The 57,671-nt window shown below is 51.4% G+C and carries 45 protein-coding genes (1 of these 45 only partly in view); 17 read left to right on the forward strand and 28 right to left on the reverse strand.

The features are described 5' to 3' along the window. The 4 genes from K3G39_RS03140 to K3G39_RS03155 all read right to left on the reverse strand — a co-directional run. A protein-coding gene (locus K3G39_RS03140) for an SCO family protein (RefSeq protein ID WP_220624718.1) crosses the window boundary here: on the reverse strand, positions 1-220 show its start. It extends 467 nt beyond the left edge of the window; only the first 220 of its 687 coding nucleotides appear in the window; it begins with the start codon at positions 218-220; the stop codon falls past the left edge of the window. Beyond that, positions 207-635 carry a hypothetical protein gene (locus tag K3G39_RS03145; RefSeq protein ID WP_220624719.1) on the reverse strand — a complete coding sequence of 143 codons (429 nt, stop codon included), beginning with the start codon at positions 633-635 and terminating at the stop codon, positions 207-209. The genes K3G39_RS03140 and K3G39_RS03145 overlap by 14 nt, the downstream gene beginning before the upstream one ends. A gap of 149 nt (positions 636-784) precedes the next feature. Continuing rightward, positions 785-922 carry a hypothetical protein gene (locus K3G39_RS03150; RefSeq protein WP_220624720.1) on the reverse strand — a complete coding sequence of 46 codons (138 nt, stop codon included), beginning with the start codon at positions 920-922 and terminating at the stop codon, positions 785-787. A gap of 145 nt (positions 923-1,067) precedes the next feature. After that, the gene (locus tag K3G39_RS03155; protein ID WP_220624721.1) at positions 1,068-1,397 is read right to left on the reverse strand and encodes a DMT family protein; all 330 of its coding nucleotides are present in this window, start codon (positions 1,395-1,397) and stop codon (positions 1,068-1,070) included. Positions 1,398-1,843: 446 nt separating this feature from the next. On the opposite strand from K3G39_RS03155, the gene gyrB reads away from it, so the two are divergent. After that, positions 1,844-3,802 (forward strand): DNA topoisomerase (ATP-hydrolyzing) subunit B, encoded by a 1,959-nt coding sequence (gene gyrB / locus K3G39_RS03160; RefSeq protein WP_220624722.1) that lies wholly within the window; start codon positions 1,844-1,846, stop codon positions 3,800-3,802. Between the two features lie 935 nt (positions 3,803-4,737). On the opposite strand, the gene K3G39_RS03165 is transcribed toward gyrB, so the two are convergent. The 4 genes from K3G39_RS03165 to K3G39_RS03180 all read right to left on the reverse strand — a co-directional run bounded on the left by K3G39_RS03165 (position 4,738) and on the right by K3G39_RS03180 (position 8,237). Beyond that, complete coding sequence (locus tag K3G39_RS03165) at positions 4,738-5,400, reverse strand: CPBP family intramembrane glutamic endopeptidase (RefSeq protein ID WP_220624723.1); 663 nt, start codon at positions 5,398-5,400, stop codon at positions 4,738-4,740. 261 nt (positions 5,401-5,661) lie between these two features. Continuing rightward, positions 5,662-6,123, reverse strand: a complete 462-nt coding sequence (locus K3G39_RS03170) for a DUF302 domain-containing protein (RefSeq protein ID WP_220624724.1) — start codon at positions 6,121-6,123, stop codon at positions 5,662-5,664. Positions 6,124-6,127: 4 nt separating this feature from the next. Beyond that, on the reverse strand, positions 6,128-7,249 hold the full coding sequence (locus tag K3G39_RS03175; protein WP_255593860.1) for an acyloxyacyl hydrolase: 1,122 nt from the start codon (positions 7,247-7,249) through the stop codon (positions 6,128-6,130). 25 nt (positions 7,250-7,274) lie between these two features. Next, the gene (locus tag K3G39_RS03180; protein ID WP_370627187.1) at positions 7,275-8,237 is read right to left on the reverse strand and encodes a DUF5996 family protein; all 963 of its coding nucleotides are present in this window, start codon (positions 8,235-8,237) and stop codon (positions 7,275-7,277) included. Positions 8,238-8,470: 233 nt separating this feature from the next. Between K3G39_RS03180 and ppk1 the strand changes: the two genes are divergently transcribed. Beyond that, positions 8,471-10,576, forward strand: a complete 2,106-nt coding sequence (ppk1, locus tag K3G39_RS03185) for a polyphosphate kinase 1 (RefSeq protein ID WP_220624725.1) — start codon at positions 8,471-8,473, stop codon at positions 10,574-10,576. Between the two features lie 645 nt (positions 10,577-11,221). Here ppk1 and K3G39_RS03190 read toward each other — a convergent pair. Both K3G39_RS03190 and K3G39_RS03195 read right to left on the reverse strand, forming a co-directional pair. Further along, on the reverse strand, positions 11,222-12,124 hold the full coding sequence (locus K3G39_RS03190; RefSeq protein ID WP_220624726.1) for a Ppx/GppA phosphatase family protein: 903 nt from the start codon (positions 12,122-12,124) through the stop codon (positions 11,222-11,224). Between the two features lie 110 nt (positions 12,125-12,234). Continuing rightward, positions 12,235-13,587, reverse strand: a complete 1,353-nt coding sequence (locus tag K3G39_RS03195) for a peptidoglycan DD-metalloendopeptidase family protein (protein ID WP_220624727.1) — start codon at positions 13,585-13,587, stop codon at positions 12,235-12,237. A gap of 347 nt (positions 13,588-13,934) precedes the next feature. Between K3G39_RS03195 and K3G39_RS03200 the strand changes: the two genes are divergently transcribed. Then, a complete protein-coding gene (locus tag K3G39_RS03200; RefSeq protein ID WP_370627188.1) occupies positions 13,935-14,624 on the forward strand; it encodes a murein L,D-transpeptidase catalytic domain family protein in 690 nt (229 codons plus the stop codon). On the opposite strand, the gene K3G39_RS03205 is transcribed toward K3G39_RS03200, so the two are convergent. From K3G39_RS03205 to treZ, 6 genes are all read right to left on the reverse strand, one after another. Further along, positions 14,590-15,162: a thioredoxin family protein gene (locus tag K3G39_RS03205; protein WP_220624728.1), complete on the reverse strand. Its 573-nt coding sequence runs from the start codon at positions 15,160-15,162 to the stop codon at positions 14,590-14,592. The genes K3G39_RS03200 and K3G39_RS03205 overlap by 35 nt on opposite strands. Before the next feature lie 151 nt (positions 15,163-15,313). After that, positions 15,314-15,559 carry a hypothetical protein gene (locus tag K3G39_RS03210; protein WP_220624729.1) on the reverse strand — a complete coding sequence of 82 codons (246 nt, stop codon included), beginning with the start codon at positions 15,557-15,559 and terminating at the stop codon, positions 15,314-15,316. Positions 15,560-15,626: 67 nt separating this feature from the next. After that, positions 15,627-17,135 (reverse strand): 4-alpha-glucanotransferase, encoded by a 1,509-nt coding sequence (gene malQ, locus K3G39_RS03215; protein ID WP_255593864.1) that lies wholly within the window; start codon positions 17,133-17,135, stop codon positions 15,627-15,629. Continuing rightward, positions 17,132-19,855 (reverse strand): malto-oligosyltrehalose synthase, encoded by a 2,724-nt coding sequence (gene treY, locus K3G39_RS20735; protein WP_255593865.1) that lies wholly within the window; start codon positions 19,853-19,855, stop codon positions 17,132-17,134. The genes malQ and treY overlap by 4 nt, the downstream gene beginning before the upstream one ends. A 227-nt stretch (positions 19,856-20,082) precedes the next feature. Then, entirely contained in the window at positions 20,083-22,506 is a 2,424-nt protein-coding gene (locus K3G39_RS03220) for a DUF3536 domain-containing protein (RefSeq protein WP_220624731.1), read from the reverse strand. A gap of 108 nt (positions 22,507-22,614) precedes the next feature. Further along, on the reverse strand, positions 22,615-24,459 hold the full coding sequence (treZ, locus tag K3G39_RS03225; RefSeq protein WP_220624732.1) for a malto-oligosyltrehalose trehalohydrolase: 1,845 nt from the start codon (positions 24,457-24,459) through the stop codon (positions 22,615-22,617). Between the two features lie 209 nt (positions 24,460-24,668). On the opposite strand from treZ, the gene K3G39_RS03230 reads away from it, so the two are divergent. Genes K3G39_RS03230 through glgB form a run of 3 tightly spaced genes read left to right on the forward strand, consistent with a single transcriptional unit; the run spans position 24,669 to position 32,375 of the window. Continuing rightward, positions 24,669-26,690 (forward strand): alpha-1,4-glucan--maltose-1-phosphate maltosyltransferase, encoded by a 2,022-nt coding sequence (locus K3G39_RS03230; RefSeq protein ID WP_220624733.1) that lies wholly within the window; start codon positions 24,669-24,671, stop codon positions 26,688-26,690. A gap of 14 nt (positions 26,691-26,704) precedes the next feature. Continuing rightward, a complete protein-coding gene (gene treS / locus K3G39_RS03235; protein WP_220624734.1) occupies positions 26,705-30,037 on the forward strand; it encodes a maltose alpha-D-glucosyltransferase in 3,333 nt (1,110 codons plus the stop codon). Beyond that, positions 30,030-32,375, forward strand: a complete 2,346-nt coding sequence (glgB, locus tag K3G39_RS03240) for a 1,4-alpha-glucan branching protein GlgB (protein ID WP_220624735.1) — start codon at positions 30,030-30,032, stop codon at positions 32,373-32,375. Before treS ends, glgB begins: the two co-directional genes overlap by 8 nt. Before the next feature lie 651 nt (positions 32,376-33,026). Here glgB and K3G39_RS03245 read toward each other — a convergent pair. After that, the gene (locus K3G39_RS03245) at positions 33,027-33,626 is read right to left on the reverse strand and encodes a DUF2179 domain-containing protein (RefSeq protein ID WP_220624736.1); all 600 of its coding nucleotides are present in this window, start codon (positions 33,624-33,626) and stop codon (positions 33,027-33,029) included. Between the two features lie 407 nt (positions 33,627-34,033). Here K3G39_RS03245 and K3G39_RS03250 point away from each other — a divergent pair, with 407 nt between their 5' ends. Further along, complete coding sequence (locus tag K3G39_RS03250; RefSeq protein WP_220624737.1) at positions 34,034-36,241, forward strand: bifunctional alpha,alpha-trehalose-phosphate synthase (UDP-forming)/trehalose-phosphatase; 2,208 nt, start codon at positions 34,034-34,036, stop codon at positions 36,239-36,241. Positions 36,242-36,324: 83 nt separating this feature from the next. On the opposite strand, the gene K3G39_RS03255 is transcribed toward K3G39_RS03250, so the two are convergent. The 4 genes from K3G39_RS03255 to K3G39_RS03270 form a co-directional block, all read right to left on the reverse strand. Further along, a complete protein-coding gene (locus K3G39_RS03255) occupies positions 36,325-36,522 on the reverse strand; it encodes a hypothetical protein (RefSeq protein WP_220624738.1) in 198 nt (65 codons plus the stop codon). Positions 36,523-36,540: 18 nt separating this feature from the next. Next, positions 36,541-36,807: an exodeoxyribonuclease VII small subunit gene (xseB, locus tag K3G39_RS03260; protein WP_220624739.1), complete on the reverse strand. Its 267-nt coding sequence runs from the start codon at positions 36,805-36,807 to the stop codon at positions 36,541-36,543. Beyond that, positions 36,800-38,362, reverse strand: coding sequence for an exodeoxyribonuclease VII large subunit (gene xseA / locus K3G39_RS03265; RefSeq protein WP_220624740.1), 1,563 nt, complete (start codon positions 38,360-38,362; stop codon positions 36,800-36,802). Before xseA ends, xseB begins: the two co-directional genes overlap by 8 nt. A gap of 703 nt (positions 38,363-39,065) precedes the next feature. Then, on the reverse strand, positions 39,066-40,547 hold the full coding sequence (locus K3G39_RS03270) for a helix-turn-helix domain-containing protein (RefSeq protein ID WP_220624741.1): 1,482 nt from the start codon (positions 40,545-40,547) through the stop codon (positions 39,066-39,068). Positions 40,548-40,699: 152 nt separating this feature from the next. On the opposite strand from K3G39_RS03270, the gene aceB reads away from it, so the two are divergent. Both aceB and aceA read left to right on the forward strand, forming a co-directional pair. After that, complete coding sequence (gene aceB / locus K3G39_RS03275; protein WP_220624742.1) at positions 40,700-42,292, forward strand: malate synthase A; 1,593 nt, start codon at positions 40,700-40,702, stop codon at positions 42,290-42,292. A 148-nt stretch (positions 42,293-42,440) separates the two neighbouring features. Further along, a complete protein-coding gene (gene aceA / locus K3G39_RS03280; protein WP_220624743.1) occupies positions 42,441-43,721 on the forward strand; it encodes an isocitrate lyase in 1,281 nt (426 codons plus the stop codon). A gap of 87 nt (positions 43,722-43,808) precedes the next feature. On the opposite strand, the gene K3G39_RS03285 is transcribed toward aceA, so the two are convergent. From K3G39_RS03285 to K3G39_RS03300, 4 genes are all read right to left on the reverse strand, one after another. Beyond that, positions 43,809-44,858, reverse strand: coding sequence for a CNNM domain-containing protein (locus tag K3G39_RS03285; protein WP_220624744.1), 1,050 nt, complete (start codon positions 44,856-44,858; stop codon positions 43,809-43,811). Between the two features lie 80 nt (positions 44,859-44,938). Further along, the gene (locus tag K3G39_RS03290; protein WP_220624745.1) at positions 44,939-45,331 is read right to left on the reverse strand and encodes a hypothetical protein; all 393 of its coding nucleotides are present in this window, start codon (positions 45,329-45,331) and stop codon (positions 44,939-44,941) included. 113 nt (positions 45,332-45,444) lie between these two features. Then, positions 45,445-46,875: an aldehyde dehydrogenase gene (locus K3G39_RS03295; RefSeq protein WP_220624746.1), complete on the reverse strand. Its 1,431-nt coding sequence runs from the start codon at positions 46,873-46,875 to the stop codon at positions 45,445-45,447. A gap of 13 nt (positions 46,876-46,888) precedes the next feature. Further along, entirely contained in the window at positions 46,889-47,737 is an 849-nt protein-coding gene (locus K3G39_RS03300) for an SDR family oxidoreductase (RefSeq protein ID WP_220624747.1), read from the reverse strand. Positions 47,738-48,003: 266 nt separating this feature from the next. Here K3G39_RS03300 and K3G39_RS03305 point away from each other — a divergent pair, with 266 nt between their 5' ends. The 8 genes from K3G39_RS03305 (at position 48,004) to K3G39_RS03340 (ending at position 55,227) form a co-directional block, all read left to right on the forward strand. Continuing rightward, the gene (locus tag K3G39_RS03305) at positions 48,004-48,864 is read left to right on the forward strand and encodes a hydroxymethylglutaryl-CoA lyase (RefSeq protein ID WP_220624748.1); all 861 of its coding nucleotides are present in this window, start codon (positions 48,004-48,006) and stop codon (positions 48,862-48,864) included. A gap of 2 nt (positions 48,865-48,866) precedes the next feature. Next, complete coding sequence (locus K3G39_RS03310; RefSeq protein ID WP_220624749.1) at positions 48,867-49,607, forward strand: (Fe-S)-binding protein; 741 nt, start codon at positions 48,867-48,869, stop codon at positions 49,605-49,607. 829 nt (positions 49,608-50,436) lie between these two features. Beyond that, positions 50,437-51,201: a transporter gene (locus tag K3G39_RS03315; RefSeq protein WP_220624750.1), complete on the forward strand. Its 765-nt coding sequence runs from the start codon at positions 50,437-50,439 to the stop codon at positions 51,199-51,201. 12 nt (positions 51,202-51,213) lie between these two features. Then, positions 51,214-52,089 (forward strand): TIGR02587 family membrane protein, encoded by an 876-nt coding sequence (locus K3G39_RS03320; protein ID WP_220624751.1) that lies wholly within the window; start codon positions 51,214-51,216, stop codon positions 52,087-52,089. Between the two features lie 8 nt (positions 52,090-52,097). After that, on the forward strand, positions 52,098-52,532 hold the full coding sequence (locus K3G39_RS03325; protein WP_220624752.1) for a hypothetical protein: 435 nt from the start codon (positions 52,098-52,100) through the stop codon (positions 52,530-52,532). Positions 52,533-52,560: 28 nt separating this feature from the next. Then, the gene (locus tag K3G39_RS03330) at positions 52,561-53,457 is read left to right on the forward strand and encodes a cyanophycinase (protein WP_220624753.1); all 897 of its coding nucleotides are present in this window, start codon (positions 52,561-52,563) and stop codon (positions 53,455-53,457) included. A gap of 35 nt (positions 53,458-53,492) precedes the next feature. After that, positions 53,493-53,888 (forward strand): hypothetical protein, encoded by a 396-nt coding sequence (locus tag K3G39_RS03335; protein ID WP_220624754.1) that lies wholly within the window; start codon positions 53,493-53,495, stop codon positions 53,886-53,888. Between the two features lie 4 nt (positions 53,889-53,892). After that, positions 53,893-55,227 carry a hypothetical protein gene (locus K3G39_RS03340; RefSeq protein WP_220624755.1) on the forward strand — a complete coding sequence of 445 codons (1,335 nt, stop codon included), beginning with the start codon at positions 53,893-53,895 and terminating at the stop codon, positions 55,225-55,227. A gap of 604 nt (positions 55,228-55,831) precedes the next feature. Here the strand turns inward: K3G39_RS03340 and K3G39_RS03345 are convergent. The 3 genes from K3G39_RS03345 to K3G39_RS03355 all read right to left on the reverse strand — a co-directional run bounded on the left by K3G39_RS03345 (position 55,832) and on the right by K3G39_RS03355 (position 57,618). Beyond that, positions 55,832-56,392: a tetratricopeptide repeat protein gene (locus K3G39_RS03345; RefSeq protein WP_220624756.1), complete on the reverse strand. Its 561-nt coding sequence runs from the start codon at positions 56,390-56,392 to the stop codon at positions 55,832-55,834. Between the two features lie 64 nt (positions 56,393-56,456). Further along, positions 56,457-56,840: a DUF3037 domain-containing protein gene (locus K3G39_RS03350; RefSeq protein WP_220624757.1), complete on the reverse strand. Its 384-nt coding sequence runs from the start codon at positions 56,838-56,840 to the stop codon at positions 56,457-56,459. After that, positions 56,818-57,618, reverse strand: a complete 801-nt coding sequence (locus K3G39_RS03355; RefSeq protein WP_220624758.1) for a HipA family kinase — start codon at positions 57,616-57,618, stop codon at positions 56,818-56,820. Before K3G39_RS03355 ends, K3G39_RS03350 begins: the two co-directional genes overlap by 23 nt. Positions 57,619-57,671 lie beyond the last annotated feature (53 nt).

Consider the following 57,671-nt stretch of genomic DNA (forward strand, 5'->3'; position numbering starts at 1 on the left):
CCACCTGGCTGTCCTGATTGATGAAAGCAAAGTCAGGTATGCGGTGGTAAACGGTATCGGTTACCTGCTGGCCATCTACTTCGCGCTGCACTAGTTGGCGTTCGCCTAGGTAGGGCAGGCCGCCGGCTTGTTCGGCAGGAGATGAGCAGGACTGCCAGGCGAATGCCGCAAGGCCAAGCAGGGCAGCGGATAGGTATAGGCGGAGGTTATTTTTGTTCATGCTGGGTATAGGTTTTTTGGGCGTTGGCAATGGTGCTGTCCATGCGTGTTTTCACGCGGGCCATTTTCTCATGCTCTTGCTGCAGGTATAGCATGGCCTGCTGGTGGGCCAGGGTGTCGGGTGCTTTGTACTGGCGCATCCATTCCATCATGGCTTCATCGGCCTGTTCCAGTTCCTGTATACGGCGCGTGAGCAGGCTGATGGTGGCCGTGTCGGATGACTGCACCTGCAGGGTGTCGCGGAGGCTGGTGAGGTTGCGGCGCAGGCGGTAGATTTTGCTCATGTCGGCCATCGCTTCGTCGTGCAGGTCCATTACCTCTGTTTCCAGCGTCTGCTGGCGTTCAGCTTCATTGGCACCTCCCTGACACGCGATCAGGGTGAGGGGCAGACTCAGGTATAGCAACCACTTTTTCATAATAGGTATAGGTTTCTTAAATCAGCGCTGCCTACTTTGGTGCTGTGCAGCTTTTGCAAAGATACAGGTATAGCTGCAAAGGTATAGCTTCTAGTCCAATTGTAAACAGAAGTACAGCTGACACAAGTCATACCTGGCGAGTTTGGATGCTACACCTGCTTTATAACCAGCTTCGTCTTAGTCCAGTCGTAGTTGTCAGGCATGGCGAGGGTAAACCGTTCTGCCAACTGATACACCAGGTTTAGGGTCACTTCCAGCTGCAGATTAAGGCCATCGAGCAACTGCAAATAGGTGGCATTATCACCTTCCAGCAGATTTCGTCCGGCCGCAAGGGATGAAGAAAAGCCCCTGCAACAACTCAGGATTAAGAAAACTATACCTTGCCATAAGCTTTTTAAACAAATAACAATTTGACCATCAATAATTAAAGCCTCACCACTTCTTAAACACAAAGAACACGGCCAGCAGAATAAAGATGAACCCGACGATGTAATTCCACTTCACCTCTTCTTTCAGGTATAGCACCGAGAAGGCCACAAATACCACGAGCGTGATCACTTCCTGTATTGTTTTAAGCTGAAATGCAGTGAACTGTCCGTGGCCGATGCGGTTGGCCGGAACCTGGAACAAATACTCGAAAAAGGCGATGAACCAGCTGACCAGAATGACCTTCCAGAGCACGGTGTCTTTGAACTTGAGGTGACCATACCAGGCGAAGGTCATGAAGATGTTGGAGATGAGGAGGAGGATGATCGTTTTCATGGCCGAAATTTAACATATGGCGCATTCATGACAGCATAAATTTTCAGCAACCTTAACAATTCGAATCCAGTAAACTCGTTTTATACACGATGCAATGCCTGACTAAGCTATGAAAAAAGGGAGCGGCTCCAGCGGCCACTCCATCTGGCAAACGAACAAGCGCCTATACCTGGTTACAGGCCGCTGAACTTTGCCAATATGATTTGCAATCGAAAAAGCAGGAAGACCGCCTTATTGTAAGGCGGTCTTTTTGTATTTTGTAGGTATAGAGGCCTGATTAACAGGCACTAATGCGTGTTTAGTTTTGTTTTAAATAAAGTATGCAGTCGGGCCGGATTTTGACTGGAGCGCTGTGGGCGAATGCCCGCATAATTACTCGGCCCAAAAGCATAGATAAAACGAAATAAATTGGTAATTTTACCTATTCAATCTACCCAATGACACACATGAGTGAAGTAGAAGAAAAACAATTGCATAACAATTATTCAGCAGATAGTATTCAGGTACTGGAAGGACTCGAGGCCGTGCGTAAGCGTCCTGCCATGTACATCGGCGACATTGGTATAAAAGGGCTTCACCACCTGGTGTGGGAGGTTGTGGACAACTCCATTGACGAGGCCCTGGCCGGTCATTGCGACACGATCAATGTGACTATCAATACAGACAACTCCATTACGGTTTCTGACAATGGCCGTGGTATACCTACCGACTTCCACCAGAAAGAAGGCCGCTCGGCCCTTGAGGTGGTAATGACGGTATTGCACGCCGGCGGTAAGTTCGATAAAGACACGTACAAGGTTTCCGGTGGTTTGCACGGCGTGGGTGTTTCCTGCGTGAACGCACTCTCAACCGACATGCACGTAACCGTACACCGCAACGGCAAAGTGTTCGAGCAGCACTACAACATTGGGGTGCCTGCCTTCCCGGTGCGTGAGATTGGTACGACTGACAAAACCGGTACGACGGTAACTTTCCAGCCGGACGCTTCGATCTTTACCACCACAGAGTACAAGTACGACACGATTGCCAGCCGTCTGCGCGAACTCTCTTTCCTGAACAAGGGCATCCGCATTAACCTGACGGATCTGCGTGAAACTAGCGAAGACGGACAGCCGCTTTCCGACTCATTCTACTCAGAAGGTGGTTTGAAAGAGTTTGTGGCTTACCTGGACGAGACGCGTGAGAATCTGATCCCGGAGCCGATCCATATTGAAAGTGAGAAAAACGGGGTGCCTGTAGAAATTGCGCTGCAGTACAACACGTCGTATACCGAGAACATCTTCTCGTATGTGAACAATATCAACACCATTGAGGGTGGTACGCACGTAGGTGGTTTCCGCCGCGCCCTTACCCGTACCCTGAAGGCTTATGCCGACAAGTCAGGTATGCTGGACAAGGTGAAGATCGAGATTGCCGGTGATGACTTCCGCGAAGGTCTGACCGCCGTAATTTCGGTGAAAGTGCAGGAGCCGCAGTTTGAAGGCCAGACTAAAACCAAGCTGGGTAACTCCGACGTGGGTGGCGCTGTGGACGTGGCTGTAGGCGAAATGCTGAACGAGTTCCTGGAAGAGAATCCGAAGGAAGCCCGCATTATTGTGCAGAAGGTGATTCTGGCTGCGCAGGCCCGTAACGCAGCCCGCAAGGCCCGCGAAATGGTGCAGCGTAAGAACGTACTTTCCAGCACCAGCTTGCCAGGTAAACTGGCAGACTGCTCTGACAATAACCCGGAAAACTGCGAGATATACCTGGTGGAAGGTGACTCAGCGGGCGGATCTGCCAAGCAGGGTCGTAACCGTATGTTCCAGGCGATTCTGCCGCTCCGTGGTAAGATCCTGAACGTAGAAAAAGCGCAGGAGCACCGTATCTACGAAAGCGAAGAGATCAAGAACATGATCACGGCGCTGGGCGTGAGCTTCGGAACGTCAGAGGGCGAGAAAGCACTGAATATGGAGAAACTGCGTTACCACCGCATCATCATCATGACGGATGCTGACGTGGACGGATCGCACATCCGTACACTGATCCTGACCTTCTTCTTCCGCTACATGCGAGAGCTGATCGAGAAAGGATACATTTACATTGCCCTGCCGCCGCTATACCTCGTGAAGAAAGGCAAAGAAGAGCGCTACTGCTGGAGTGAGCAGGACCGTATCGATGCCATCGCTGAACTGGGTAAAGGCAGAGAAGAAAGTGTAGGCGTACAGCGTTATAAAGGTCTTGGTGAAATGAACCCGGAGCAGCTCTGGAACACGACCATGGACCCGGAAACACGCAGCCTGAAGCGCGTAACGATTGAGTCAGCCGCAGAGGCCGACCACCTGTTCTCGATGCTGATGGGCGATGAGGTAGGTCCTCGCCGTGACTTCATTGAGCGCAACGCCAAGTACGCCCGTGTAGACGTGTAATCTTATTAGACTATCATATTTTAAAAGCGGCTGTTCTCGAAAGAGGGCAGCCGCTTTTCCGTTCATATTTTATGAAAGGTATAGGCGAATTGTGTACATTAGAAGATAAGTTTATGAGTGTAGGATGGAGCTTCCGTTACAAGCGGCAGTGCTCCACACATAGTGCAGATAGTGAGAGTACGTACTCCTGCTAGCTGGTAGTTGGCATTAACTTGAATTATTGAAGAATGGTCATTGATATAAATCAGAAGAAGATTGCCTTCGGGGACAAGTATCGAATATACATCAACGGAGAACAGAAGTTCTCTGCCTCGACAGCAATAATAAGCCTTCTCCCATCAATATACCTGTTCAACAATAATAAGACTTCCACTAGATTAACCATAGATAAGAAGATGTCATGGTTCAAGACTAAGTATAAAATTGGACTGTGGGATGGAGGAAGTATCAACTTCACATCTGCGTCATTCTGAAGGCTTCACTACCAGTGCCAGGATGGTGGTGACCTGTATGATATTTATGGGCATAAGGGTCGTAAGTATTCAGTTTACAAAAATGATGTGCAGGTAGCTTGGTGGGACAAGGAGATGGTTTCCTGGTTTGAGGGGGACAACTACAGAATTGTTGCAGATGATGATAGCAACGTTGAGCTTATCATCAGGTTTTGCTTGATAATCGATAATCAACACAGCAGTGATGACAACGGTAACACAGTCACGTTTGACTTTGGTAACATTGGCCCACAAGCGAAAGAGTTTGACTCAGAGTGGAAAGCAAAGCAGCTTCAATAAAAGCAAAGCAAATGCCAACAAGAGCTAAAACACACTATGCGTGCTTTAGCCAAGACATTCGACATGCTTATACAGCAGCGGCTGCCTTTTTCCGAAAGCAGCCGTTCCTGTTTCTTTTATTCTCGAATTTTTGGTATAAAAACATCAGACACCAGTGCTATACCTGACTTCACGAGGCTTCCTGTAGGACTCCCATAAAATTAATAGAACCAACAAAAGGGCCCAACAACCTGCCAGTATCCAGGTGCTGGCATCACCAGAGGTGGAAGTAGTGGTAAATAAGGTTCTGGTTGATTCGTAAGCGATATTAGCACCCCAGTGTATGCCGAAGGCAAGCCAGAGTGATTTGGTGATGATGACCGCATAGGCAAGGACCAGACCTAGTAACGTAAGATAAGAGAGGACTGCCACACCATCACCTAACCGCCAGATGTGATTTAGAACATAAATTAAAGCGGAAAGCAGCACCCAGTAGGCTGGCTTCATGTACTTTTGCAGGTGGGCATAAGGGTAGCCTCGCGTTAAAATATCTTCCGCGATAGAAGGAATCGCGGTCATGAGCAGGAGCATGGGCAGCTGTCCGGCAAAAGCTGCGATGGAGGTGCTGGAAACTATACTTTCATACTCAAGGAAAATTGAAGTATAGAAAGACAGCACAAAGAATATCAGACCCAGCAATAGCCCCACCATGAGCTGCCCCAGCCAATTGGATTTCAGCCCCAAACCATAGCCTCCGAGTCCCGGCCATCCCTGCGCTTTCGCCAGGAAAAAAGCAGCCACTAAAAACCCGATTTTGAATACAGCCATTATCCAAAAGAAAGAGAAAAACTCGGGAAAATGGTAGATGGCAAAGAGGAGTAGAAACCCAGGCAGGAATGAGAGTAAACTACGTTTAAGCATTGCTAGTGATAAGAGCCATTAGGAGCCCTCAAGCCGCAATAATAATTTAAATTGTAAGCACTTACAATATGTGAGGAAGGGTAAATTTTAGGTGGCAAGGTATGCGTTTTACAACCCTGACAGACAACCTGTTTTATTGTCAATGAGCGCAAATTCAGAGGAAGTGTATTACTCCTTTACCACCTCACTCAGTTTCTCTAACACCATCCCCATTTTACTGAGCACGGCTTGCTGCTTACTTAACTCAAAATCTCGTTTTAAATCATTGGGGTGGCGGTAGCTCAGGTGTACCAGGCCATTTTCATCTTCCCATACCAGCAGGCGCAAAGGCAGGTGCAGGCCGGTACGCTGGTCGGCTTGCATGAGGTTGGTGCCTACAAGCGGATTGCCAAAGATAAGCACATGCGTGGGTCTGAGTTCCAGGCCCTTGTCTGCGGCGGCTTTGGCGTGGTCTACTTCCGCGATCAGGTTGATGCCCATTCCTTGTATGGCCGCTCGAAGTTTAGTCAGCGTTTCTCCCATACTGTAGGCGCTCGGTTTTGTGACAAGTTGCGCCGACTGGGAAGATTGTGCTATACCTGCACAAGCAGTGCAGAACAAAAGGAGAAGGGCGAATGTAAAGTGCTTCATCTTTTTAAAATCTAAACCCGATACGGGCATCCAGAAAATCAGCTACATGGCGGTGGGCCTTCAGGTTGATCCCGTAGAACATACGCCCGTTGGTGTGGTATTCCAGGCCCCAGCGCTGGTACACCGGGTCGCGGGCTTTGTAGGGGGAGTATACGTAGACACCAAGTTGCTGATTAAAGCGGAAGCGCCCGATGCGCAGCTCATGCCCCACCAGCAATGCACCACGCTGAAAATTACGCCTATCTTCTTCGTTTTGCAATTGTTTTCGCAAGGTATAGTCTGCTATCCATTCTGCCCCGCCGGTCAGGGCGCTGATGCGGCCAATGGGCTGACTCACGTAGACCGTTATACCCAGCAGTGGCAATTTGCTTGAAGGCTCGTCGCGGCGATCTTTGCCTGTGCCAAACATAGCCACCAGAAAATTGCGCTCCTGCAGCTCCTGCATACCCGCTGACAATTGCCTTACAGGGAAAGCGGCGGGACGAAGAGCATAATTGAGCCCCAGTGTAACCGACGGAAAATTGATGCCTTTATTCGGTTGCCTCAGTCCCCCGTTTGAGATATGCTTATACGTGCCGCCTGCCCGTAACATCCAGCGCTCACTTAGCCGGTAATTGCCCAGCAGGTTAAACTCCAGCGGAAAGCTAATCCGCGTGCTGTAGAAAAGATTATCCGGGTTGGTTTCAGGATCATAGATATTGTCCATATAAGCCAGCCCGGCCCCGAAGCGGAAGGATAGGCTGAAGCGACGGTGCGTCGAAAGGAAAGGCTCCACATACAGGAGCAAAATATAGGCACTGCCCAAAATATCCGGATTATCGAAGTTGTAATAAGCAAGTGCGGCACCCAGCCTGGGGTAGCCTTGCAGGTACTGCCAGGCACGTTCGTTGGTAAAGTGCAAACTCATATCCGCTTCTATACCCCAGGGATTGGAACCGGAAATATCCCGGATGTCCCTCGAGTGCGGAATGATAAAGCCTGTGTGGCCAGTGAGACCGATGTTGATCGCGGCCCGGGAGGAATCGCTTTGCAGGGTGGCGCTAGCCGGCACCGGCATGCATAACATCAACAGGACCAGAACTGCGGATGTTAAAGAGTTGATATGAAAGCGTCCTGCCTCTTTCATCTTTATTAAATTTCTTCGAATAGGCTCACCTCACCTTTAAATCTTCTATTGGCCAGTCCGCCAGTTTTGCGCCGGCTTGGTAGGCGCTTTCCAGGAAGTGAAGCAGGGCTTGGCGCGGGTTTTCTTCTTTGCGGAGGTCTTCGTAGGGCAGCAGCGCCATCGGGCTGCCGTTGGAATCAACCCAGGAGGCCGTTTTCGGTTTGAGCGGCTCTTTGTCTATACCCTCCGGCGACGGGTAGGTATAAGAATAAAAGGCCGGAAACTGTACCTTGTCATCTCCGGGCCAGAAACCGAAACTGATCACCTCATGCGAGTAAGCATTACGTTCTACCAAGCTGGCATCTTCCCGAACAGGTAGTTTTTTGCCTGAAAATCGGGTCACGGTCAGGTCGATGTGGTGCCAGTAGAATTGCACCGGGCAGGTTTTACCGTAGAAGTGTCCGCTGAACTCCTTCATGACTTCATCTGTCACGGTCAGCACCCGCCAGTAAGCGTTTACCTGATCTGCATGGTATGTCGCGTGGGTATGATCCTCAGCAAAAGGGATGTCGCTCTTATTGTCGTATGGTTTGGCGAGAATCTCTACCTTAATGCCCAGCACATCCAGCGATTTCATGACAGCGGTATAAAACTCTGAAACACTTAACCCGTCCTGCAGCTTGATCTCTTCCTGGGCACCTGTGCTTGTATTAATGCGGAGCTGGTGGTCAATGAAATCGAAGTCGATCTCGAAGGTATAGAACTTGTAAGGTATAGGGCCCGTTGTGAGCCCGCGCGCGTTCACATACAGGGTAACATGCCACCAATGGTTGAGCGGAGGCATGAGTGTCAGGCGTATCTTGCCCACGATCTGCAGGTATAAGTGCAGTGTGTCCTTGGTGGCCTCCCATTCCGCCAGGGGCAGAGGAGGAAGCTCAAATTCGCTGGTATCAGGTATAGGATTCTGTGGCATGGCTTCGTTCAGTTGCTTCTGTTTTATACCGGGCACAGGCCGATTGGTTTTGAGATTTTGGTGAAGTACAAGGTATAGCGAAGTGTTTTCAGGGCCGGGAGATGCTTTTAATAAACATTTATGCAAGCTTTCCTCAAAAGGCATGACAAATTCACTTACAAAATTTATATTAGCAGTTGAGTATTCTTTGGCAATGTTCGTATACCTGCGTCTGTCCGGAAGCCCTTTTGCTCCGACCCGATTCGGGATTTCTTTTAACCCCTGAAAACATGCTGATCAATAAGGTTTCTGATCAAATAAAACGTAGTAAATACATCAGCCGCGACCTGAGCTGGCTGCGTTTTAACTACCGCGTGCTCGACCAGGCCCGCGACACCAGCCGCTCCATTTTCGACCGGCTCAAGTTTATGGCCATCACGGCTTCCAACCTCGACGAGTTTTTTATGATTCGGGTAGGCAGCTTGTACAACTACATCGACTACGGCAAAGAGCGACTGGATTATTCGGGTCTGCGCGAAATGCCTTTCCGCAAAAAACTGCTCGACTACGCCCACCGTTTCGTCAACGACCAGTACCTGACGTTCAATAACGAACTGGCCGAGCTGTTTGAGAAGAATGGCTTTGATATATTGAAAGTAGGTGACCTGACCGAAATTGAGCAGAAGAAGGTTGACAGCTACTTCAAAAATACGATCTACCCGCTGCTCACGCCCATGGTGTTCGACAACTACCACGGTTTTCCGCTGCTCATGAACCAACTGCTGACTTTTGGCGTGGTCACCCGGACCACCGAGGAGCAGAAGGCGCAGGACCGCGTGACTTTTGTGCAGATTCCGCAGAACCTGGCCCGTTTTTACGAGATCAACCGTAAGGACAAAATCGTTTTCGTACCAATCGAGGAAATCATTCGCTGGAAAATCAAAAAGCTGTTCCGTAACGTGGACATCGTATCAGCAAACCTATTCCGCATTACCCGCAACGGGGACTTTACGCTGGAGGAGTCGGACGACATTGAAGCGGATTTTGTGCAGGAGATCAAATCGAAATTAAAGACACGCAAGAAGGGCCGTGTGGTGCGTTTGGAAATTGAGCGCAACCCATCTCAGTTTATGATGAAGGTGCTGAAGGAGCGCTGGGTCATCGATAATGCCAATGTCTTCACGATCACAACTATGATCGATTTGCGGGGCCTGTGGCAGATTATCAATCACCGGCAGTTCAAGGACAAAGGCTTTAAGCAACCCGCACCGGTTATTCCCCTTAGTTTGCCAGCCGAGTCGGTGGATATGTTTGAGTATCTGAAGGCGCATGACGTGCTGTTGCATCACCCTTACAACAACATGGACCCGGTGGTGCAACTGCTGGAACGGGCCGCAGAAGACCCCTATGTGCTGGGCATCAAGCAGACGATTTACCGCCTGGCTGATCAGTCCCGGGTAACGGCCGCCCTCCTGAAAGCCGCCGAAAATGGCAAGCACGTATCGGTTTTATTTGAGGTGAAGGCCCGTTTTGACGAGGAGAAAAACCTGCGGGAAGGCGAGCGTCTGGAAAAAGCAGGCTGTTTTGTGATCTACGGCATCAGCAAGTATAAAACGCACACCAAAATGCTCATGATCATTCGTAAGGAAGGGGAGAAGGTAACGCGCTACGTGCACATCGGCAGCGGCAACTATAATGAGCAGACGGCCCGCCTCTATACTGACATCAGTCTGCTAACCACTAATGAGGTGTATGCGCACGACGTGTCAGAGTTTTTCAATGTTATCACAGGTCACTCCAGACCGAATGAATACAAGTACCTGCTTACTTCACCCAAAGCGATGCGGTCGCAGCTTATCGAACTGATCCGGAATGAGGCGCGCAATGCCAAGAAAGGCCTGAAAAGCGGCATCGTGATCAAGATCAACTCGCTGGAAGACAAGGAAGTGATCGATGAGTTTTACAAAGCCTCGAAGGCGGGTGTGCCTATCAAACTGATCGTGCGCGGCATCTGCTGTCTGCGACCAGGGCGTGAAGAACTGAGTGAGAATATATCGGTGAAGTCGATTGTAGGAGAGTACCTGGAGCATAGCCGCATTTTTTACTTCCACAACAACGGAGACTCGAAAGTATACGGTGGCAGCGCCGACATCATGGTGCGCAGTTTTGACCGCCGGGTCGAGGCACTTTTTCTGATCGTAAACGAAGAGCTAAAGAAAGAGGCGATCAACATCCTGTACTACAACCTGCTCGACAACCAGAATTCCTACATCATGCGCGAAGAAGGCACCTACTCCCGAAAAAAACCAGCCGCTAGCGAAGACATCGTAGACGTGCATAAACTATTTTACAAGAAGGTTTTTGAGGATGCTGCGCAGGAAGTAGAGTTGGTATAATCTCAGCCCCCTTCTGATAACAGGAGGGGGCTTTTGGTTGAATCAGGATTTGAGGGTTAGAAAGGATTTTTCAGGATTGAGTTACCTTCCTAGCGCCTTCTTTTTGTAAAGGGGAATTTTACCTCATACCAGCCTTCCGCTCAGAACAGAGGAGGGAACCCATGCACGATTAACATTCCCCTGCCACCTTCAAAGGGGAATCTCTGTAGCTGCCAGTTGTTAGGTTTAGGCTTCGTAGCAAATACTACTGGCAGGTATAGCAAGACTAACTTGCCCCTAAAGCTATGAAACAGGTCGCTGTGCTAGAGGTGCACCTAAATGACACTCCACTGTTGGGGGTGAAGGGGTCCCCCTGTCAAGAGCGTTCAGCGAGTGGGGGTAGGGACCCTCGATTTGGAGGGTCTTGACTTTTTTGCCTACTGGGGCTAGGGGCCTCGATTTTTTCTTTATCGAGGGCCCCTACCCCCATCAAGGGAAAAAGTAGGTGCCCGCCGCACAGGCGAAGCAATGAAAGTAAACAAGTTAAGGTATAGATAAGCAGTTACTACGCCAGTTGTAAACTTGCGGTATACTTATACCTAGGCCGGAGGCCCTACTATAACAGACACGAGCCAGGACGCTCGCGCCATAGCGTATGGAACCCCACTACCGGCTAATCTGACTAATCACAAACCGCTCCTGATGATGCTGTTCATACAAGGCATGGATCATCCCATCTTTAAGGCCAACGGCAGGCACAAGCATACTCTCTAATTTCGCCCACTTCATGGCGGAAAGGTATATCTCAGCGGCGGGGAGAATAACATCAGCGCGGTCGGGGTTGAGGAGGAGCTCCGTGATGCGTTGCTCCATGGTCATTGCGGCAATCCGTTGTGTGATCTCTTCAATCTGCTTACGGAAAATTGCCTTGCCCACAGCCTTACCTGACATATCGAAAATCTTGTTGATGTTGCCGCCGGTGCCGATGGCGCGGGTGAGGTGGTATTTCTTTGCGTTTTCTTCAATCCAGATCCGCATGTTGTGCCAAAGCTCCTGGGAGTCTACCCCGTGCATGTGGCGGATGGAACCCTGCTCAAAAGACTGAGAAGCCATTTTTTCGCGGTTGACATAGATGTTGAACTCGGTGCTGCCTCCACCTACATCAATGTGCAGGTAGTTGCGTTCGTCCAGGAAGTTCACGATGACTTTGTTGATCAGGTCAGCCTCCGCTACCCCGTCGATTACCTGAATACCCATGCCGATCGCCTGGTGCACACGGTCCAGCACTTCAGGAGCATTTTCGGATGTTCGCATAGCTGAGGTGGCGCACACCATGTAGTGGTCCACGTCGTGCACGTCGAGCAGCAGTTGAAAAGCGTGAAGTAGCTTGATGAATTTTTGAATTTTGTGCTCGCTGATAAAACCGTTGCTGAACACATCCTCGCCGAACCGGATGGCATACCGGATGTATTCTACCCGTTTAAAAATAACGTTTCCATTCTGATTCAGAACGTTAGAGATCTGGCATCTCACCGCGTTCGAACCGATATCAATAGCAGCTAACTTCAAATATGATCCGGTTAAGAGCGTACAACAAGCGTTTTAAAGCCAAATATAAGTATAAATGCTGTACGCAGAAAGTCTCTAAACCATCAAAATAGAGAGTAGACAGGTCAATTTTATTCCGCAGCCTGCACCCAACCAAGCCTGCCGTCTGGTTGACGAACGAGGTCAAACTGCCCGCTGACGGCCACCACAGGTATAGCGGCTCCTGCCGGCAAGCTGTCTATCTGCCCGGCCTCGGGATGCGCTTCATCCAGTAGCGGACGTTCCTGGTGTAGCTTTTTAACGGCAATTGGTTTGGCTATACCTTCCACAAGAGAGCTGATGATATACGCTTCAGAGTGATCGGGCAGGCGAACGCGGTACCAGTTGTTGGCAGCGCCGACCACTTGCAAGGGCGTGTTTTTGCTGAGGGAGGTATGTAGCACAGCTTTCGCCGAAGGCTGGGTTCGGACATTAGCCATTTTAGACGAAACCCGAACCCAGTTGCCGATGTGCGTGGCATCTCCTTTTACGGCAGGTATAGGGGCCGCAGACTGATGCACGTAAGGATAGGGGTTAGTAGCGCCACGTCCGTAGCGGTATATCCCAAAGTGCAGGTGCGGACCAGTTCCCTTTGCATTCCCGGTGTTGCCAACAAGTCCCAGCGTATCGCCTACGCTGACGCGCTGACCGGCTGCAACCAGCTGCTGGTCGAGGTGCGCATAATACAGGTTCTGCCCGCGGTTCCGATCCGACAGCCAGATCACTTTTCCGCCACGAGGCGTCTCGTTTACCCGCGACACTATACCGTCAACCGAAGCGATGACGGGTGTGCCGCGCGGTGCAAAAATATCAATGCCTTCGTGGCTGCGGGCACCTGCGTCGCGCGGATCGCCCCAGATGCTGGCTATGTGCCGGCTCGATTTGCCAGGTATAGGAAAAGCCAAAGTAGGCTGTGTTTCTATGGTAATGGTATAAGTACCGCCGCGTAGCAGTTCAGGTTGTATCCGCAGCAAATGGGCCATGTCTTCGTCTATCACATAGATCAGGGTAGTGGCGGCAGTATCGGCAGAGGCTACGCGTTCTAGTTCGGCTGCAGGATCAGTGCCGGCCTCAAACAAATCCATGAACACCTGCATGGTCTGGCGGGCTTTCATCTCCAGGCTCACCACCAGTTTCTCACCCCGTTTGGCTGCTACTTTGTAGCCGAGTGCCCGGGGTTTGTCGGCCGGCAAATAACCTGTTTCCTTGAACGGCAGCGTGACAGGTATGGGCGCTTGCAAAGCTGTTTGCCCTTCTGCCAGCCAGTCCTGCCCCACAGCAGTTTCATCGAGTTTAGCGGTTTTCAGAGATGCTACATAGGCCTCGTAGGGCGTCTCTTTTTTGAAAACGCCGCGCAGCGTTTCGCGGCTTCCGCAGCTGGAGAGGAAGAGGGTGAAGAGTATCAGGTATAAGAAAGGAGAAGAGCTGATCGGCTTTCTGTTCATGCTTGGTTTCGTTTCCGGATTTTAAGAAGTGTATCCCTTTCTATACAAATATGATACCCTGTTTGATTCCTTGATATTGATATAGAATGATTTAGGCGCAATGTTGTACCTTTTTGTCAAATTCGAACAGAGCACGGGCAGGCACGTAAAAACAGGTGTACCAATAAGATGGGATTGTGAGAACGAACGTCAGAAAGAAAAGCATAAAAGAACGGTGGCGGAAACGCAAAAAGAAAATGGGCAGACGTTTGCTGCCTCTTTTCGCGCCGCTTATACTATCACCCTCCGCCTCAATAGGTGCTGGCAAATATGTCGCTTTAGACAAATTAGATAAAGCAAAAACAAGTGTGACCGCACTTTCCGTGGTGCGCTTTGAGCAGGTGTCTTTTGACCTTTATACCCAGATGAACCTGAGCGCTGCGGACCTGAGTTACGATGTGTTTAACAATGCCCTGATGGGCTACTACGGCATGTACAACGAGGGGCGTTTGTCAGATAAAGGTGTCCTGACCATCGTGGATTTCACAAAACCCTCCAACGAAAAAAGGCTTTGGGTGCTCGACCTGGAAAACCGGCAGGTGCTGCACAATACCTATGTTGCGCATGGCAGAAATTCTGGTGAAGTAACGGCGCAGGAGTTCTCCAACGAGCACAAATCGTTTATGAGCAGCGTCGGTTTTTATGTGACCGATGAAGTATACTTTGGCAAGCACGGCAAATCACTCCGGCTCGACGGCCTAGACGAAGCATTCAACTCCAATGCCCGCGACCGTGCCGTAGTGATGCACGGAGCCGAGTACGCCACCGAAGACTTTATGAATAAGTATGGCCGGCTAGGACGCAGTTTGGGTTGCCCGGCCGTGCCGTTGGGGGAGCATGAGAGCATCATCGACTCTGTGAAAGGCAAAACGGCGCTTTACATCCACTCCGGTGACCAAAGCTATACCTCGCACTACCTGGACCATGCCAACGCTGTGGCCGGCTATGTCGCCAGCACGCAGCCTAATCTACTGCCTCCGGCTGAATTTTCCATTTAATGCCGCAGCCTATACCTGGTTTCTGGTCAGCACTTACCTGACCGCCGGCCAGCAGCGTATCAAGCGCCTGTCGCAGGTCACGACCTGTTACAGGCGTTTCGTTTTTAGGCCGGGCGTCGTCAAACTGACCGTGATAGGCCAGGCGCATGTTTCGGTCGAATACAAAGAACTCGGGCGTGCAAGCGGCCTGGTAAGTGCGGGCTACCTGCTGGGTCTGGTCATACAGGTATGGGAACGGAAAGCCTCTCTCCTTCGCCATTTCGCGCATTTGTTGTGGTCCGTCCTGCGGATAAAACGTGGCATCGTTGGCACTGATGGCTACAAAACTCACTTCTTTTTGCTGATACGTGTTGGCCACCTGCACCAGTTCACTCAGGATGTGCTGCACATAGGGGCAGTGATTACACAGAAACATAATGACCGTGGCTCTGTTAGAGGCGACGTCTTGCAGCGAGACAAGCTTATCGGAAATCGTGTCGAGCAGGGCAAAATTGGGTGCTACAGTGCCCAGTGGTAATGCTTTGGAAGCTAATGGCATAGTGCTGTAGATTAGGTGAGAGACTTATTTCAGGCTATACCTGAATGTTGAATCAATGTAAGATTTTTGTGGGAATTAAAAAAGAAAAACAACAGAGACCGGGCTGCTGCTGATTTTCTTTTCGAGAGACTCATAAACCCTTGCAGTCCTTTTAATCTATTGAACTCCTTGTAATCGCAAAATAAAGAACATAGAACCAGCTCAGGATGCCATGCAGTATCGCCCAAAGGATAGATTGATTGCGTGACCAGGAGGCCACCACAGCGATAACGGCGCCCAACCCGACACCTTTTTCGATCACAGTTGTCTGCGTTACTTGTGTAGCATCACCTATTTGTGCCAGCAGGGGAGTAGTGTACACCAAAAAGAACACAAAGCAAAGGGTAAGTTTCTTCATTTTTCAGGATTAAGGTGAGTATAAGTAATATTGTGCTAACAATATACACAGGAAAATGAGTATTTAACTATCTGCCATACAATTCTACTTCCTGCCTCAAACGCTGCGCTACCGTTTTGCTAAACAGACCCGGTTGAAGTCGCCACTGCCAGTTGCCCTTGGCCGTGGAGGGCTTGTTCATGATCGCCTCCTTGCCCAGCCCCAGCACATCCTGCACTGGCAGCACCACCAACTGCGCCACCGACATATAAGCCAGCCTCGCCATAATGGCACTCACATTTTCTTTTGACAGCCGCTGAGCGCTGTAGTCGCTCAGGCGCTTCTTATCGTCGCGGCTGGCGTCGTGCTCGTACCAGGCCCGCACGGTGCTGTTGTCGTGTGTGCCTGTGTACACAATGGAGTTCTGGCTGTGGTGGTGCGGGGCATAAATACTTTGCGGCAGGTCTTCGCCGAAGGCAAAAAGGAGCACCCGCATACCCGGCAAGTCAAATTGCGCCATCAGGTCGCGCACGGGTTGATCAATTTCACCTAAATCTTCGGCAATGATGGGCATGGCCGGAAATTTCTTTTTGACCGCTTTGAGCAATTCGGCTCCCGGTGTTTTAACCCACTTGCCGTTGATGGCGGTTTTCTCTCCGGCAGGTACTTCCCAGTAGGCTGAAAAAGCACGGAAATGGTCGAGGCGCAGCAAGCCAAACAGCTCCAGGTTATGGGCAATGCGCCGCAGCCACCAGTCGAAGTTCTGATTTTCGAGCTCCTTCCAATCAAAAACCGGGGTGCCCCAGAGTTGACCTGTTTCGCTGAAATAATCTGGTGGCACACCCGACACAGCAGTGGGCTGGCTCTGGCGGTCCAGTTTGAATAGTTGCGGATGCGACCATACGTCTGCGCTGTCGTGGCTCACATAAAAGGGCATGTCGCCGATAAAGGTGATCTCTTTAGACGTGCAGTACGTTTTGAGTGCCTCCCACTGACGGTAGAAAAGGAACTGTAGAAAAGCCTCGCGCTCTATTTCAACGGACAACTCTGCCGATAGCGCATCGATGGCATGGAGCTGGCGTGTTTTTACTTTTTCGGGCCATTCTACCCACGCCTTGCCGTTGTAGTATTGTTTGAAGGCCACAAAACTGGTAAAGTCGGGTAGCCATACCTTGTGCGCTTCCTGAAAGCGGATGAACTCCCCCTGCAACTTGCTGGCCCGACCGTCTTTATAGTTGTCGTATGCCTGTCGCAACAGCTTTACTTTATAGTCTGCCACTTTCGGGTAGTTTACCTTGGCCTTGTCGAAGCCACCCCCGGCCCGGATGTCTTTTTTGTCCAGTAGCCCATCATCTACCAAACGTTCGGGGCTGATCAGCAAAGGATTACCTGCGAAGGCCGAGTGACTACTGTAGGGCGAGTTGCCGGAGCCAATCTCGGTGGGGTTGAGCGGCAGGATCTGCCAGTAGCGCTGGCCCGCTTCCGCCAGCAGGTCGGCAAATTTGTAGGCCTCGGAGCCCAGGTCACCGATGCCATATGCTGATGGGAGCGAGGTGATGTGGAGTAAAATGCCGCTGCTTCGCTTGGGTATGATCATAGCTTCGAAGGGTTTAATAGTGCGACTGGAAATGACTTGAAAATAGCAGCTAAAGGTATAGTTTGGATCGTTTGTAAGGCTGTTCCACCCAAAAGCTGTTGCCAGTTTTGAGGCGCTTCTGCCGGCAATTCTACCACGGTATCGCCCCATACCTGTTCACCGAGTGGCAGTCCGTTTTCAGACAGGATGCCCGTGAGCAGGCGAGGCACGACCACCAGACACCAGTCATCTTTGTAGCGACGGGCAAAGGCTATGGCATGTTTGCTGTGCTTCCCTTTAAGTTGCAGTGGCATATACTCGCCCCGGTCGAAAAGTGTTTTTCGTGCAGTGCGCAGGTGTAGCACTTTATGGAGCAGGTATAGCTTCACGCGGCCATCTTCAGGCGATGCCAGCATTTCCTGCAATAACGTCTCTTCGTCATCAGCCGCTTTGATTTCCTCCAGAAAATCCTGCCGCAAGGTATAGTCTACCGGTCGGCGGTTGTCAGGATCCACCAGACTGAAGTCCCAGAGTTCGCAGCCCTGGTACACATCCGGTACGCCCGGACAGGTGGTCTTGAGGAGCGTCTGGCACAACGAATAAATCCAGCCAAAGTGCGCTGTCTTCCGGAAAAAAGGGTGGAACGAAGCCATGAAGGCCTCGTCTTCCAGCAGCAGTTTTTTCACCAGGTCTTTCGTCGCCGTTTCATAAGCCTCATGCGGCTCCGACCAGTTGGTGTTTACTTTGGCCTCCCGGAATGCTTTCACCAGGTACTCCTGAACCCGCTCCACCAGCGTGTCGTCCACCTTGCCGTCGATCGGCATAACGCCCAGCAGGGTTTGCAGGATAAAGTAGAGATCGTTTGGCGTAGGTCCGCCATCTTTAATGTGCAGACGTGCCAGTTGCATCCAGTCTGCCGCAATTTTCTCCCATTCTTCGGGCACTTCGCTGAGTACCTGCAGGCGCATGCGCGAACCTTCGCCGCGTTTGGTGTCGTGCGTGGCAGTAGCGTTAATGGAATGCGGATAAGTTTGCATCCGGTATGCCATGCGCTCATGAAAATCACGGCGGTCGAGATTGAACACGGCCGGGCTGTTGCCCACTTCGTTGAGCGCCAGCAGGCGATTATAATTGTAGAAGGTGGTGTCTTCGACACCTTTGGCGGCCAGCGGGCCTGTGAATTGCTGACTGCGCATCACAAAGTATAGCTTGTTGCGTTTTTGCTCTTCACTGTCCTGTTCACCTGACTCGAAGAAAGTACGCAGGTGCTCCAGTTCGACCCTGGCTTCGGGCGCTTTTTCGTGGGCAATGGCAAAAGCTTTTTCTACTACCTCCAGGGCGGCCGGCGGCAGCGGAAGGGTATGGCCGTAAATGCGGTATACCGGAAAGGCAGCCAGCAGCGTGGCCAGGGCATGGTGCCAGTTATTGTTTTCTGAAGAAGCAGGTATAAGTTCGCAATCACGCAGCAAACGCAGCAGGTTTTGCAGCTCGCCCTGCATGTAGTTTTCGAGTATCAGCAGTTTCTTTTCATACACCAGTTTTTCGTAATCGAGGGGGGCATCAGGCACGAGCCGGCGGTATACCTGCGTCAGTTCCCGCTCGCCCTCGGCATAGGTATAGAGGTTGCTCACCCAAGCCAGAAAATCGTAGCCGCTGTTGCCCTGTATCGGCCAGTGGTCGGGCATGTTTTCTTCGCCTTCCAGAATTTTCTCTACCACCAGGTATACCTGTTCGCCGGCCAGTTCGCGCAGCCGCTCCAGGTAGGTGTCGGGGTCAAAAAGGCCGTCGACGTGGTCAACCCGCAAGCCCTGCACGAGTTGCCGCATACAAAGCTCTTTGATGAACTGGTGGTAATGATCAAATACCTCCTGCCGCTCCATGGCGGTGCAGATCAGGTCGTTGACGGTGAAGAAGCGGCGGTAGTTAATACGCTTTTCAGTTTCCTGCCAGTGCCTCAAGGTATAATACTGTTGCTCCAGCAATTCCTGCATCGCTGTCTGGTTGTCGTTTATACCTTTCAGCACGTCGGCTATACCTTGCTGCAATGCAGGGTGCTCCTGCGTTTTATGATAGAGCGCCTGTTTCGCCTGATTCCAGTCAATGGGCTCCAACGTGTCCTGCGCCATTAGCTGCTCCAGCTTTTGCACCTGCTCTGCAAGTATAGCGTTGCTTCCACCTGCGTGCAGTTTATCGCTCACTTGCTGCAACAGATAGGTATAGCTGTCGATGCTGACCGGATAAATGTTGTCGAAATAATGCAGCCGGAAACCGTATTCATCGAAAGAGACTTTAAGTTGCCCTTGCCCGGTCACTTCCTCCAGCGGCTCACCCAGAAAAGGAACCATCAGCTGGCCGTTAAAATCAGGATGATTGAAGTTGACATCGAAGAAGGTATAATAGCGCGACTTTTGTCCTTTCTCCAGCACATCCATCAGCCAGGCGTTGTTGGGGTGGAAGGCCATGTGGTTCGGCACGATGTCCTGCAGCCAGCCCATACCGTGGGCTTTCAGTTCTTCGGCTATTTCCTGCAGTTCATCCAGCGTCCCTACGTCCGGACTGAGTTGATGCGGATCCGTTACATCATAACCGTGCTCACTCCCCGGTCGGGCCGTAAAAAAAGGAGCTGCATAGATCGTGCTGATGCCCAGATCCCGCAGGTAGGGCAGTATGTTTTTCAGGTTCCGCAGTGTGAACTGAGGTGAGAGCTGAACCCGGTAGGTGGAGGAAGGTATGTATATCATGTTGTTTCAGAGATTGTTGGTCATCATTTAGCTGGTGTGGTCACTTTTATACGGCGGACTTTAGCTGCTGAAATTTGTGTTGGATGGCATTTTGAGGGAGCCATTTACTAATTCAAGTGCGCCGGAGTAGAACATGACTGTACGTTATATGGTGGCTAAAACGGAGTAATTCCATTTGTAGGTTATTTTTCATCTATATCCGAATTGATACCTAGAAAGTTGGCTATTTATAGCTTCAGGTTGAGGCTCTCATAGAGGTCTTTGAACTGCCTGCACCAGGTCTCGGCTTTCCCGTTTTTTTCATCCTGATTTTTACTGTAGGTTTCGTAAGTGCTCTGCCGCATCCTGAAAGCGATGTTCTGCGACTGCCAGTACTCTGGTTGCAGCTTGGAGCCGTTGAGTACGGTAAGCAATTCCGTCAGGTATCGCATGTGTGCCGTATCATCGGGGTTTTCCTCCAAGTGGTGCATGGCCTGCTCTACATGCGTAGTAGCCGCATAATTTACGGCATCTTCGTCCAGTTTCACACCCATACGCTCCACCTCTTTCAGCAACTTGAGCATGGTGTCGACATCCGCTTGTACGGACAGCAGGGCTTCGAGCAAACGGCCTGTCACGATGTAGTCCACTGTAATCTGCAGCGGGCGGGGCAGGTTCATGTCCACACTTTTGATAGCAGCCATAAGTGGATAGTTGTTATCGTATACCTGCTGAAAATCGTGCTCGAGTGCCCGCATGGTTTGCTCCAGCACCTGGTCCAGAATTTTCTTCTGATCATCGCGGAAAAGGTGCCAGAATGAGTAGTTGTGCGACTCGAAATGTTTGTCTAATAGCATGATCACCTCCGTGATGTTGCCTTTTTCAAAAGCAGTGCTGAGCTCGTGGTGCAGGGTAGCGAAGGCATCGGGACTCACGTATTTGCGCACGCCGCCAAACAACTGGTGGTCGCCGATATGCAGCACAGCAAAGGATACATCTACTTCCTCCCAGGTCACACTCGAACGGATAAAGGCCTTACCGATGGCCAGTCGCTGCCGTCCCGCTTCCAGCATTTCGTAATATTCGGAGGTGGCCTTGTAGCTGTAGAGCGGCAACTCATCTGGTGAGTCAGCAAATAGCGACGACACAGCATAGTGAGCACCTACCCGCAAGAGGTCCAGCATCGTGGGCTGGACAATTTTGTAATAGGCTTTGGAGGCGTTGCCGTAGTCTTTGTTGTTGCTCCTGGCCCGCTTCAGAAACTCCACAAAAGGTACTTCATAATCCTCCCCGCTCAGGTCCTTGGCCAGCTGCAGTGCACGGGTAGCATACAAAATGTCCTGCATGGTTTCTATACCTGTCACTTCATCAAAGAACCAGCCGCAACTGGTATACATCAGCAGGGCGTGGTATTGCATTTCAAGCAATTTCAGAAACTTGATCTGCTCTACTTTGCTCAGATTCCTGTTGGTTTGCGAATACATAAACTCACGCACACGCTCTTCGTCCCGGTCCATGATCACCTGAATGTAGTTGTTGCGGGTCTGCCACGGGTCAGCACCAAGTTTATGCATCTCCTGTTCGTAGAGCGGCTCCAACTGATCGCGCACCCAGTCAAAGGCCTCCCGCACCGGTGCGCGCCAGGCCTGGTTCCAGTCATCGTGACCGCCGGTGTGGCAACCGCAGTCGCTGCGCCAGCGCTCCACGCCGTGCATGCAACTCCAGGAAGTGTTCTCAATGATTTCGGCCTCGTATTTGGGCGGGTATAGCTCCAGGTATTCTCCGTAAATGGTGATCTTGGCCAGCTGTTCCTGTTCGATGTGATGCAGGGCATAAGAGAGGGCCATTTCGCCGAAGCGGTGGTGGTGACCGTAGGTTTCGCCGTCCGTAGCAATGTGCATGAGCTGCGGGTCGTTGCTGTTCTCGTCGAAGGTGGTGGTGAGCCGGTGAGCAAATTTTTCGCCGCTCTCTAGCAAACCTTCAAAAGCGATGGCCTGCGATACCGGAGCATCATAAAAAAACAGCGCAATGGTGCGACCTGAAGGTAGGGTACAGCGATAGGGCCTGCGCGGATCAATTTTAGCACCTTCCGCATTGTGCCACTCCTTTTGGTCTATCTTGCGGTAGCGCCTGGCCTGGTAAGGGGAGAGAATAGTAAACTTAACGCCATGTTCGGCCAGCACTTCCAGCGTAGCGGTGTTGGCAGCCGTTTCGCCCAGCCACATGCCTTCCGGGTCGCGGCCGAAGCGCTTCCGGAAATCATAAATGCCCCAGATCACCTGTGTGTGCTGGTCGCGCTCGTTGGCCAGCGGCATGATCATGTGGTTGTATACCTGCCCTAGTGCAGCCCCGTGCCCCGAAAAGCGTTTCTGACTCTCTTTGTCTGCATCGAGTATGGACTGATAAATATCCGGCGCTTTTTTCTCCATCCACTCCAGCAAGGTCGGACCGAAGTTGAAGCTCATGCGGGCGTAGTTGTTCATGATGTCCACAATCTGGCCTTTGCCATTCTGGATGCGGGAGGCGGTATTGCGGGCGTAGCATTCGGCGGTGATGCGCTCGTTCCAGTCGTGGTAAGGGTGCGCCGACTCCTGCAACTCTACCTCATTGAGCCAGGGATTCTCGCGGGGAGGCTGGTAAAAGTGTCCGTGAATGCAGATGTACTTGTTCATACGTTAGGGGGCAAATGCGTTATTGACAAAGGACACTAGAAGGACTGGTATAGCTGATAAGCCGGGCAGGCCCGCTGTTGGTAAAGGCTATACCTGCTGCTGTCTTTTTCATAGAATAATATTGCTTTGGAATACGGTAACAGAAGCGGCTGGCAACTCTATTTCCTGACCGGCATGGAGTTCCTGCGGCAAGTCCATACTTGCGCCACCATACTTGCTTTCAGCCGAACTCAGCACCTGCTTCCAGGCCGCACCTACTTCCTTGACCATACTTGTTTTTTGTGGTTGATTATTTATGTTAAATAAGGTATAAAGATAAGGACTCTCGCCTGAGTGAATCAGGTGCAACACCTGAGTATGGCTGTCGGCTGAAACATGCAGGTGGGTTTTGTCCGGGTGGGACAGCGCAGGTGCTGACTTACGCAACTTGATCAGCGCTTTGTAGAAATCGCGCAACTGGCGGTGCTTCTCGCTGTGTTTGTAGGTGCGCTGCAGTTTCGACTGGTTGAACGTCTCTTCCGACTGCGGGTCCGGCGCTTCTCCCTGCCAGGCAAAAGCCGAAAACTCTTCTCTGCGTCCATTGCGCACGGCCTCAACCAGGTCTTTGTCGGAGTGGCTCACAAAGTACAGGAATGGATTTTCCTCGCCATACTCTTCGCCCATGAAGAGCATGGGGGTGAAAGGGGAGAGGAGCACCAGTCCTGCCGCCACTTTGAGCATGTCATAGGAAACCAGTTTGGTCAGTCGCTCGCCGAGCATGCGGTTGCCCACCTGGTCGTGGTTCTGGGAGCAGACTACAAATTGCCGGGCGGGGTTAGTCGTAGCATCGCTGCCAAAGGTGCGTTTGCGGTGCTCAGAATATATACCGTCATACACAAAGCCATGCAGCAATGCTTTCTGCAGTTGCTCCAGCTTGCCAAAATCGCTGTAGTAACCGGAGTCCTCGCCGGTGAGCAGCGCGTGTACGGCATGATGAAAATCATCGCTCCATTGGGCTGCCAGTCCGTAACCGCCTTTTTCTATGGGGTTGATGATGCGGACATCATTCAGGTCACTTTCGGCAATCAGGATGAAAGGACGGCCCAACTGCTGTTCCAGATGCTCCACCTGCTCCTGTAGCTCCTGCAAAAAGTGCTTGGCGCCCGTGTCGAGGATGGCGTGCACGGCATCAAGGCGCAGGGCATCGATGTGGTAATCCCGCAGCCACAGCAGGGCATTCTGGATGAAGAAGTTGCGCACATGGTCGCTGTGGGCATCGTCAAAATTAAGCGCCTTGCCCCAGGGCGTGTTATACTTGTTGGTGAAGTATGGGCCGAACTCGTTGAGGTAGTTGCCTTCCGGACCCAAGTGGTTGTAAACCACATCCAGCACCACGGCTATACCTGCAGCATGGCACGCGTCAACCAGTTTTTTCAAACCATCCGGACCACCGTAGCTTTCCTGCACCGCCGAAGGGTATACGCCATCATAACCCCAGTTACGACTCCCCGGAAATTGCGCCACCGGCATCAGCTCAATGGCTGTTATACCTAAATCAATCAACTCAGGAAGCTTTTCGATAACATCCTGAAAAGTGCCTTCTTCAGAAAAAGTACCTACGTGCAGTTCATAAATAATATACTGCTCCAGCGGCAGCGGTTTCCAGTGTCTGTCAGTCCATTGAAAAGCGGTATGATCGACTACGACCGAAGGCCCATGCACCCCATCGGGCTGAAAATGGGAGGCAGGATCGGGTCGCTCCATTTCCTCGTCAAGTTGCAAGGTATAGCGTGCGCCGGGGCCCGTCTCTTCGCTCAGCCCAGTCCAGTAGCCGAAAGCTTCCCGCTGCAGCGGTATTAACTTATCGTTATCTTTTAACAACACATCCACTTGTCCGGCGGTCGGTGCCCACACCGTGAACAGCGTGCCTCGTCCGGGGGTATAATGTGCTCCTAAGTCTCGTGTTATGCTCATAAAGTAACCTTTTATGCCTGATTTCTAACTGGCATATACGGCATTAGGTTGTTCTTTTTTGGCCAATTCCATCTTTTCTGGTTCCAAAGTTATCCTATAGCTCACTTAACATAAGTTGTAGGTATAACGACAGATTCTGCACCGAAACCTATTGCGCGCGCATACAGTACCTATTAGCTATTCTTCATCAAATCAGTAAAAAAGCATACATGGAAGCACTGGAAGGAACCAAAAGGGTTGTCATCGAGAACGTGAGGCCACAGGTAAACTGTGGGCAGTATCCAATCAAACGGGTGGTGGGAGAGGAGGTTGAAGTGACGGCAGATGTGTTTGGAGATGGCCATGATGAAGTAAAAGCTGTGCTGCTCTACCGTCATGCTAAAAAGAAAAAGTGGAGTGAAGTGCCGATGCGGTTCCTGGGAAATGACCACTGGCAAGTGACTTTCACGCCCGAGAGTATGGGCACCTTTGAGTATACCCTTCAGGGTTGGGTTGATCATTTCTATACCTGGCAGAAAGGACTCAAGAAGAAATTTGAAGCCAATCAGGATATCACGGTCGAGTTGCAGATAGGTGCACAGCTAATGGAAGAATCAGCACTCACTGCGAAGCCCGGACAGCAAAAACGCCTGCGCAAGTGGGCCGAGCAACTGAACAAACCAGTATCTGTAGCCGACGCCGTCGCACTGGCTACCAGCGAAGACGTATCGGACCTGATGCACGCCTGCTGCAATCGCCAGAACGTAACCACTTATCACAAAATACTAACGGTAGAAGTGGAACGTCAGAAAGCGCTTTTCAGCACCTGGTATGAATTCTTTCCACGATCAGCCGCACAGGAAGCAGGTCGCCACGGCACCTTTCAGGATTGCGAGCGGTTGTTGCCCCGCATCGCCGAAATGGGCTTCGACACGATCTACCTGCCGCCTATCCATCCGATTGGCTACGCTTTCCGGAAAGGCAAGAACAACTCAGTGACTTCTCAGCCCGGAGAGCCGGGATCACCCTGGGCCATCGGCGCAGAGAGTGGAGGACATAAAAGTATTTTGCCGGAGTTAGGCAACCTCGATGAGTTCCGCCACTTTGTGCAGACTGCCCGCGAGCACGGCATTGAGGTAGCGCTGGACTTTGCTATTCAGTGTTCGCCGGACCATCCGTACGTAAAGGAGCACCCACAGTGGTTTAAATGGCGACCTGACGGCACGGTGCAGTATGCCGAAAACCCACCCAAAAAATACCAGGATGTGCTGCCCGTTAACTTCGAAACAGAAGACTGGCAGAACCTGTGGCGCGAACTCAAGAGCATTGTTATTCACTGGATTGAACAGGGAGTTTATATCTTCCGGGTCGATAACCCGCACACCAAGCCCTTTGCATTCTGGGAATGGATGATCCGGGAGGTGCGACAGCAATATCCGCAGGTGATCTTTCTGGCAGAAGCCTTTACCCGTCCGCGTGTGATGGAACGGCTCGGCAAGATCGGATTCACGCAGTCCTATACCTATTTCACATGGCGCAACACGGCCGCTGAGATCAAAGAGTACTTGCGCGAGCTCACTCAAACCGAAATGCGCGACTTCTATAGACCGAACTTCTGGCCAAACACACCCGATATTCTGCCACACGAACTACAGTCTGGTGGCGAACCGGCGCACATTACCCGCGTGGTGATGGCGGCTACACTTTCGTCCAACTATGGTATGTATGGACCTGTGTATGAGTTTGGCATCAACACACCCGTGCAGGGCAAGGAAGAATACTGGGATTCGGAGAAATACGAAGTGATGCACTGGGACTGGGGTCGCCTGACCAAGATCCGGGAGGTCATCACCAAAATAAATAAGATACGGCAGGTCAACCCTGCGCTGCAAACCACCTGGAACATCGCCTTTGGCGATACCGACAATCCGCAATTGTTGTGCTATGCCAAGTGGGATAGCGAACGGCGAAACAGGATGCTGATGGTCGTGAACCTGGACCCCCACAACACGCAGGGTGGCTGGGTGCAGGTGCCGCTGCATGCCCTGCTCATGGATGCTAACCAGCAGTACATGGTGCACGACCTGATGACCGAACACAAGTATACCTGGAACAGTGAATGGAATTTCGTGGAGCTTCGGCCACATGAAATGCCGGTGCACGTGTTCCGAATAGAAACCGCAAACCCTGGCATGGGCCACGACAGTCTGGACGACAACTGGCTGCCCGATGAACACGGCAAACACGAATAAAACGAAAAAACTATATGGCAGAAGACAACACCCTGCTCGACGACAACATCCACTGGTACAAAGACGCCATCATCTACGAGTTGCACATCAAAGCTTTTATGGATGGCAACGGCGATGGCATTGGCGACTTTAAAGGCCTGATGCAAAAACTCGATTACCTGGAAGAACTGGGCGTAACGGCCATCTGGCTCTTACCTTTCTATCCATCGCCTCTCAAAGACGACGGCTACGACATTGCCGACTACTACAGCATCAATCCGAGCTATGGCAACATGCAGGATTTTAAGCTTTTTGTGAAAGAGGCGCACCGCCGTGGGCTGAAGGTAATCACCGAGTTGGTCATCAACCACAGTTCCGATCAGCACCCCTGGTTCCAGCGGGCACGCCGCGCCAAGAAGGGCTCCAAGTACCGCAACTACTATGTCTGGACAGACGATCCGAAGCAGTACAAGGATGTGCGCATCATCTTCACGGATTACGAACCAAGCAACTGGACCTGGGACCCCGTGGCGGGGCAGTACTACTGGCACCGCTTCTTCCACCACCAGCCCGACCTTAACTTCGACAATCCGGATGTACAGCATGAGGTGTTTAAGATGCTCGATTACTGGTTCGATATGGGCGTGGACGGTTTCCGTCTGGACGCTGTGCCCTACCTGTTTGAGCGCGACGGCACCAACTGCGAGAACCTGCCCGAGACCCACGACTTCCTGAAAAAGCTACGAGCGCATGTGGACAGCAAGTATGAAGGCAAACTATTGCTGGCAGAGGCAAACATGTGGCCGGAGGATTCGGCTTCTTACTTCGGGGATGGCGACGAGTGCCACATGAACTACCACTTCCCGATCATGCCGCGCCTGTTCATGTCGGTGAAGATGGAAGACCGCTACCCGATCATCGATATTTTTGACCAGACGCCGGCTATACCTGAAACCTGTCAATGGGCCATGTTCCTGCGCAACCACGACGAACTCACGCTCGAAATGGTAACCGACGAGGAGCGCGACTACATGTACAAGGTATACACCCGCGACCCGCTGGCCAAAATCAATTTAGGTATACGCCACCGCCTGGCCCCGCTTTTGGGCAACGACCGCGCCAAGATCGAACTGATGAACGTGCTCTTGTTTTCGATGCGTGGCACACCGGTTGTGTATTATGGTGACGAGATCGGGATGGGCGACAACTATTACCTCGGTGATCGCGACGGGGTGCGTACGCCCATGCAGTGGAATGATAACCGCAATGCCGGCTTCTCAACAGCTAATCCGCAAAAGTTATACCTGCCTGTCATTATCGACCCGGAGTACAAGTATGAGTCAGTGAACGTGGATACACAGCAGCATAACGCCAACTCGCTGCTCTGGTGGATGCGCCGCGTCATCAACATGCGCAAGCGTTACAAGGCTTTTGGTCGTGGCGAGATCCGTTTCCTGAATCCGTCTAATGCTAAAGTGCTGGCCTTCGTGCGCTCATATCAGGACGAAAATATACTGGTAGTTGCTAACCTGTCGCGTTTCCCGGAGGCGGTGGAGCTGGACCTGCCGGAATTCAGAGGTTATGTGCCGGTAGAGGTATTCAGTAAAAACAAGTTCCCGCAGATAAAAGATGAACACTACGTGCTCACGCTGGGGACACACGGCTATTTCTGGTTCGAGCTGCAGCCGCAGGAAGTAAGCGGCCGCGAAGGGCTTGACATGAAAAAGCCTGCCATGCAGTTGCCGCCGCTTAGCCAGGCTATACCTGCCCGGTCGCTCAAAACGCTCGAAAGCAAAGTGCTGCCGCCTTACGTGATTAACCGTCGCTGGTTCGGTGGCAAGGCCCGTACGATACAGCGCATGCAGGTGGTCAGCAACACGCCGATGACGGCTGGCCGGTTTGCTGCTTCGCTGCTGTTTATTGAGGTGAGTTACAACGAAGGATTACCAGAACTCTACCAGTTACCCATTGCATTTGCCAGCGGCGAACTGGAAGAGGAACTGATTGCCACCCAGCCCAACAGCGTAATAGCCCGTGTGACCATGGATGGCAAAGAGGGCATTTTATACGATGCTGTTTACTCTGAGGACTACCGTCAGCTGTTGCTCAACCTGATGGCCAAACGCAAGAGCATTAAGGTAGATAGTACTGAGCTGGTGGGTACCGGCAGCCGCAGCATTGGCAATAAAATAAAAGAAATAGGCCAACCGCTGACGTCTAAGATACTGGGTGCTGAACAAAGCAATACGTCGGTGCTATACGATAACCAGTTTTTCCTGAAGGTATACCGTAAACTCGACCGCACCCAAAATCCGGATGTGGAGATCGTGCAGGCACTCACCGACAGGGACTTCCCGAACGTGCCGATGTATTTAGGTTCGGTGGAGCACCAGGAAAGCGGCAAGCCGCCCATGGTGCTTGTGATGCTGCAGGAGCTGGTACCGAACCAGGGCGATGCCTGGGTATACATGGAGGATTCACTCAAGCGCTTTTTTGAGCGACTGCAAACACACAAAGACAGGGAGCCGCTTGCCGAAACAACAGGCACATTATCACAGCCTGTTCCGTTTTCGGAAGCGCCGGAGCACATGCAGCTGCAGCTGGGAGGCGCCTCTGTGGAGCGCATCGAGCTACTTGGGCAGCGCACTGCCGAATTGCACCTGGCGCTGGCCGATATGACAGAATCCAAAGACTTTACACCCGAAGAGTTCTCGCTCCACTACCAACGTTCGCTCTATTCGTCGCTTACCTCACTGGTACGCAGCAATTTTGACAGTCTGCGCAAGCACCTGCCTAATTTGCCGGATAGCGTGCGGGCAGAGGCGGAGGAGGTACTGCAAATGCGCCAGCAGGTGCTGGAGCGTCTCAAGATGATCTTCCGACGCAAGATAGATACCCTGAAAATACGAACCCACGGCGACTACCACCTGGGGCAGGTACTCTTCACGGGTCGCGACTTCGTTATCATCGATTTTGAAGGGGAACCAGCCCGCTCGTTCAGTGAGCGCCGACTGAAACGTTCTCCGTTGCGCGACGTGGCGGGCATGATCCGATCGTTCCACTATGCCGCCTACAATGCCCTGTTCCAGCAGGATAGCTTCCGCAAAGAAGACAGCGATTATCTAGAGCAATGGGCCGAGCAATGGTACCATTACGCCAGCGGTTTCTTCATGCACACTTATTTAGGTATAGCCAAGAGTACCGGTGTGGTGCCTGAAAACGAAGAAGATGTGCAGGTACTGATGGAAACCTATTTGCTGGAGAAGGCGATCTATGAACTGGGCTATGAACTGAATAACCGTCCGGATTGGGTACTCATCCCGATCAGAGGCATAAAGTACATCATGAGGAAATATCAGAATGGCTAAGAAAAAGGAACAGGAAAACAAACAGCAGAACCCTCTGTCAGGTATGGAAACCGGTACCGGCGCAGCCATGAGCGAGGGCACGGAGCCAACCAAAACCGGAGGAAGAAAGAAAAGCAGTAAGACCGAAGGTATAGCCACTGTAGAAGTGCAGTCGGGGGCTGCCGCAGCGCCCACCAAACGGGGGAGGCCGCGCAAAACGGATGACAACCAACCAGGAACTGCAGCTCAGGAAGTAATGGTGAAGCCAAAGCGGGGACGTGCAACGCAGGCTACTCCAACCAATACAACTCCTGTGCAAAGCGAAGCCAAAGCAAAGCGCGGTAGATCGACGGAGTCAATTTCACAGCAAAAGGAGGCGCAGGAGATGGGGCTGGCGACTACACCTGCTCCGGTAATGGAACAGATGCAGCAGGAGCAAACCGGACCGGTTTATTACGACATCAGCCGCCTGTCTGAGTTCGATGTTTACCTGTTCCGCGAAGGCCGCCATTTCAACCTGTACGAAAAGTTGGGCTCTCACCTGATGGAGCGGCAGGGTACCAAAGGCGCTTACTTTGCGGTATGGGCGCCTAATGCCGAGCAGGTATCCGTGATGGGCGACTTTAACTCCTGGAACCGCGAAAGCCACCAGTTGCAGGTGCGTGCTGACGGCTCAGGTATATGGGAAGGTTTTATTCCTGATGTGAACGCAGGTATGCTCTACAAATACCATATCAGGTCCCGCTACCACATGTACCATGTCGAGAAAAGCGACCCCTTTGCGCTGCGCCGCGAAAAGCCGCCACAAACCGCTTCGGTCGTGCACGACCTGCACCACACCTGGCAGGACCAGAACTGGCTGGCGCAACGCAAGTCCCGCCACGGGCAGCCTCAGCCTTACTCTGTGTACGAACTGCATGTTGGCTCCTGGCGCCGAAAGCCAGAGGACAATAACCGTCCGCTGACCTACCGCGAACTGGCCGAGGAGCTGCCTGCTTATGTCAAAAACCTGGGCTTTACGCATGTGGAGTTCATGCCTGTTATGTATCATCCTTTCAGCGGTTCCTGGGGATATCAGATCACAGGTTATTTCGCAGCGGCCAGTCTCTATGGCTCTCCTGAGGACTTGATGTGTCTGATTGATGCCCTGCATCGTGAAGGTATAGGTGTGATTATGGATTGGGTGCCTTCTCACTTCCCTTCAGACGAGCACGGTCTGGCTTATTTCGATGGTACGCATTTGTTCGAGCACGCCGATCCGCGCAAGGGGTACCACCCGGACTGGAACAGCTACATCTTCAACTACGGTCGCAACGAGGTGCGCTCTTTCCTGATCAGCAATGCCCTGTTCTGGCTCGATAAATACCACGTAGATGGCCTGCGTGTAGATGCCGTGGCCTCTATGCTATACCTGGACTACAGCCGCAAACACGACGAGTGGATCCCGAACGAGTTTGGCGGACGTGAGAACCTGGAGGCGATCTCCTTCCTGAAGGATTTCAACGAGGCCGTACATACGCAGTTCCCGGAAACACTCACGATTGCAGAAGAGTCCACGGCCTGGCCGCAGGTGACGGGCAAAGTTGCAGACGGCGGGCTGGGCTTCGATATGAAGTGGATGATGGGCTGGATGCACGACACGCTCACCTATTTTTCTAAAGACCCGATCTATCGTAGACATCACCAGGGCGACATCACTTTTAGTATCATCTACGCTTTCACTGAGCGTTTCATGCTGCCGCTCTCGCACGATGAAGTTGTGCATGGCAAGGGCTCTCTGATCCGGAAGATGCCGGGAGACGAATGGCAGGCGTTTGCCAATCTGCGGGCGCTCTATACCTATATGTACGCCCACCCGGGTGCCAAACTCCTGTTCATGGGCGGCGAACTGGCACAAAGCAGCGAGTGGAACCACGACAGCAGCCTGGACTGGCACTTGCTGGAGTACGGTTACCATGCAGGTATACAAAAGCTTATCGGCGCACTAAACCATACCTACCGGGAAGAGCCAGCTCTTTACGGCAAAGCATTCAGCCCGGAAGGTTTTGAGTGGATTGACTTTAATGATGCCCATAACAGTGTGATCAGTTTCCTGCGCAAAGGGGAGCGGCCTGACGAGCAGTTGCTGGTGGTTTGCAATTTCACCCCTGGTGTTCACGACAACTACCGCCTTGGTGTGCCGACGGGAGGCAATTGGGTTGAGGTATTCAACAGCGATGACAGTCTCTTTGGTGGAAGCAACTTCCATAACCACGGCACGCTGCAGGCTATACCTGATTCCTTCCACGGACACACTTACTCCATCGTGCTGAAGTTACCACCAATGGCGGTGGTGTATTTTAAGTATCAGCCGGTGTAGTCCGTTTGGAGTATATTCTTTGATGGGGAATCTCCTCGATAAGAGAGCGTCTGTTCAGGTATGGATAGGCGCTCTTTTTTGTTATTGCTTGGATGGCGGATATAGCTACATGGCGGGAGGGTCCACGCTCATGGGGCTTCTCGCCCAGGTATGGGAGGGTATAGTTACTTTGCTTTTTAGCAACTGCAATTACAGGTATAGCGACCTGTGTTGCTCTGTAGCAACAGCTTTATCTTTAGCAACTAGTTTTGTTTTATAGCTTCGCCTGTGCGGCTGGCACTCACTTTTTTTCTGGATGAAAAAATAGAGGGCCCCTAGCCCGAGTAAGCAAAAAAGTCAAGACTCTCCAAATCGAGGGCCCCTACCCCCACTCGCTGAACGCTCTTGACAGGGGGACCCCTTCACCCCCAACAGTGGAGTGTCATTTAGGTGCGCCTGGTTGAGCTATACCTTCGTAGCCAGCGTGCAAGGATGTCTTGCTATACCTGCAATTGACTCGTGACAAAACTGAAACAATAACGCTTATACCTGAGAAATAACCGTTACAGGCTCCCCGCTTTGGACAAGGAGAGGTAGGGGTGGTTGGACCCGGTATACCAAAGAAACTACATCGACTACGAGTCTATACCTGACATCCGCAGGTATAGACTCCTACTTCCCCTTCCGCAGCGGAAAATGTTTCCAGATATTCAGCTTGCGCTTGCCTTCGTCGTTGGGTACTGTGTTTTCGGAAACAGAACGTACGTCTTCAATCGAGTAAAAGGCGTTGGGCTTATATTCGCGGATAATCTGGATGACCTCCTTTAGTTTTTTGCGCTTGACGATCATAAAGAGCAGGTTCACTTTGCCGCGGGTGCCTTTGGCATCGAGGGCGGTGAGGCGGTAGCCACGGCCAGCCAGGCGATCGATCAGTTGCTCGGCCGAGTCGACGGTGATGACACGCACCACCACCTGGCCCAGCGCCAATTTTTGTTCGATGCGCAGCCCCAGGAAGTTACCAGTAGCAAAACCGGCCGCCCAGGCAAAGTAGGATGCGAAATTACTCAGGTTCTGCATCACCTGCGTGATGGCCACCAGCCAGATCAATACTTCCAGAAAGCCGAGAAGCGGGGCAACCAGTTTGTCGCCCTTCGAGATAAAAACGATTCGGAGTGTACCTAAGGTAACATCGATAATGCGGGCCAGAAAAATAAGGGCAGGTATAATGACCCAGTTGACAATTTCAGGGTCAATTCCTTTGAAGTAATCCATGGGGCGGTTTGTTCTTTGGCTAATGTGTAAGCTGTTACTGCGTGCGACCAGAAATGGTTTCCTGATCCGGAGATACCCGAACCTTACGCAAAGCTTCCGGGTGATGCTCCTGTATAAAGATAGTAAGTTTTTCGGGGATATGGTAACGCAATTACAGGTATGCCCAAAGCTTGAGGTATAGAGAAGGAGATTACGCCGTATGGTAAATACTTCAATGTCAGGCAGTGATTTTATTTCATATTAATTTTACTATATAGCTAAAACGTGCGCACAATTATATCCGTATGCTATAAAGATTGCCAGTACCATAATTTGACAAAGCATATTTTTTATAATCCGGACCCTGAATGCAGCCTGCTCACACCCTGGGTTGGCTGCCGCAGATGCCAGACATAAGGTATAATCGCATGGCGAAACTGATTATTGTATCAAACCGTCTCCCTGTGAAGCTACAGGAACATGAGGGGCGGCTTGATTTTAAACCGAGCGAGGGTGGCCTCGCAACAGGATTAGGCTCTATCTACAAGAAAAAGAATAACCTTTGGATTGGTTGGCCGGGCATGGTAGTCGAAGAGGAATCGAAGCAACAGCAGATCGTCGACAACCTGAACGCGCAGAACATGCACCCTGTATTTCTCACCGAGAAAGAAATAAAAGAGTTTTATGAGGGCTTCAGCAACGAAACACTGTGGCCTACTTTCCACTATTTCAGCCAGTATGCCATTTACGAGCAGCAGCTTTGGGAAACCTATGTAGAGGTAAACCAGAAGTACTGCGACGAGTTGATGAAAGTGGCCGAGCCCGACGACACAATCTGGGTACACGATTACCAGTTGCTGCTGCTACCCTCCATGCTGCGCGAGAAACTACCGGAGAGCACCATCGGCTTCTTCCAGCATATTCCGTTTCCTTCTTATGAAGTTTTCCGACTCCTGCCATGGCGCAAGGAACTGCTGGAAGGTATGCTGGGCTCCGACCTGATCGGTTTCCATACCTACGACGACATGCGCCACTTCCTGAGCTCGGTCAACCGCCTGGTGGGCCACGGCAGCACGCATGGCTGGATCAATACAGGTACACGCTCTCTGCTCGTCGACTCATTCCCGATGGGGATTGACTATGAAAAGTACGAGCAGACGGCTGACAGCGAGGAAGTAAAAAAACGGGAGAAGATCTTCCGCAACAACCTGCACTCCAAAAAAATTGTGCTTTCGATCGACCGCCTCGACTACTCCAAAGGTATACCGCAGCGCCTGGAGTCCTTTGAGTTGTTCCTGGAGCGTTATCCGGAATTCCACGAAAAGGTAACTCTGGTGATGCTGGTGGTGCCGTCGCGCGATGCTGTGGGGAAATACAAAGAGCTGAAAGAGGAAGTGGACGAGCTGGTGGGCCGCATCAATGGCAAGTATAGCCACATGAACTGGAACCCGATACAATATTTCTACCGCTCTTATCCGCTCGAAACACTTTCTGCTTTTTACCGCATGGCCGATGTGGCGCTGGTTACGCCCATGCGCGATGGTATGAACCTGGTCTGCAAGGAGTACGTGGCCAGCAAGCTTGAACAAACCGGGGTGTTGATTCTGAGCGAAATGGCGGGCGCTTCCAAAGAGCTTTCCGAGGCGCTTCTGATCAACCCCAACGATATTAACCAGATGGTAGAAACGCTGCACACGGCCCTCACTATGCCGGAAGAAGTGCAGAAGCAGCACATGCAGAACATGCAGGAATCGCTGCGCAGGTATAACATCCACCATTGGGTGAGCATGTTCATGGACCGCCTCTCTTACGTGAAGATCAAGCAACTGTCCATGGCGACGACTTACCTCGACGAGGCCACTTACCAAGAGCTAAGCAACTCTTACGAGGAGGCCAGTTCGCGCCTGTTCTTCCTGGAGTATGACGGTGCTCTGGTCGACTATCACAATCGTCCGCTGATGGCCGCGCCTGACGAAGACTTACTGGAACTACTGCAGGTGTTGAGCAGCAATTCCAAAAATAGGGTAGTGGTGATAAGCAGCCGCGAGAAAGACAACATGCAGCGTTGGCTGGGCCACCTGAACATCGACCTCATAGCTGAGCACGGCGTTTGGATAAAGCAGCGCGGCACCGGTTGGCAAACCATGACCAGCCTGATCGATGACTGGAAAAGCGATATCCGCCTGATCCTGGATCTATACGTGGACCGCACGCCGGGCTCATTTATCGAAGAGAAAGAGTACTCCCTGGTATGGCACTACCGCCGTGTGGAAACCGGTTTGGGTGAACTGCGTGCCCGCGAACTCGTGAGCCACCTTAACTTCCTGGCCACCAACAGCAACCTGCAGGTGCTCGACGGACAAATGGCTGTGGAGGTGAAAGCCCAAGAGGTAAGCAAAGGCAAAGCCACCGGCTATTGGCTCAACATGTTCCCGCATGACTTTGTGCTCGCTATTGGTGACGACTGGGGCGATGAAGATATTTTCAAAGCGATGCCGCGCGAAGCTTATACCGTGAAGATCGGCAATACGCACTCCGTGGCAAAATACCACCTCGATAGCTGCGAAGAAACCCGGAAACTACTCTCGAGGTTGGTAGGGCTAAAACAGAAAAAGCTCCCGAAAGAATTGTTGTAATCTGAGTTATAGTGAAGCAAAAAATCCCCGGCTGTTGCGTTACAGTCCGGGGATTTTCGTTTTGGGTGCGCTAATGTAATTTGTCAGCTGTCCTCGGTTCTTCTGCTATACCTGCGGTAACTGTAAACCAGCGAAAACAGCACCAGCACATTGGCGACCAAACGTATGGACACATGTTGGTTAGGTACAGAAGTTAGCGAGTCCGAAAAGTCAATGTTGGTCACGTTGTAAATGATCAAGCTGATCAGTAGGACGATCAGGATGAGGGCAGACTTTTTCATGGGTTGGTCTGCTATACCTTACTGAAATAAAGTGCCACCGCCAGAGCCGCCTTTCTCAGGTTTCGATGCCGGTTCTTCGCAATTCTCCTCATTGAATACCTGGTTAATGGCATTCTCAGCATGACGCAGCTTGTCTTTGCAGAATTTGATCAGCAGGGAAGAGCGCTGTACTTTCTGGGTGAGTTCATCCACGTCTACGGAGTCGCTTTCGATGGCCCGCAGGATTTCCTCGAGTTCCTGAGTGGCCTCGCGGTAAGTCATTTTACTTATGTCTTTGTTATTCATCTTTGTCTGTAGTTACAACTAAACTGTGCACTCTGCCGTCCTGCAGGCGCGTTTCGATCACATCTCCCTCTTTTACCTGCCCCAGGTGCTTGATGATCTTGCCATTGATCAATGTTAAAGTATAGCCGCGCAGCAAAAGCTTTTCCGGATCGTTGGCCTGGATGCGCATTTCGAGCATGTCGAGCCTGTGGCTGTCGGAGCTCAGTTTTTTCTGGACACTGTACTGGAGACGGTCACTGCATTTTACAAAGCTAAGCTGACTACATTTGTGCTTATCCTTGGCCTCCGTTTCAATGCAATGTACGAGCTTGTTCAGGTCCTGCTCCTTCATGTGCAGCCAGCGCTGGCCTATACCTTCCACACAAACCGTCAGCTCGCTTAGTTCCTTTCCGCGCAGGTGCAACAGGTCTTTGGTGTTGGCCTGCAACAACCTCTCCGAGTTCAGCAACTGGCGTTTCTGGTTCTCAAGGAAGCTTTTTGGCTTGAGCAGCAGGCTTTTGGAAAAATGTTCCAGCTGCTCCCGGTTCTCCTGCAGCAAGCTGTTGGTCAGGTTCGATATTTTCAGGCTCTGCCGCTCCAACTTGTCGCTTGTGAAACGAAGCTGTTGGCTGGCAAACATGTAAATACTGTCAAACAATCCTTCAGCCTCTGTTTCAAAAGCCAGCGCTTTATCCAGCAGGTAATTAGCCACAGCTGTTGGCGTTTTCTGGCGGGTATGGGCAACGAGGTCGGCTATACTTTCGTCGCGCTCATGCCCTATACCTGTTAGCACGGGCAGTGGAGCGTTACCGATGGCAGCAGCTACCTTATAATCGTCAAAACAACCCAGGTCCGTTTGCGAACCGCCCCCGCGAATGATCACGATGGCGTCGAACAGGTGGCTATACCTGGCAATCAGGTCCATGGCTTTAACAATGGAATTTGGCGCCTCATTACCCTGCACGGTAGCCGGAAAAAGGCGTGTGTCGAAGGTATAGCCGTAGCTGTTGTTTTCGAGTTGGTGGATAAAATCCTGGTAACCTGCCGCCGTCGCCGACGATACAATGGCCAGTCGCTGCGGCACCAATGGCATTTCCAGCTCTTTGTTGGCTGTGAGCAATCCCTCCGCCTCCAGTCGCTTCAGCGTTTCCTGTCGCTGCCGTGCCAAGTCGCCTATGGTATAGTTAGCGTCGATGTTGACAATATCAAGACTCAGTCCGTAAAGTTCGTGAAAACGCACCTGCGCCTGAAACAAGATCTTAAGTCCGGCTTTGAGCGGTTGCCCGGTTTTCTCCTCAAAATAGCGCCCCAGCATCTGGAAACGGCTGCTCCAGATCGTAGCACGTGCCTGCGCCTGAATGGCGCCGCGTGGATTATCGCCTTTATCGACCAGGTTAAGGTAGCAATGGCCTTTGCGCCGGTCCGGCGTTACCTGCGATATCTCGGCCACCACCCAGTAACTCTCCGGAAACGCCAGCTCCAGTTCCTCCCGAATCTGCTGGTGCAGCTCGAAGAGCGAAAGCGGAGCATGAAACTCCTGTGTAACGGTAGTCTGGCTGAAAATAAACTGGGCCATGGGCAGGGTGAGGAATCTAATCCCGAAGATAGGGTTTTTGAGTGAAATCTGATTAGAGCGATATCGGATTTTCCTTTAAATGGTTGCTGTTTGGGATGGATACAGGTTTGTTGCAGTATAGCTTCATGGCGCGAGCATTCTCGCTCTTGTCTGCTATAGTGGGGCCTCTGGCCCTTTTATCAGGTATAGCTAGCTGAATGGCTATACCTATACCTGGCTTAGACACCCTTTGGCTATATCTTACCTGAGCTGTTTCATTGCTTCGCCTGTGCGGCGGGCACCTACTTTTTTCCTTGATGGGGGTAGGAGCCCTCGATAAAGAAAAAAATCGAGGCCCCTAGCCCCAGTAGGCAAAAAAGTCAAGACCCTCCAAATCAAGGCCCCCTACCCCCACTCGCTGAACGCTCTTGACAGGGGGACCCCTTCACCCCCAACAGTGGAGTGTCAAAAGGTGCACCTGGCTGAGCTATACCTTCGTAGCTAGCGTGCAGGTTAGTCTTGTTATACCTGCCAGGGGTATGTGCCACGAAGCCTATACCTAACAACTGGCAGTAATAGAGATTCCCCTCTCGGAAGGGGCAGGCTAGCCGTGCACACGAAACCTTAGCTACAGAGCTTACTTAAAGAACTAACAGTACCAACAATTCCCCCTTCGAAGGGAGCAGGGGATATTAATCTTGCAAATAGAACTATAAACCCTACTTTATCCCTCTAACCCATCCAGCGTCTGCATTACCTTTTCCTGCCACAACTGCTTCTCCAGAATTACGGGTGGGGCAGCGCGTTCGAGGCAGTCGGGGGCGGGGCAGCGTTCGCAGGTTTCGTTGACGTAGCGGTGCACAATGGCCGGGTCGTCCAGGAAGCGGACTTTGCGGCGCAGGTTCTCGTTGAGAAGCAGGCCAATGCTGATCGTGCCGGTCAGGCTTTCTGTTGGTTGGGCCAGGGCGAGTACCAGGTATTCGTTGGTGGAGTTAATGTAAGAAGAACGCTGTATACCTACCAGCGGCTGATCGAGTTTGCCGGCTAGTTTCTGCCTCTCCAACTCTTCAAACAGGGTAAGTGAGATCCAGCGGCGACAGTAATGCTCGTTCAGGAAAGAGGCATGGGGGTTGTGCAGCCCTGAAAGGTGCAACTCTTTGGTGAGCGAGAAGCTGTCAGAATTTATATCGTGGTAGAAGCGCAGAAAGAACAGCTGCTTGATATTGAAAAAGCGTGGCAGGAGCGAAGTGAGGCGATGCAGCAGTGTTTCGGGCGAGGTGCTGTAGTTTTCCATGAGCTGCAACAGGAGGTTTGGCTGCCAGGTCGGTTGCGAAAAAAACGTTTGCATGTCCTGCACCAGGCGGTCGCGGTTGAGCAGCAAAGCTCCCGCAAAGTATGAGGCCTTGAAATTGTTGAGCACTTCTTCAAACGAACCCACTTTCACCCAGGTGGAGGTGTGGGGCCTAGGCTTCAGCTGCAGCACCTCAAAGCCAATCTCACGGGCCACCGCAAAAGCGCGTTGCTGCTCTGTCAGGTTCGGGTTAAGCAACAGCACAGGGGCCCCACCAGGTATGTGAATAGAACGAAGCGGGGCCAGGTCAGGGTGTTGATTAAATGTCTCTGTTGTTAATTTTATGTTAAATGAATTTTCCATTATACCTGCCAGCTGCGCGAAGGATGGCGTATGCTCAGGGCTGATGCCATGCGCCTCCATAAAGCGCTCCACTTCAAGTTCCAGTTCTTCGAAGTAATTGTCGTGCAGTTCCTGGTAGGAGCGGAGGGCTGAGAAATAGAATTGCTCTACCCGCAGATCAAAGGCGCGGGAGATTTCCAGCAAAGTATTCACAAAAGCACTCAGTTTGGCCGGAGCCGTGGCAAACAGGTCGAGTAAACGGCTCACATCCAGACCAAAATGCTCCAGTGGCAACTCCGAAAGGATGTTTGACTGAAGCAGTTCCCCCACCGGTTGCAGGCGTTTGCTCAACTGCAGCGACACCAGGTAGTCGTAGGTCACGCCCAGTTCATCCGCTATAATGGCAATTTTACTGGGCTTGGGATGCTTTTTCCCCTTCTCTATTTCATTGAGGTACGACACCGATATACCTGTGCTCGTGGCCAGGTCGGTCAGCGAGATGTTCTTTTCTGCTCTTAACTGTTTGATTTTCAGTCCGAGTATAAGCCGGATAACATCTTCCTTTAGCCTCATCAAAAATATTTTTCTTAGTCTTTATGCTAATAAACGTGCTTTTGCGATTATTTCCTAAAAACATAAAATTTTTATTTAGCGAAAATTCGCCAAAAGTAAAATGTTCGCGTATAGATTTTCAAACCACATTTTATCATCTCAAATTTACAAGTATGTTAGTAGAGAACATAGCCCAAGTGAAAGGAGTACCTGTTAATGGTGCAGAGCAAATCTTGACAGCTGAAGCCGCAGAGTTCCTTGTGATGCTACACGAGCGCTTCGACAGCCGAAGAGTAGAACTGTTAAAAGCAAGAGCAGAGCGGCAACAGCGGATAGATGCCGGCGAGCAACCTGATTTTCTGGCGGAGACCAGAGCGATCCGGGAAGGTGACTGGCAAGTAGGTGCTATACCTGACGACCTGCAAATGCGCCGCGTGGAGATTACGGGGCCAGTGGACCGCAAGATGGTGATCAACGCGCTGAACTCCGGGGCTGATGTGTTCATGGCTGACTTTGAAGATGCAAATTCTCCTACCTGGGAAAACGTGGTGCAGGGGCAGCTAAACCTCTACGATGCCGTGCGCCGCACCATCACCTATCAGAACGGCAAGGTATACCAGCTTAAAGAAGAAGTAGCGCTGCTGAAGGTACGCCCCAGAGGCTGGCACTTGACTGAAAAACATCTGTTGATAGGAGACAAGCCGATCTCAGCTGCCTTGTTTGATTTCGGCCTTTTCTTCTTCCATAACGCGAAAGAGCTGCTTGCCCGTGGCTCAGGGCCCTACTTTTACCTTCCCAAGCTGGAGAGTCACTTAGAAGCCCGCTTGTGGAACGATGTGTTTGCAGCGGCGCAGGAGGCTTTGGCTATACCTGTCGGTACGATCAAAGCGACGGTGCTAATAGAGACCATCCTGGCTGCCTTCGAGATGGATGAAATTCTGTATGAATTGCGCGAGCATATTGTCGGGCTCAACGCCGGCCGCTGGGATTACATTTTCAGCGCTATCAAGAAGTTCCGCAACCAGCCTGATGTCGTTTTCCCGGATCGTACGGCCATCACCATGCAAGTGCCTTTTATGAAAGCTTACACTGATTTGCTTGTGCAGACCTGTCATAAACGCGGCGCGCATGCCATGGGGGGTATGGCGGCCTTCATCCCAAACCGTCACGATCCAGCCGTGAACAAAACAGCCTTTGAGAAAGTGAAAGCCGATAAAAACTTCGAAGCTAGTAATGGTTTTGACGGCACCTGGGTAGCACACCCGGATCTTATACCTGTCGCACGGGAGGCATTTGATAAAGTGCTCGGTGAGAAACCGCACCAGAAGGAAGTGCTACGGGAAGATGTGAATGTGAAGGCGGAAGATCTGCTCAACTTCGAGATAACAGGAGGCAAAATCACAGAACAAGGGCTGCGACTCAACATCAACGTCGGCATTCTCTACATCGGCAACTGGCTCTGCGGCACCGGTGCAGCGGCAATTCACAACCTGATGGAAGATGCTGCTACCGCCGAGATTTCCCGGGCGCAGGTATGGCAGTGGCTGCACCACAAAGACACCCGTACCGCCGAAGGCGAGCCCATCACCGAGGCACGTATGCTGCAACTGATAAAGGAAGAGACCGAACACATCAAAGCAGAAGTCGGATTAGCCATGTTTAAAAACTGTCACTTCGAACGCGCCTCCCAGCTTTTCTCCGAGCTCGTACTCTCTACCTGTTTTGTCGATTTCCTGACGCTACCAGCCTATAAATACATTGATTGAAGTTTGGGAGTTGAGGATTGAAACGAATCATAAATGGAAGCTGATCCCTTCTCAATCCTACACTTCAGAGTCTGAACCCGGAACTCCTGACAACCAAATTTCACAACACTTAAACTTATTAACTCTTACTTCTCAATCTCCTATAATTATGTCAAAGACCGAAAGAATTCAGGCAATCCAGCAAGACTGGCTCGTAAATCCGCGTTGGGCAGGTATAAAAAGACCCTATACTGCCGATGAAGTTGTGAAACTGCAGGGCTCCGTTAAAATTGAGTATACCCTGGCCCGCAACGGGGCAGAGAAACTGTGGTGTCTGCTGCATACCGAGGACTATGTGGCCGGATTGGGTGCGATGACGGGCAACCAGGCAGTACAGGAAGTGCAGGCAGGCCTCAATGCCATCTACCTCAGCGGCTGGCAGGTGGCTGCCGACGCCAACCTCGCCGGACAAATGTACCCCGACCAGAGCCTCTACCCGGCCGACAGCGTACCGAAAGTGATCAAAAAGATCAACAACGCGCTACTGCGTGCCGACCAGATCCAAAGCGTGACTGGCGAGGGAGAAATTGACTGGCTGGTGCCGATCGTGGCCGATGCGGAGGCTGGTTTCGGTGGTAACCTGAATGCTTTTGAACTGATGAAGATGATGATCGAGGCCGGGGCTGCCGGTGTTCATTTCGAAGACCAGTTGTCGAGCGCCAAAAAGTGCGGACACCTAGGCGGCAAAGTGCTGGTACCCACGCAGGAGGCCATCAACAAACTGGTGGCAGCCCGACTCGCAGCTGATGTAATGGGCGTGCCGACATTGCTTGTTGCCCGCACCGATGCCGATGCCGCCAACCTGATCACCAGCGACATCGATCCGCGCGATCATGAGTTTATCATACCCGGAGAACGCACCAGCGAGGGCTTCTACCACGTGAATTGCGGAATCGAACAAGGTATAGCAAGGGGGCTGGCCTACGCTCCTTATGCCGACCTGATCTGGATGGAAACGTCTACGCCGGACCTGGAGCAGGCCCGCAGATTTGCAGAAGCCATTCATGCCAAATTTCCGGGCAAGCTGCTGGCCTATAACTGCTCACCATCCTTTAACTGGGCTGCCAAACTGAGTGTGGAAGAAATGGAAACATTCCGGGAAGAATTGGCGCAGATGGGCTACAAATTCCAGTTCATCACCCTGGCCGGCTTCCATGCGCTCAACACCAGCATGTTCGAACTGGCCAAGGCTTATAAAGCACGTGGTATGGCAGGTTATTCTGAGTTGCAGGAGCGGGAGTTTGGTCTGGTGAAAGAAGGTTTCAAGGCTGTGAAGCACCAGTCTTTTGTCGGCACGGCTTACTTCGATGCTATCCAGAATACTGTCACGTCAGGTACGGCTTCTACAGCTGCGCTGGTGGGCTCTACGGAAGAAGAACAGTTTCATTAAGATTGACTCAATAAATAAAGAAAAACTCCCTGCTGTCTGACAGATGGCAGGGAGTTTTTTTGAGTCTGATATATTCAGAGCAGCTGTTTACTCTGTTTTGAACCCGATGCCTTTGGCTCTTTTCGCCCAGTTTTCGCGGGCCCATTTCTGCATGTCTTCCACGTTGTCCATCTCGTCCATGATCTCCATACCTAACAGCGTTTCGATAATGTCCTCCATGGTGACGATGCCGGCCGTGCCGCCATATTCGTCCACTACCAGCGCAATATGGTTTTGCTCCTTAAGCAATCGGCTGAACAGCTCAGGTATAGGCATGTATTCGGTTACAACATCGATATCACGCTTAATGCTTTTCAAAGGCAGGTTGCCCTGGTTGTCGATTAATTTCGAGAGCACCTCGTCCTTGAGCACATAGCCGTATATATCATCCAGACTATTCTGGTAAACCGGTATCCGGGAGAAGCGCAGGGTCTTGGCCTGCTTGAAAAAATCAACAATCAGCATGTCTTCCTGAGCGCCGTAAATAACGGTTCGGGGTGTCATCACGTGGCGCACCAGAATCTGGTTAAAACGGAGCACATTGCGCAGTATCTGGGATTCACCTCTCTTAAAAATGCCTTCTTTTATACCTATCTCCGCCATGGCTGTAAAGTCGGCACGGCTCAGCACACTTTTGTCTTTGTCACGCTTGAGGCGCTTGGTAATAAACTGCGAAAGCAGGATGAGCGGATACAAAGGAGAGTAGATCATGATGCGCAGCGTTGTTACCGTAAAAGGGGTTAGTTGCCTCCAGTAGTTGACACCGAGTGTTTTAGGGATGATCTCAGAAAATATGAGGATGATAATGGTGACAATAGCAGAAACCAGGGAGAGATACTGGTCTCCCCATAAGACCTGAGCCTGTGCACCTACTCCGGCTGCGCCAATGGTATGCGCAAATGTGTTGAGGGTAAGAATAGCAGCCAGCGGCCGGTCTATGTTGTCTTTAAACTCCTGTAAGTGCTTGCCGAGCGCCGGATTTTTTTCTTTGGCGATGCTCACGTGCGAGGGCGTGATGCTAAGCAGAGCCGCCTCCAGCAAAGAGCATATGAAAGATAATACAATAGATAAAAAAAGGTAAAAGAAAAGTAGGCCCATGCAGGTGGTTACGGTTTAGATTAGTCTCTGACAGTCCTGAATTAAGGACCTCAAAGATTAAGGCGTCAAAGATACTAAAATTAATGGACCACGCGCAGCACAGGTTCTTCGAGCGGTGTGCGGGTTTCAGGGTCCACTGTAAAATAACCCACCATACTTGGACCATAGCCTAAATTCAATTCCACAAATTTATTCTGCTCTGGCAGCATACCCACTACCTCCTGCTGTAATCCTTTGTACTTTTCGAGCAGGTCGTTCAGCTTTTGCTCTTTATCGTTCAGGGCGTTCTGCGGTTGCTGGTTGGTCAACTGGTGCTCCGTGTTTTGCTCCGGATCAAAGTCAGGTTTCATGCTTTGTAGCGACAGCAGTTCCACTTCCAGCAGCCGGATATCGCGCTCTACATGCAGGTACTCTTTTACTTTTTCTTCCAGCGGAACAAGCGATTCGTCCAGGTATTCTATCACGTTTTCCATAGTTTTATCAGGTATATGAGGGTGTATAGCTCCTATACGGTAAAGCCCTCATTTATTTTCATACGTGAAGTACTATGGACCGGCTACATGCCTGCCTCAGGTATAGCTATACCTTATAGCCACTTGAATACTTTTCTGATAAAAGCCAAGCGGTTGCCATAAGGCGGGTAGCGCAGCGGAAGGTCGAGCCAGGTGCCGCGGTGCACGACACTTCTCTGGTTCGAGAACAGCTCAAAACTGGCTTTCCCGTGGTAGCTGCCCACACCACTTTCGCCTACTCCGCCAAAAGGCAGTTTCGGGTTGATGAGATGCGAAATGGTGTCGTTGATGCAGCCGCCTCCAAAGTGTGCCTGCTCCAGTACCTGCTGCTGCTGCATTTTGTCAGATGAGAAAAAGTAAAGCGCGAGCGGCCTTTCTCTGGAGTTTACATCCCGGATGGCTTCATCCAGATGAGTATAGGTGAGCACAGGCAGTATAGGCCCGAATATTTCGTCCTGCATGACGCTGTGCTGCCAGTTTACCCGGTCCAGCACAGTTGGTGCAATAAAGCGGCTATCCGCATCGTGCTGTCCGCCTATGCGCACCACGCCATCCTGCAGGTAGCTGCGCAGGCGTTGGTAGTGCCGGTCGTTGATGATGCGGGCAAAGTCCGGGCTGTGTCGTGGCGAATCCCCATAAAACTCCTGGATTGCAATGCGTAACCGCTCGATCAGTTCGTCTTTTACCTGTTCCTGCACCAGCAGGTAGTCCGGAGCTACGCAGGTCTGGCCGGCGTTCATAAACTTGCCCCAGACAATGCGGCGTGCTGCCAGCCCCAGGTCAGCATCTTCAGCTACGATCACCGGGCTTTTACCACCCAACTCCAGCGTAACAGGGGTTAGGTGGTCGGCAGCAGCTTTCATCACGACGCGCCCTACCTGGGTGCTGCCTGTAAAAAAGATGTAGTCGAAGCGCTGTGCCAACAAATGCTGCGTAGTAAGAACGCCACCTTCCACCACGGCAACCAGGCGAGGATCAAATGTATCCCCAACAAGTCGTGCAATGACCGCTGAGGTGGCAGGGGTAAGTTCTGATGGCTTGATGATAGCGCAATTACCAGCCGCCAGGGCACCGATCAGTGGGTTTAAAGCCAATTGCAGCGGGTAGTTCCAGGGGCCAATGATGAGGGCCACGCCGTAGGGCTGGGAGTAAATGTAGCTGCGGGCAGGGAAGTTGAGCAGTGTTTCACCTACAGATTTTGGTTTGGCCCAGCGCGTAATATTTTTGATTACCAGCTGCAATTCTTTTTCAACGAAGCCAATCTCAGTGGTGAAGGACTCAAAAGCTGGTTTCCGGAAGTCTGTATACATGGCATCGATCAATTCCTGTTCGCGGCTGCGCACGGCCTCCAGCAGTCGTCGGAGTTGCTCTTTCCGAAAGTTAATGTTCAAGGTATGGCCACCGGCAAAATAGGCGCGTTGTTGTTGCAGCAGGTCCAGCACGGCCTGCGGGTCTGCTTCCGGCGTGGGGCTGACCCTGGTTACATAAGTGTTTGTTGTGTTCATAGCGGGTGAAGGGTTAGGGTTTAGTTGCGTAAGCCGGCTTTTGTCCGACAGCCGGCCGGCCGGTAAAGTCATTCATAGAGGTATAGACCCCAAACCAGCGGCCAGTTACCGTATCGAAGACACGGGTAGGTAAAATGCCATGAAGCAAGGGGAGTAAATTCACGATAAAAGGTTTGCGAAGCAGGATCTTGTTGCGCTTAATGGCATTCAGAATGGCTTCCGTGATCGTGTCGGGCTGCAAGATCGGGGTGAGCAGCGGCGCCTTTACGCCGGCAAACATACCGGTGTCGATGTAGCTGGGCATAACGGTAGTTACTTTCAGGTTTGGCCCTATTTGTTCCAGTTCCAGTCGCAGACTTTCAGACCAGCCGAGCACTGCCCATTTGCTCCCCGCATACACACTCATGCGCGGATTGGGCAGCAGGCTCGCCGCCGAAACGATGTTCACGATATGACCCTGTCCACGCGCTACCATAGCCGGCAGAAAAGCCTGTGTCACCAGCATGGCATCCAGCACATTTACCTGCAGCGTCCGCTCAATTTCGGTCATGCTGTGTTCCACAAAAGGTTTGCCTACCACAATGCCAGCATTATTGATCAGGGTTTCTGGTGCACCGAAGCAGTTTAGTACGTCTTCAGCCGCCTGCTGTACCTGCGCTGCGTCGCCAACGTTAACCTGCCAGGTATGAACTTCGTAACCAGCTTCAGTGAACTCCTGGTAAGTCTGTTGCAAGCCAGCAGGGTTAATGTCCCATACCAGTACACGGCTGGCATCGCGCTGCAGGCATTTGCTGCCCATCAGCTTGCCAATGCCCGAAGCGCCTCCTGTTATGAGCACTGTACTTTTCTTTATGCTGGTCATCGAGCAGGTTTTAATATTATGTGTATTTCGCAAGCATAATATAGGAGAATAAGATCATAAATAAAATTGTTATGCTTTTATCCTCAGCCAGATATACAAATAAATTATAAACAAGGCCAGGCTATTCTTGGTTGTGTGTCGGGCGGCTGCTTAGGTGTTATGCCATCAATCTTGCTAAGCTTGTCAGGTATAAATTCTCCCGGTATTTCCCCGCGCAGACTTACGCTTATTTGTATCTTTGGCAGAACGACCAAATTCGCTTCTCTATGACGGACGATACCATCAAAATAATAGAGTGCCCCCGCGATGCCATGCAGGGCTTGCATGATTTTATACCTACGCAGACCAAAATTGACTACATCAACCAGCTGCTGCAGGTGGGCTTCGACACGATAGATTTCGGTAGTTTTGTGTCGCCCAAAGCCATCCCGCAACTGGCCGATACCACCGACGTGCTGGCCGGGTTAGACCTGAGCAGCACACGCTCCAAACTGCTGGCCATTATTGCCAATGTGCGGGGTGCAGAAGAAGCGGCAACACACAAAGCGATCGATTACCTGGGCTTTCCGCTTTCGGTGTCAGAGACGTTTCAGCAGCGCAATACCAACAAAAGCATCGCCGAGGCCATGACCCAGCTGGCCCAGATACAGAACATTTGCCAGCGCCAGGACAAAATGCTCGTTACATACATTTCCATGGGTTTCGGCAATCCGTACAACGACCCCTGGGATGCCGCCACAGTCATTCGTTTTGTGGAGGAACTGGATAAACTGGGCGTAAAAATCATTTCCCTTTCTGATACCATTGGTATTTCCAATCCGGAGAATATCACCTACCTGTTCAGCGAACTGGTGCCTTCTTTCCCGCACATTGAATTTGGAGCGCACCTGCATACTACACCGACCAGCTGGCACGAGAAAGTGGAAGCTGCTTACGGGGCAGGCTGTCGACGGTTTGACGGAGCCATGCGTGGGTATGGTGGTTGCCCGATGGCCAAAGATGAACTGGTGGGCAACATGGCGACTGAAAATTTGATCAGCTACTTCGAAAATAATGGCTTAAATTTGAAGCTCGACAAAGAGGCTTTTGCTGCTGCACTGGCAGCTTCAGGCTCTGTTTTCTCCTGATTATGGCAAGAAGAACAATTGTAGATATATTCATTCCCTGCTTCGTGGATCAGCTGCACCCTGAAACAGGTATGAGTATGGTTAAAGTACTCGAGGGCCTGGGCTGCGAAGTTAACTATAACCCAAACCAGACCTGCTGCGGACAGCCAGCTTTCAATGCTGGTTTTTTTGACGAAGCCCGCGAAGTAGCCAACAAGTTTCTCGACGATTTCTCAAGCGAAACCTCTCATTACATTGTGGCGCCCTCAGCAAGCTGCGTTGGAATGGTGCGTAATGCCTACCAGGACATCTTCGTGAAGTCATCTAAACTGGTGAAGTACCGCGCCATGCAGAAGAAGGTGTTTGAGCTGACCGAGTTCCTGACTGATGTGCTGAAAGTGACGCAGGTGCCTGGCGCTCGCCTCGACGGCAAAGCCACTTACCACGACTCCTGCAGCGCCCTGCGTGAATGCCACATCAAGGAAGGACCGCGTGCGCTGCTGCAAGGGGTGCACGGACTGGAAATGATCGAGATGGAGGACACCGAAACCTGCTGCGGTTTTGGTGGTACCTTCGCCGTGAAGTTCGAAGCCATTTCAGTAGCGATGGCCGAGCAGAAAGTGGAAAACGCGCTGGCAACCGGCGCCGACTACATCATCTCCACCGACAGCAGTTGTCTGATGCACCTGAATGGCTACATCCAGAAAAACAAAAAGCCCATTAAAACCATGCACATTGCTGATGTGCTGGCCAGTGGCTGGTAAGGTATAAACTACAGGTATAGGTATAAGGCAACGGCCTCACTCTAGAAAGGGTGAGGCCGTTGCTCGTTTACAGGTATGGAGAATCTCTATTTTCCGAGGTGGTATGAGATCCCAAAGTTCAGGTTCATGCTCGAGAAGCCAAACTGTAGCACATTCCTTTTTACTGTATTCTCCCTACGTTGCAGCTCATTTGGAGGGGCATTTGCGTGTATTCTCTAAAAGAGTCAGTAGTGGTTGAAAGTGAGCGCTCCCAGCCCCGTCTATAGCTTTTTTTACTGCCTGCGTAAAAACACCTATCGCTTAGGTTGGTAATACTGAAATTGGCTTTTAAATAACCAATTCGTAACGTTCTGACTCACCTCCCCGAAATGCTGGCGTATAAGAATACAAAACACGAAAGGCAGTTTGAAGCTTTGGTTTTAGGTTGGTTGAACCATTAGTTTTTACTCCTGGTGAGTCTGCTGCCGAAACGAACGTTGTTTTTAAATTGATCATGGGCTTACCGCTATCTGGGGTGCGTTTAGCGGTTCGCACATGTTTATAAGGGAGCCGGTATCTGTTTTTTTATTAGGCAGGCGGTTGGAACCGGCTCCCTTTTTTCCCTCCCCTCTCTTACTTTCTTTTTGTTTCAACTCATCATCCCGAAGGCCAGATCATTTGCGAAGTTATACCTGGTGGCTGGCTTGCCAGCGTTTTACAGTCTTCTGTTGGCGCTTTGCCGTATAAAACGGCCTTGCTACGTGCAAAACGGTATTTGTGCAGACGATAGCCTACCCACAGCACACTTCAGCGTATAAAGCGCAACGAATGCACGTACACGCTCAATGCTATGAAAATAAAGAAAGCACTAGTGCCGGTACTGCTTGTTTTTCTGTTCTGTGCACTTTTGTTACCGGCACAGGCGCAGGAAGAACTAAGCGCAGACAGACCCGACAATTCACAGGGGCCCGGTATTATATCCCGGGGCTATGTTCAGCTGGAGGCGGGTTACAACTACCAGAAGCTTAACGCTAATATCAGAACGTATGCTTACCCCACAGCACTCCTGCGCATTGGCTTACTGGAAGGTGTCGAGCTGCGCGTGCAGGGTGCCGTAAAAGATTCCGTTATCGAAAACGGAACAGAGCGCCATATTAAAGGTTGGGGGCCGCTGAGCGTCGGGACCAAGGTGCGGATTTGGGAAGAAAAAGGCTGGCGCCCGGAGGCTGCCCTTAGCGCCATGCTGACGCTGCCCCTTGCAAGCGAAGTGTTTAAGCCCGATAACCCTGAGCCGCAGCTTGGGCTGGGTTTCAGCAATGCACTCTCCGAGAAACTGGAACTTACCTATACGCTGGGCTACGGCTGGACTGATGGCGAACCTGTGCGATCTTATGGTGCTAATCTTACCCGGCAATTTATCGATAAACTGATGCTATACCTGGAGGTCTTCGGGAGTAAAGAAAAAAGTGAAACTGCAGAACATCAGGCTGATGTAGGAATATTATACCTGGTGTTGCCAAATCTGCAGTTTGATGTAGCGGCTGGGAGGAGGCTGAACAAAGCGGCACCACATTACTTTTTTACCACAGGTCTGGCCTTTCGGTTGCCCCGTTAAAATGCAGCAGGTATGGCCAACAACAAAAAGATAAGACCTGTCCGGAAATCGCTGCAAGAGTATGCACGAGGTATAGCGGGTGGGCTTCTGTTTAGTTTTCCTTTGCTTTATACCATGGAGGTATGGTGGGCGGGTTTTATCGCTTCTCCCGTTCAGTTGCTGATGATGGTCATCGTCACTTATCTGCTGTTACTAGGGTATAACCGCTACGCAGGTATGCGGCCAGGGGTCTCGTGGCGAAGCGTCTTCATCGACTCGGTGGAGGAGATGGGCCTCGGCATTGTGCTGGCCTTTGTAGTACTTATTGTGCTCAACCGCATTCAGTTCGGAGAGATGTCAATTGATGAGATCATGGGAAAAATCATTATTGAGGCCATGGCCGTATCGATCGGTGTATCCATTGGAACGGCGCAGTTGGGAGCTGCAGAGGATGAGCCGGAAGAAGAGAATGAAGTGCAGACAGAAGCAAAGGAAGCAGGCTGGCGTACCGGGTTGCGCAGCAAAGTCAGCCTGGTGGTGCTTGCGCTTTGTGGTAGCATCATTGTGGGAGGCAACGTTGCCCCTACCGAGGAAGTAGTTGTGCTGGCAGTTGGGGCCAGCCCTGTGCACATTTTGTTAATGGCCGTTCTCTCGCTTGCTATGAGCATGGTGGTGGTATACTTCAGCGATTTTAAAGGCACAGGGCATAACAAGCAAGGTAACCTGGCCTTCGCCATTACCCTCGACACCTGTCTGAGTTATATCACAGCACTGGCAGCCTCGGCGTTTCTACTCTGGTTCTTCGGGCGTTTCGAGGGGGTGAGTTTTGAGATGGCCTTTGCCCAATGCATTGTACTGGGCGTACTGGCTAGTCTGGGTGCCTCGGCTGGCCGACTGCTTATTAAGTAACCGGATAAATGAAAGAACAAAACGATACACATAAAAAGCAACAGTCGAACAGAGCAGGAGATGACGATGATAAAAATGCCCTGGAGTGGATGGTGTTTGGTATCAGTCTGCTGCTGGTGCTGGCCATTCTGGTATACCTGAGTTATATGGCCTATACCCACAAATCATCCACACCAGACCTGACCGTAGCCTATTTTCACGACCCTTCCGCCAGTGCACCATACCGCTACCGGGTGGTGGTGCACAACAAGGGCGGTGAAACCGCAGAAGAGGTGCAGGTGGAGCTCTCCACCGAAAGTGGAGGAAAGGAAGTAGAGAAAGCCGGGCTTAGTATTGCTTTTTCGCCAAAAGAATCGAAGCGGGAGGGCTGGGTGAATTTTAAGGATGATCCGGCTAGTGCCGATACGCTGCTGGCCCGTGTGGTGAGTTACAAGAGACCTTGATGAGACAGTTTAAAATAAAATAAATAGCATGGCAAAGAAAAAAGTTTCTAACCGGCATGAGCATCACAAAGAGGCTCCTATACCTAAAGGCTGCCTGCTGGCCATAGGGGGCCGTGAGGACAAAGGCGACAAGGAGCTGTCAGAAGAACAGAGCAGAAATGCAGACTTCGAAAGCGAGGAGATCATGAAGTACTTTGTGGGCACGCTCAAAGGCAATGATCCTTTGGTGGTTGTGGTGCCAACAGCCTCTACCGATCCCGAAGAAATCTCAAAAGATTACATCAAAGAGTTCCACAAACTGGGTGTAAAGAATGTAGAGGTATTGGACATCCGTAGTCGCCTGGATGCGCGAAAAACTGAATTTTTGGACATGGTGGAGCGGGCGGCTGGCATCATGTTCACGGGGGGCGATCAGCTTCGCCTCACCTCTATACTGGGCGGGTCGCCGGTGCTGCAGCTCATGAAGGAGCGCTATACCTACGATGAGGATTTTATCATAGCCGGCACCAGCGCAGGAGCCGCCGCCATGTCCACGCCCATGATTTACGAGGGCGAAACGCAGGGAGGCTACATCAAAGGAGATGTGCGCATCACCACCGGACTCGAGTTTCTTAAAAACGTAGCCATTGATACTCACTTTATCCAGCGCGGACGCATTATCCGGGTGTCGCAGTGCATCGCCACCAACCCAGGCTGTATTGGTATCGGGCTGGAAGAAGACACCGCTATTTGCGTAACCAAAGGCTCCGAAGTAAAAGTACTCGGCTCCGGCCTGGTAACGATCGTGGATGGACTGGGCATCACAGAAACCAATATTTACGAGATCAAAACAGGTGAGCCCTTTTCGGTGAGAGATATTAAAGTGCACCTGCTGGCAGGAGGTGATACGTATACCTTGCCCACTTACGATCAATTACATATTTAAGTAGTTAGCAGTAATCAGTAAACAATTGTAAGTGCTTGAACAGACTTTCGCTTATATCAAAAATACAGGGCGTTTACTGGGCAGTTACCGGTATCTGGCCGCTCGTGCACATGCCCAGCTTTATTTGGGTAACGGGTCCAAAGGATGATCTTTGGCTGGTGCGAACGGTCGGGGTATTGATCTCGGTGATCGGGCTGGTACTATTGGCGGCAGGTATAAAAAAACGCATAACGCCCGAGATCAGGTGGCTGGGTATAGGCAGTGCAGCCGGGCTGGGTTTTGTGGATGTATACTATAGTCTAAACGATGTGATTCGGAACGTATACCTGCTCGATGCGGTAGGCGAGTTGATTCTGATCCTGCTCTGGCTTTGGGCCGGGCAGCGGGGGCTGGTAACATCTACAAGTAAACACAGCAGCCAGCAACATTAAACTTATGCACCAGAACACGCGCCCCATCCGTACCCGACACTACCGTCTCATAGAAGAGCTTGCCAATGAGTCGCGTCAGGATCTGCCCGAGCCAGGTATGCGCCGTCGCGCCATCGCCATGACCCTGTTGCAGCAGTACAGCCAGTTGCCCGATAAGCCCAGCCTGGTGCCCAGCGCTGAGGGAACACTCGAGGCCATGGTTTTTACGATTCCGGCTTATGTGCTGCGGCACGTAGACAACCCGCTCTGGAAGGTATACAGCGACATGTTTCTGAAACTGCCCACCTATACCGAGTTTCATCTACTGGTGCCAGACGATGGCAATACGCGTCAACAGTTGGAATCCTGGTTTAAAGACCATGGCCTGCTGCAGCGTTGTCAATTTCATGAAGTACCAGAACACATCAAATTACTGATATGGGCTGAAGATGATTATGAAATAGTACAGCACAAAGCCAACGGCCGTTATACCCTGGTGCAGCCGCACTCACATCGTCGTGCTGCCGACGACTATACAGGATATTTCCTGAGCAAATCACTGGGTTTAAATCGTGTTAAGACACCCTTATACTTTGAGGGAGGCAATTTACTGGTGGGTGACGATTTCTTTCTGATGGGAGCCGACTACATCGTGGACTCCATGCTCGACCTGAAAGGGGTGCTGCTTCCGGAGGACCAAACGCTGGCTACGGAGGAACTGGCCAGGCTCTTTAGCCGCTATCTGGACCACGATCGTAAATTTCTGACAGTAGGCAGCCTGCTGTATGTGCCCCATGAAAAAGAACAGGAATTTGAAATGGATGGCGAAACCTGGACCGAAACTTTTCATACCAAAAACGTCGAAGGTACCGTGCAGCCTCTTTTTCACATCGACATGTTTATTACCCTGGCCGGACGAAACAGGGCGGGTAAATACCAGGTACTGGTAGGGGACACCCGGATGGCCTCCGAATTGCTGGGAGAGAACTTGTCCTATTACGGGATGCCCCACGTGTTTGACGATGTGGCTGCCCTATTGGAGCGACAAGGCTTTGAAGTAATCAGGAATCCGCTGCCCCTCACTTACGTCGATAACCCGGAAGAAAAACGCCGCGACTGGTATTATGCCACTTCCAACAACGCGGTAGTAGAGATCAAAAGCGCAACCGATAAAACTGTCTGGCTGCCCACTTACGGCCATGGCAACTGGGAGTACCTCCAAAAAACAGACGAAGCCAATAAAGAGGTATGGGAGCAGCTCGGTTTTAAAGTGATTCAATTACAAGATTTTCATCCCTTCGCTGAAAAATCCGGCGCCTTGCATTGCATTAAGAAATATCTGAGAAGGGGACAGGGTTAGTAGGGGTTAAGGGTTTTCATGTACTACTGTCATCTTCTGCTTTTTTAAAAGAGGCCTCTATCCCAAGGAGGTAAATTTTACCCCATCCCAACCTTCCCCTAAAAACAGGATAAAGTGCATGCCGCTGCTATTTCTCAGGTATAGGCGTTATAGCAGCGGTTTCGTGTGCACAATTAACATCTCCCTGTACCCTTCGAAGGGGGAGTTTCTGCCATTGCTGATTTTTTAGGTATAGCATTGTAGTTTCAGCAAGGATTCACGCGCCCTAGGCAGGTATCGTAAGAGTAACTTGTCCCCCTAAGCTATGAAACAGACAGCATTAGCCAGGTGCACCTAAATGACACTCCACTGTTGGGGGTGAAGGGGTCCCCTGTCAAGAGCGTTCAGCGAGTGGGGGTAGGGGCCCTTGATTTGGAGGGTCTTGATCTTTTTGCTTACTTTTTTCTTACTTTTTTCTTTATCGAGGGCCCCTACCCCCATCAAGGAAAAAAGTAAGGCCCGCCACACAGGCGAAGCTACAAAGCAATACAATCCGCTATACCTGCAAATAGCAGTAGCTATACCTACAAACCATCCCGCTGCGAGGCAAAACTATACAACAATCTTACTTCTTAAAATAAACCGCATACGTCTGCAAGGTATCCTGCGTCAGCGCCTGCGCTTTCAATCTATCCTCTTCCGCTTCTTCTTTCAGACCAAGCTTGTACCTGGCGGCGCCACGCCCGTAAAGCGCATCGTAATAAAAGCTTTTGTCATTGGCAGCAGGAATAACAGCGTTGTAATCATGCAGCGCCTCTTCATACTTGCCTAACTCCAGACGCATTTCGGCGCGGTGATACAGAAAACCCAGATCATCGGGATAAACTTCCAGTGCCTCATTCAGGGCTTCTTCGGCTTGTGTGAAGTTCTTGTCGTAACGGTAGCTCCAGTAAAGGAGGTCGTGGGTCTGGTGGTCTCCGTGACCTTGATCGATCAGGGAATTGAAGAAATAGCTGGCTTCCTTAAACGCGTTTGGGTTGCCCATTATACCTTCCTCCAGCTTCGCTTCCGCATTCTTCCGCATTTTTTTGGTATTAGCGAAAAAATAAGGATCGGAGAGGATCAGGACCACAAACACGATGGCACCGATAGTCAGGACGATGGTGATGATGCGGGAGATGTTCATAAGGGGCGTGTGTTCTATGCGGGTATAACAAAAAGCGGGGCAAATTGAGTTGCAGCTAAATCGCCTATACCACTAGATCACGGTGCAGTTTATCCAGGGTTTGGGCAGGATCGAGGCATAGGCCGGGATGCACAGGCGAGGTCTGCAAGATGGTGCTGCGGTTAGCCGTAAGCCAGCGGAAACGCGAGGCCGTGCCCAACTGACCAATCGGGCCGCCTTCGCGTCGGCCGGCGCATACCTTCTCAAAAGCCTGCAGGCGCGCCCGCAACTCTTCCATGTCAAGCTTACCGAAAACAGCTTGCAGGCGCGCTTCGTTTAAGGTATAGCGGATCTGCAAAAAGCCACGGGAACTGCAAAGCAGGATAACGCCCACATTCAGAAACTCTTCCCGCTCCACCCGTGGTACCACCCGAATCACGGCGTACTCAAATAAGTGTCTTTCTTGCATGCTGGGCGGCGTTCACAAATTTATCAGAATGGGCTAATCTAATCTCGAAGAAGCGGGCATAGGCCTGACGATGTTCCTCGGCTGTCTCAAACGGCGACTCTACACCAGTCAGCCACTCATCAGGAATAAGGACCAGGATCTCCTGCAGGCGGGCAGGGGTGAGTGTTTCACGGCCGGCCTTGTCAGCTGCTTCCAGTTCGCTGGCCTGCGGCAGGAGCACATGGTCCTTGATCATGGCAAACGGGCGATTGGCCTGCTCTTCCCAATTGTCCCAGGAGTGATGAAAAAAGAGGGACGCGCCATGGTCGATCAGCCACAGTTCTTTCTTCCACATGAGCATGTTGGTGTTGCGGGCCGTGCGGTCCACGTTGGTCACCAGAGAGTCGAGCCACACAATGCGTGAAGCCAGGTCGGCGTCGATGGTCGTCACTACAGGGTCGAAGGTAATGGCGCCTTGCAGGTAGTGTGAGCCGAGGTTAAGGCCTTCGCTGGCACGCAGCAGGTCTTGTATTTCTTCGTCGGGCTCGGTGCGGCCAAAGGCTTCGTCGAGGTGCATGAACACGATCTCGGGAATCTGGAAGCCCAGTGCCCGGGCGATTTCCCCCACGATCAGTTCGGCAATTAGTACTTTTATACCTTGTCCGGCTCCCCGGAACTTGAGCACATACAGGAACTCGTCATCGGCCTCCACAATAGCGGGCAAGGAGCCTCCTTCACGCAAAGGCGTGAGGTAGCGGACAACATTCACGGTCCTGATCTCTGGTAATCTGTGATTCATAGGTGCAACTTACGAAATTTCTGAAGCCCCGGCCAGGTATAGCATCAGCCAAT

Source organism: Pontibacter sp. HSC-14F20, assembly GCF_019599265.1.
Taxonomy (GTDB): Bacteria; Bacteroidota; Bacteroidia; order Cytophagales; family Hymenobacteraceae; genus Pontibacter.

What these genes read in the sequence shown, in the direction of transcription:
- K3G39_RS03175 (WP_255593860.1), bottom strand. Translation starts at nt 7,249, where the DNA reads ATGAAAGAGGCAGGACGCTTTCATATCAACTCTTTAACATCCGCAGTT.
- xseA (WP_220624740.1), bottom strand. Translation starts at nt 38,362, where the DNA reads ATGGCCCAGTTTATTTTCAGCCAGACTACCGTTACACAGGAGTTTCAT.
- K3G39_RS03295 (WP_220624746.1), bottom strand. Translation starts at nt 46,875, where the DNA reads ATGAACACAACAAACACTTATGTAACCAGGGTCAGCCCCACGCCGGAA.
- K3G39_RS03315 (WP_220624750.1), top strand. Translation starts at nt 50,437, where the DNA reads ATGAAAATAAAGAAAGCACTAGTGCCGGTACTGCTTGTTTTTCTGTTC.
- K3G39_RS03285 (WP_220624744.1), bottom strand. Translation starts at nt 44,858, where the DNA reads ATGGGCCTACTTTTCTTTTACCTTTTTTTATCTATTGTATTATCTTTC.
- treY (WP_255593865.1), bottom strand. Translation starts at nt 19,855, where the DNA reads ATGATATACATACCTTCCTCCACCTACCGGGTTCAGCTCTCACCTCAG.
- K3G39_RS03270 (WP_220624741.1), bottom strand. Translation starts at nt 40,547, where the DNA reads ATGAGGCTAAAGGAAGATGTTATCCGGCTTATACTCGGACTGAAAATC.
- treS (WP_220624734.1), top strand. Translation starts at nt 26,705, where the DNA reads ATGGCAGAAGACAACACCCTGCTCGACGACAACATCCACTGGTACAAA.
- K3G39_RS03210 (WP_220624729.1), bottom strand. Translation starts at nt 15,559, where the DNA reads ATGAAGAAACTTACCCTTTGCTTTGTGTTCTTTTTGGTGTACACTACT.
- treZ (WP_220624732.1), bottom strand. Translation starts at nt 24,459, where the DNA reads ATGAGCATAACACGAGACTTAGGAGCACATTATACCCCCGGACGAGGC.
- K3G39_RS03245 (WP_220624736.1), bottom strand. Translation starts at nt 33,626, where the DNA reads ATGGATTACTTCAAAGGAATTGACCCTGAAATTGTCAACTGGGTCATT.
- malQ (WP_255593864.1), bottom strand. Translation starts at nt 17,135, where the DNA reads ATGATCATACCCAAGCGAAGCAGCGGCATTTTACTCCACATCACCTCG.
- K3G39_RS03255 (WP_220624738.1), bottom strand. Translation starts at nt 36,522, where the DNA reads ATGAAAAAGTCTGCCCTCATCCTGATCGTCCTACTGATCAGCTTGATC.
- K3G39_RS03165 (WP_220624723.1), bottom strand. Translation starts at nt 5,400, where the DNA reads ATGGCTGTATTCAAAATCGGGTTTTTAGTGGCTGCTTTTTTCCTGGCG.
- aceB (WP_220624742.1), top strand. Translation starts at nt 40,700, where the DNA reads ATGTTAGTAGAGAACATAGCCCAAGTGAAAGGAGTACCTGTTAATGGT.
- K3G39_RS03155 (WP_220624721.1), bottom strand. Translation starts at nt 1,397, where the DNA reads ATGAAAACGATCATCCTCCTCCTCATCTCCAACATCTTCATGACCTTC.
- K3G39_RS03325 (WP_220624752.1), top strand. Translation starts at nt 52,098, where the DNA reads ATGAAAGAACAAAACGATACACATAAAAAGCAACAGTCGAACAGAGCA.
- K3G39_RS03290 (WP_220624745.1), bottom strand. Translation starts at nt 45,331, where the DNA reads ATGGAAAACGTGATAGAATACCTGGACGAATCGCTTGTTCCGCTGGAA.
- K3G39_RS03230 (WP_220624733.1), top strand. Translation starts at nt 24,669, where the DNA reads ATGGAAGCACTGGAAGGAACCAAAAGGGTTGTCATCGAGAACGTGAGG.
- K3G39_RS03340 (WP_220624755.1), top strand. Translation starts at nt 53,893, where the DNA reads ATGCACCAGAACACGCGCCCCATCCGTACCCGACACTACCGTCTCATA.
- K3G39_RS03330 (WP_220624753.1), top strand. Translation starts at nt 52,561, where the DNA reads ATGGCAAAGAAAAAAGTTTCTAACCGGCATGAGCATCACAAAGAGGCT.
- K3G39_RS03195 (WP_220624727.1), bottom strand. Translation starts at nt 13,587, where the DNA reads ATGAACAGAAAGCCGATCAGCTCTTCTCCTTTCTTATACCTGATACTC.
- K3G39_RS03350 (WP_220624757.1), bottom strand. Translation starts at nt 56,840, where the DNA reads ATGCAAGAAAGACACTTATTTGAGTACGCCGTGATTCGGGTGGTACCA.
- glgB (WP_220624735.1), top strand. Translation starts at nt 30,030, where the DNA reads ATGGCTAAGAAAAAGGAACAGGAAAACAAACAGCAGAACCCTCTGTCA.
- K3G39_RS03345 (WP_220624756.1), bottom strand. Translation starts at nt 56,392, where the DNA reads ATGAACATCTCCCGCATCATCACCATCGTCCTGACTATCGGTGCCATC.
- K3G39_RS03250 (WP_220624737.1), top strand. Translation starts at nt 34,034, where the DNA reads ATGGCGAAACTGATTATTGTATCAAACCGTCTCCCTGTGAAGCTACAG.
- xseB (WP_220624739.1), bottom strand. Translation starts at nt 36,807, where the DNA reads ATGAATAACAAAGACATAAGTAAAATGACTTACCGCGAGGCCACTCAG.
- ppk1 (WP_220624725.1), top strand. Translation starts at nt 8,471, where the DNA reads ATGCTGATCAATAAGGTTTCTGATCAAATAAAACGTAGTAAATACATC.
- aceA (WP_220624743.1), top strand. Translation starts at nt 42,441, where the DNA reads ATGTCAAAGACCGAAAGAATTCAGGCAATCCAGCAAGACTGGCTCGTA.
- K3G39_RS03220 (WP_220624731.1), bottom strand. Translation starts at nt 22,506, where the DNA reads ATGAACAAGTACATCTGCATTCACGGACACTTTTACCAGCCTCCCCGC.
- K3G39_RS03145 (WP_220624719.1), bottom strand. Translation starts at nt 635, where the DNA reads ATGAAAAAGTGGTTGCTATACCTGAGTCTGCCCCTCACCCTGATCGCG.
- K3G39_RS03320 (WP_220624751.1), top strand. Translation starts at nt 51,214, where the DNA reads ATGGCCAACAACAAAAAGATAAGACCTGTCCGGAAATCGCTGCAAGAG.
- gyrB (WP_220624722.1), top strand. Translation starts at nt 1,844, where the DNA reads ATGAGTGAAGTAGAAGAAAAACAATTGCATAACAATTATTCAGCAGAT.
- K3G39_RS03310 (WP_220624749.1), top strand. Translation starts at nt 48,867, where the DNA reads ATGGCAAGAAGAACAATTGTAGATATATTCATTCCCTGCTTCGTGGAT.
- K3G39_RS03205 (WP_220624728.1), bottom strand. Translation starts at nt 15,162, where the DNA reads ATGCCATTAGCTTCCAAAGCATTACCACTGGGCACTGTAGCACCCAAT.
- K3G39_RS03305 (WP_220624748.1), top strand. Translation starts at nt 48,004, where the DNA reads ATGACGGACGATACCATCAAAATAATAGAGTGCCCCCGCGATGCCATG.
- K3G39_RS03355 (WP_220624758.1), bottom strand. Translation starts at nt 57,618, where the DNA reads ATGAATCACAGATTACCAGAGATCAGGACCGTGAATGTTGTCCGCTAC.
- K3G39_RS03300 (WP_220624747.1), bottom strand. Translation starts at nt 47,737, where the DNA reads ATGACCAGCATAAAGAAAAGTACAGTGCTCATAACAGGAGGCGCTTCG.
- K3G39_RS03170 (WP_220624724.1), bottom strand. Translation starts at nt 6,123, where the DNA reads ATGAAGCACTTTACATTCGCCCTTCTCCTTTTGTTCTGCACTGCTTGT.